Origin of the sequence: Pseudonocardia aurantiaca (genome assembly GCF_039526725.1) — a bacterium.
GTDB classification, from domain to species: domain Bacteria; phylum Actinomycetota; class Actinomycetes; order Mycobacteriales; family Pseudonocardiaceae; genus Pseudonocardia; species Pseudonocardia aurantiaca.
On record NZ_BAAAJG010000026.1, the window covers coordinates 222,048 to 279,163 of the forward strand.

Consider the following 57,116-nt stretch of genomic DNA (forward strand, 5'->3'; position numbering starts at 1 on the left):
CACGAGCTGGCCGGCGAGCCCGGCGCGGACGTTCAGCTGCTCGCGCAGCTCGGCGCGGGTCTGCGCGGCGAACACGACGTCGGTCAGGACACCGACCAGCAGCAGCACGGCGGCGAGCACCAGCATGCTCAGCGCGGTCACCCGGCGCCGCAGCGAGACCGTGCGCAGGCGCGCCGGCGTCTTCCTCACGTGTGGGCCTCGGCCGGGTCGGCGTCGCCGCCCACCCGCAGCACGTACCCCAGCCCGCGCACGGTGTGCACCAGCCGCGGCTCGCCGAGCTTGCGCCGCAGCGCCGAGACGTGCACCTCGACGAGGTTCGGGTCGTAGTCGGAGTAGCCCCACACGCGGGTCAGGATCTGACCTTTGCTGACGACCCGGCCGCGCTGGGCGGCGAGGTAGTCGAGCAGCCGTAGCTCGGTGGCCGTCAGCTCGATCGGTACGCCGCCGCGGCGCACCGAACCAGCGCCCGCGTCGATGAGCAGGTCACCCACCTCGACCGTGGCCGGGGTGCGGCCCATCCGCCGAAGCACGGCCGTGACCCGGGCGACCAGCTCGGCCAGCGCGAACGGCTTCACCACGTAGTCGTCGGCGCCGCCGTGCAGGCCGCGGAGGCGATCGTCGACCGCGTCGCGGGCGGTCAGCATCACGACCCCCGCGTCGCTGTTCCTGCGCACGACGTCGAGGAGCGCGAAACCGTCGCGGCCGGGGAGCATGACGTCGAGCACGACCAGGTCGGGGCGGAACGCGGCGAGGTCGTCCTCGAGCGTGCGCCCGCACGCGCGGCCGGACGCGCCGAACCCGGCCTCGGCGAGCCCGGCGAGCACGGCGGTGCGGATCGCCTCGGCGTCCTCCACCACCAGCACCCGCGCGGTCATGCGCCCCATTCTGCAATGGACCCGCGCCGCCGTCCTGAAGATCGGCTGAAGGAGGTGCGCGGCTTCAGGTGCGGTTCAGGAACGGGCGGAACTGTCGGTGTTGAAGAACCGACCACCCAGGGGGAACGACATGACCACAAGCGAACCGCCCACAACCGAGAGCCCGGCGCCACCACCACCACCACCACCGCCGCCGCCGGCCCGCCGATCGCGGCTGCGCAGCCGGGGGTTCATCATCGGCGCGACGATCGTCGCGGGCCTGCTCGTCGGCGGGGTCGTCGCCGCGCTGCTGATCCCGGACCGCGACCGTGGCTGGTTCGGCCCCGGGGACGGCCGCGGCGACTGGGTGACCGAGATGGACCACCGCGGGGGGCCGTGGCAGGGCGGCCCGGGGCAGGGCGGTCCGGGGCAGGGCGGTCCGTGGCAGGGCGGTCCAGGGCGCGGGGGTGACCGGGGCGGCTACGACGAGGGCGGCCCGTTCGCGTCCGGGGACGGCCCGGTCGTCACCGGCACGGTCGTCTCGGCGGGCAACGGCACGCTGGTCGTCGCCGTGGACGGGGGCGCGCAGCGCACCCTCCGCACCGACGGCGACACCCGCGTGGCGGGTGCGGGCAACAACGCCCTCGGCGACCTCCAGACCGGCGAGCGGGTGGTCGTGCGCGTGCAGGGCACGGGCGACGCCGCGACCGCCGTCACGGTCTGGGCGCCGCAGGCCCGCGTGACCGGCACGGTCACGGCGCTGACCGGCGACCGCGCCACGGTCGTCTCGGTCGAGGGCCTCACCGTGGCCGCTGACGTCTCGGCACTGTCGCAGAAGCCCGCCGTCGGCGACGTGGTGGTGCTGACGGGCGTGGCGGCGGACGGGAGCACGATCCGCGCGGAGGGCATCCGGGTGCTGCCGCACGCTTCGTGATCACGGGAAATGGTGTGGGAGCGACAGATCAGCCGCTCCCACACCATTTCCGATGATCACCGCCGACCACCAGGGTCGGACAACAGATCTTGTACGACCGATGTCGCTGCCCCTCTCAGGGCTCCGTCCGGGCCGAGCGTCGAGTAGGTGACCTGCACCGCCGGGCGGGACAGGACGCGCACGGCCAGCTCGGCCCGCACGGCGTCGAGCAGCACCGGCCCGCACCGCGGGTAGATCCCACCGAGCACCACCGCGGGCACGTCGAGCAGGTTGATCGCGCCGGCCAGCGCCACCCCGAGCGCCCGCCCGGCGCGGGCGAGCGGGCCGATGGGAGGGGCCGCCGCCAGCGCGTTCAGGTCGGCGGCGCCGGTTTCGCGCAGCAGCGTCTCCAGGCCGGCGGCCGTCTCCAGGCACCCGCGGCCGCCGCAATGGCACGGCGGCCCGTCCGGGTCGACGACGACGTGCCCGATCTCCCCGGCCCGGCCCCCCGCGCCACGGAAGAGCCGACCGGAGAGCACGATGCCGGCGCCCACGCCGATGCCACCCGAGACGTACACGGCGTCGGCCGGGCCGCCCGACCACAGCTCCGCGAGCGCGGCGAGGTCGGCCTCGTTCCCGGCCAGGACCGGGAGCTCGCCGAGGCGGGTTCCCAGCTCCTCACCGACGGCCACGTCCACCCAGCGGGGGAGGTTCGGCGCCCGCTCCAGCACCCCGCCCCTGCCGACGACGCCGGGCAGCGCCACCGCTGCCCCGGCGATCTCCAGCCCGGCCTCGGCGACCACCTCCGCGGCGAGCGCCGCGGCCGTCGCGAGCCCGGCGGGCGGGGCGGCGTCGCGGTGGTCGGACGGCACCGAGCGGCGGGCGCGCACCGACCCGGTGAGGTCGACGACGCAGGCGGCGACCGCGTCCACCCCGATCTCGACGCCAAGCCCCGCAGGGCCGGTCGGGTCGAGCCGCAGCGGGCTCGCGGGCCGTCCGGTGCCGCCTCGCGGGGCCGCCAGCTCCGTGACGAGCCCGGCCGCGATCAGCTCCTCCACCAGCGACGACACGGTGCCCCTGGTGAGGCCGGTGCGCGCCGCAACGGCAGCCCGCGAGACGGGCTCCGGCCCCGCGACCTCCCGCAGCACGAGCGCCAGGTTGTGCCGCCGGACGGTGTGCTGCCCGGCGGCACCGCGCTCGGATGTGGTCACGGGCGGCGGGGCGCCGTCAGCTCGCGCACCTGCGCATACCGCTCGCGGACGAACGGGGTGGGGTCGGCCTCGAAGGTCTCCGTGTCGGCGGCCGTCCACTCCGGGGGCCCATCGCCGCCAGCGAGCACCCAGGCGGCCTGCCGGGCGGCGCCGTCGGCGACGTACTCGCCGGGCGTCGGCCGCAGCACCGGCCTGCCGAACACCGCCGGCGCGATACGCGCCACCGCGTCAGACCGGGCCGCGCCGCCGACGAGGAGCGCTCTCCGCACCGACACCCCGGCCGTCACCAGGGCGTCGAGCGCGTCGGCGAGGCCGCAGAGCAGGCCCTCGACGGCGGCGCGTGCGACGTGCGCGGGTGTGCAACTTGTCAGCGTGAGCCCGTGCAGCGCGCCCGTGGCGTCCGGACGGTTCGGGGTGCGCTCGCCCTCCAGGTAGGGCACGAGCACCAGCCCGTCCGCCCCCGCGGGCGCCGACAGCGCGAGCCGGGCGAGCTCGTCGTGGTCGACGCCGAGGATCCGCGCGGTCGCGTCGAGCACCCGCGCCGAGTTCAGCGTGACGACGATCGGCAGGTTCTCACCGGTCGCGGAGGCGAAGCCGGCGATGATGCCCGTGTCGTCGGCGGCGGCCGTGGTCGTCACGGCGGACACGACGCCGGACGTGCCGAGCGAGACGACCACGTCGCCGTCGCCCGCGCCGAGCCCCAGCGCCGCCCCGGCGTTGTCGCCCGCGCCCGGACCGAGCAGCACACCGTCGGGGGTGCGACCGGCCGCCTCGGCGGGCCCCAGCACCCGCGGCAGCCGCACGTCCGCCCGTCCGAACGCGCGTTCCAGCAGGTCGAGCCGGTACTCCCCGGTGATCCCGGAGAAGTAGCCGGTGCCGCTGGCGTCGGAGCGGTCGGTCACCAGGTCGTCGAGCGAGCCGGTGCCGCGCAGCCTCCACGTGAGCCAGTCGTGCGGGAGGCACACGGCCGCCGTGCGCGCCGCGTTCTCCGGTTCGTGGGTTGCGAGCCAGCGCAGCTTCGTCGCGGTGAACGAGGCCACCGGCACGAGCCCGACGGCCGCGGCCCATTCCTTCGCGCCCAGCTCGGCGACGAGGTCGGCGGCCGCGCCCGCGGAACGGGTGTCGTTCCACAGCAGCGCGGGCCGCACGACCTCGCCATCGGCGTCGAGGCAGACCATCCCGTGCTGCTGCCCGGCGACGGCCATCGCCTCGACGCCGTCGAGCCCGCCCGCGTCGGCGATCGCGCCCTGTAGGGCGTCCCACCACGCGTTCGGGTCGACCTCGGTGCCGGGCGGGTGCGGCGCCCGGCCGGAGCGGACCAGCTCGCCGGTCGCGGCGTCCCGGATGACGACGGTGCAGGACTGGGTCGACGAGTCGATCCCAGCAACGAGACTCATGACCGGGCGCCCAGCAGGTGCTCCACCGCCAGCTGGTTGAGCCGCACGTAGCCGTAGCCGCGCTCGCCTGCCTTGTCGGCGTCGTAGTCCTCGAAGGCGGAGCGGTCGGCCACGAGGTCGGCCACGGTCTCGTTCGGGTTCAGGGTGGGCTTGGCCAGGTCCGCAACGCCGGACACCGCGAGCGCCTCGGCCACCTCCGGGTCGGCGCGGAAGGCCGCGGCGCGCTCCTTGAGGAGCAGGTACGTGCTCATGTTGGCGGCGGCCGAGGCCCAGACGCCCTCGATGTCCTCGGTGCGCAGCGGCTTGTAGTCGAAGTGGCGCGGGCCGTCGTAACGCGGCCCGCCACCGGGCGCGCCGTTCTCCAGCAGGTCGACGGTGGAGAAGGCGTTCATCAGGTCGCCGTGGCCGAAGACGAGGTCCTGGTCGTACTTGATGCCGCGCTGTCCGTTCAGGTCGATGTGGAAGAGCTTGCCCGCCCACAGCGCCTGCGCGATGCTCGCGGTGTAGTTGAGCCCGGCCATCTGCTCGTGGCCGACCTCGGGGTTCACGCCCACGATGTCGCCGTGCTCCAGCTCGGCGATGAACGCGAGCGCGTGGCCGAGGGTGGGCAGCAGGATGTCGCCACGGGGCTCGTTCGGCTTGGGCTCGATGGCGAAGCGGATCCCGTAGCCCTGCTCCTTGACGTACGCGGCGAGCAGGTCGATGCCCTCGCGGTAGCGGTCGAGCGCTGCGGCGATGTCCTTGCCCGAGTCGACCTCGGCGCCCTCGCGCCCACCCCAGAACACGTAGGTCTTCGCGCCCAGCTCGGCGGCGAGGTCGAGGTTGCGGAGCACCTTGCGCAGGGCGAACCGGCGCACGCCGCGGTCGTTGCTCGTGAACGCGCCGTCCTTGAAGACGGGGTGGGTGAACAGGTTGGTCGTCATCATCGGGACGACCAACCCGGTCGCCTCCAGCGCCGCCTTGAAGCGGGTGACGAGCCGGTCGCGCTCGGCCGCGTCGGAACCGAACGGGATCAGGTCGTCGTCGTGGAACGTGACGCCCCAGGCGCCCAGCTCCGAGAGCCGGTGCACGGACTCGACCGGGTCGAGCGCGGGCCGGGTGGCGTCGCCGAACGGGTCGCGGGCCGGCCACCCCACCGTCCACAGTCCGAAGCTGAAGTGATCCTCACGGGTGGGCTGCGGCATGGGAAACCCCTTTGTTCGGCCATCGTACAAACTCCGCCACGGTACCGTGCTCCGAGTGCGTCTGGCTACGTGGAACGTGAACTCCGCCCTCTCCCGGCTGCCCCGGTTGCTGCCGTGGCTGGACGAGCGTGCACCCGATGTGGTGTGCCTGCAGGAGACGAAGCTCTCCGACGACGCCTTCGCGGAGTCCTTCGCGGCGCCGCTGGCCGAGCGCGGGTACGCGGTGGCGCACTACGGGGAGGGCCGCTGGAACGGGGTGGCGCTGCTGTCGCGCGTCGGGCTCGAGGACGTCGTGCGCGGCCTTGCCGGCGAGCCGCGTTTCCCGGCGCCGGACTCCCCGGCCGAGGCCCGCGCCGTCACGGCCACGTGTGGCGGGCTGCGCGTCACGTCGGTGTACGTGCCCAACGGACGCACCCCCGACGATCCGCACTACCTCTACAAGCTGGAGTGGCTGACGGCCCTGCGCGAGTCGGTGGCGACACCGGCGAACGCCGTCGTGGCGGGCGACATGAACATCGCGCCCACCGACGACGACCTGTGGGACCCCGCGCTGTTCGTCGACTCGACACACGTGACGCCCGCGGAGCGAAAGGCGCTGGCCGAGATCAAGGGCGTCGGCCTGCATGACGTGGTGCGCGACCGCTGGCCGACCGAGCGGGTCTTCACGTACTGGGACTACCGGGCCGGGCGCTTCCACCAGGACCTCGGGATGCGCATCGACCTGGTGCTCGCGGGCACCGACCCGGCCGGCCGGGTGGCGGCGGCGTGGGTGGACCGCAAGGCACGCAAGGGCAGCGGCCCGAGCGATCACGCCCCGGTGATCGTGGATCTCGACTCCGCGCCGGACGGCGACATCGGCCCGGTGGTGCCGCCGCCGTCCACCCCGAAGAAGCTGCCGCACCGGTCCTAGGAGGGGCCTGGCCGCTAGCGGCGGAGGTTGGCGCCGATGCCCGTCAGGGATCGGACTTCCATCTCCTTCTGCGCGTACGGGCGCTCGTTGCGGCGGCCGAACATCGTGCCGACGAAGCCGCAGATGAACGAGAGCGGTATCGAGACGATGCCGGGGTTGTTCAGCGGGAACACGTGGAAGTCGACCATCGGGAAGATCGACGTGGGGGCGCCCGACACCACCGGCGAGAACGCGATCAGCAGCAGGCAGGAGCCGAGGCCGCCGTAGAGGCTCCACAAGGCGCCTGCGGTGTTGAACCGTTTCCAGAACAGCGCGTACAAGATCGTGGACAGGTTCGCCGACGCGGCGAGCGCCAGCGCCAGCGCCACGAGGAACGCCACGTTCTGGCCGTTCGCCAGGATGCCCCCGAGGATCGCCAGCGCGCCGACCACCACGGCGGTGATCCGGGCGACCCTGACCTCGACGCGCGGGTCGGTCCGGCCGCCCTTGATGATGTTGGCGTACACGTCGTGGGCGAAGGACGCCGACGCGGCGAGCGTCAGCCCGGCGACGACTGCCAGGATGGTGGCGAAGGCCACCGCCGAGACGACGCCCAGCAGCACGGGTCCGCCGATCGCCAGCGCCAGCAGCGGCGCCGCGGAGTTCTCCCCGCTCGGAGCCTGGAGGATGGCCGGCGAGCCGACGAGTGCACTGGCCCCGTAACCGATCACCAGCGTGCACAGGTAGAACACGACCATCGTGCAGATGGCCCACACCACCGAGCGCCGCGCCTGCACGGCGTTGGGCACGGTGTAGAACCGGATCAGCACGTGCGGCAGGCTGCAGATGCCCAGCACGAGCGCCAGTGCCAGCGAGACGAAGTCCAACTCGTTGCGGCCGTACTGGGTGCCCGGCTTCAGGATCGCGTCGCCGAGCGGGTTGTTGGCGACGGCCTTCTCGAGGATCGAGGAGAAGTTGAAGCCGAACGCGCCCAGCAGGAAGACCGTGATCGTGGTGACGCACAGCAGCAGGAGCGCGGCCTTGACGATCTGCACCCAGGTGGTGCCCTTCATACCGCCGACGAGCACGTACGAGATCATGATCAGGCCTACGACCGCGATGACGAGCGACTGGCCCGCGCGGTCGGTGATGTTGAGCAGCAGCGCGACGAGCCCGCCCGCTCCGGCCATCTGCGCCAGCATGTAGAAGAACGAGATCACCAGCGTGGAGACCGCGGCAGCGGCACGCACCGGACGTTGACGCATCCGGTAGGCGATGACGTCGCCCATGGTGAACCGACCGGTATTGCGCAGCAGTTCGCCGATCAGCAAGAGGCCGACCAGCCACGCGACGACCCAGCCGACGGAGTACACGAACCCGTCGTAGCCGTGCACGGCGATGCTGCCTGCGATGCCGAGGAACGAGGCCGCCGACAGGAAGTCGCCCGACAGCGCGATGCCGTTCTGCGCGCCGGTGAAGCTGGAGTCGGCAGCGTAGTAGTCCGCGGTGGACGTGCCACCACGGCTCACCCGGTAAACGAGCGCCAAAGTGCCCACCGCGAACACCGCGAACACCGCGATGTTCGCTATTGGGTTGCCGATCGCGTCGGCCGCCAGCACGACGTTCACGCCGGACCGACCCCCGCCTGGGCGCGCACCAGGTTGACCTGCGGGTCCAGCTTGCGCTTGGCGTACAGGTTGTAGGTGAACGTGATCGCCAGCGTGGTGACGAACTGCGCCAGGCCCAGCAGCATTCCGACCGTGATCAGGCCGAGGACCTGCCTGCCCATGAAGTCGTGGGCATAAGCCGCCAGCAGCACGAACGTGAGGTACCAGCTCAGGAACACGAACGTCATCGGGAACACGAACCGGCGCAGCCTGGAGCGGAGTACAGCGAACTCGGGGCTGCTCTCGATGGCCAGGCAGTCCGGAGCCTGTTGGTCCAGGGGTTCCCCGCCTGGCGATGCGGCGGCGGGTCCGGTGCCCCGCAACCCGTGTTCAAGCTGCGGATCGATCCGCCCGACGCCTCCGATCTGCATGCCTGGAGAGTCGTACGCGCGACGCCGGGCCTCGCTCGAGTGTCGACTCTGGGGACCTGTTGCTTGGGTCAACGTTCCTCCACACAGCCTCTGTAGTGCGACGGTGCAGCAGAGTTGCGATTCGGCCGAGAGTAGCGGCTGCCCGCGCGCTTCCGCGTCCGGTCCCATTGATGGGCCGGGACCCGGCGATTCGCCGGATTTGTCGAAATATGCATCGGAAACGGGTGACTGTGTGCCACGATGGGGTGATATCGCAGCCGCGGAATCGCACCCGGATATTGCGAATGTCGCCAATCTCGGCGTTCCGCACTCCGGGGATCAATACGTCATGCGGTGCGAACCGCGATCGGACTGCCATGACAGGAAAGCCACGTTCATGTCGTCCGGCGCCCGGAATGTGCCTTTCCAGGCACACGGAGAGGTCGAGGGCTAGCACGCGGCGCGGCCGGCTAGCGCGGCGCCCAGTACCGCCATCGCGGCCAGCACCGCGATCAGCAGCGGGAGCGCGGCCGCCGGCGAGCCGAGCAGCGCCAGCAGGGCGCCGCCCGCGCCGATCATGAGCGCGGTGGTGAGCTGGTCCGCGATCTGCGCGGCCGAGGAGTTGAAGCCCACCTCGCTCCCGGCGGACTGCTTCAGCAGGAGGAACCCCACCGACGAGAACCCGAGCCCCATCCCGATCCCGGCGAGCACCCAGAACGGCAGCGCCAGCCACGGCAGCCCCCACGCGGGCGCGACCAGTAGCATCCCGACGGTTCCGACGGCGAGCGCGCCGAACCCGATGCGCAGCAGCACGCCGCGTGGCAGGTCGGGGTGGCGCCCCTGCCACGCCGACGCGGCCGACCATCCCAGCGACCCGGCGATCAGCGGGAACCCCGCCAGCGCGAGCGACCAGCCGTGCGTCCCGTGGAGCATCAGCGGCAGGTACGAGGCGACGGTGAAGAACACCCCGGCGAGCAGTCCGCGGGCGACCACGACGGTAGGGATGCCACGGGCGGCCCGGAACACCCCGCGCGGGAACAGCCGCACCAGTGCGGGAACGAGGATCACGACAGCCACCGCCGCCACGACGACGGCGACGGCATCGTTGCGCTGCGATGCCCAGCTCAGCGAGGCCACGCCCGCCGAGGCCCCGAGCGCGGCGGGCACGAGGCCCCGCCGACCGGGTGCGATCTCCCGGTGCGCGTCCGGCGGGGCCAACCGCCGCACGGCCGGCACGACGAGCGCCACCGCCACCAGCACGAAGGGCACCAGACCGAGGAACACCCAGTGCCAGGAGAGCGTCTCGGTGAGCACCCCGGCCACCGGCGGCCCGAGCAGCGACGGCAGCACCCAGGCCGAGGAGATGAGCCCGAACACGGCCGGGCGGGCGCGCTCGGCGTAGACCACGGCGACCAGGACGTACACGGCGACCGCCTGCGCACCCGAGCCGAGGCCCTGCAGCGCCCGCCCCACGAGCAGTTGCGGCATGCTCACCGCCGTGCCGGCGACGACCAGGCCGACCCCGAACAGCAGCGGTGCGAGTACGAGCGCGGCGCGCGGCCCGGCGCGGTCGCACCAGCGCCCGCCCAGCACCGTCCCGAAGACGGCAGCGGCCATGAACGCGACGAACGGCCACGCGTAGAGCGACACCGCGCCGAGGTCGGCGACCACAGCGGGCATGGCCGTGCCGACCCCCATCGACTCGAACCCGACGAGGCTGATCAACAGCAGTAACCCGATCGTCGTGCCCAGGCGGCCCGGTCCGAACAGCTCGGCTCGGACGGCTGTGGGTGCGGGCGCCGCGGTCACCGGAGGATCGTGCTACCTCACCTGGGGTTCAGGTCAACTCGGTTCGAAGGGAACGGGATGGACCGGATCAGGGCGACCCACACCGGCAGCCTGCCGCGGCCGCCCGCGCTGCTCGCCGCCATCGCCGAGTGCGACCGTGCGGGCGTACCCGCGGACTCCGCCGCGCATGGGAACCTGTCCCGGTGAGCACCAGCACCGCCCTGCCGACAGACTCCCCCGAGGCGACCGCCGTGCGGGAGGCGGCCCTCCGCGCCGCCGTTGCCGCCCCGGGTGTGCGCGCGGCGGGGGGCCCGGCGATCGACGCCGCACTCCGCACCGCGGCCGGCTTCATCCGCGAGCGCGCCGAGGAGCTGCTCGCCGCCAACGCCGTCGACGTCGATGCGGCCGAGCGGAACGGAATGGCGCCCGGGCTGCTCGACCGGCTCCGGCTCGGTGCCGAGCGGCTCGCCGACATCGCGCACCAGCTCGAGGTGCTCGCCGAGACTCCGGAGCCGCCGCTGCAGCGCGAGGTCCGAACGCTCCCGACCGGGGAGCGGGTGTTCGAGCGCCGGGTGCCGGTCGGCGTGATCGGCGCGGTGTTCGAGGCCCGCCCGAACGTCACCGTCGACGTCGCATCGCAGGTGCTCAAGGCCCGTTCGGCGGCAGTGCTGCGCACCGGCTCCGCCGCCCTGGGCTCGGCCCGCGCGCTCGTCGATCTCGTGCTCGCACCCGCGCTGGAGAAGCACGGGGTGCCCGCCGCCGCCGTCCAGCTCGTGCCGACGCCGGGGCACGCGGGCGCCGAGGCGTTGGTAGGGCTGCCAGGCCTCGTGCCGCTCGTCGTCGTGCGGGGGAGTGGCGAGGTCACCAGGAAGCTGTCGGCGCTCGGCGCGGCCGCCGGCACGCGGGTGCTCGCCCACGCCGACGGCGGCGGGGTGCTCTACCTCGACGCCAGCGCCGCCGACGCCGATGTGACGCGCCTGGTCACCGAGGGCACCGACCGGCTCGGCGTGTGCAACCGGCTGAACCTGCTGCTGATCGACCGGCCCGCCTACGACCGGCTGTGGCCGCTCGCCGAGCGAGCGCTGCGCGAGCGCGGCATCGAGCCGTCCCTCCCGCCGCACGCCCACCCGCTCGGCCACGAGTGGGCACTCGACTCGGGTTCGGAGGCCCACGTCACGGTCGCCGCCGTCGACGGCCCGGTGGACGCGGCCCAGACCGCCGCCCGGGAGACCTCCGGCCTCGCGGCCACCGTCTGCGCCACGGACGAGGCCGCCGCCACCGCGTTCGTCGACGCCTACACCGGTACCGGGGTGTTCTGGAACGCCACCACGCGGCTGCTCGACGGCTACAAGCTCCTCGGCCTGCCCGAGACCGGCATCAACGTCGACCACACGCCGGGCCCGCGCGGGCCCGTGACCTACCTGGACCTGTCGCTGCGCCAGTTCGTGGTGCTGCCACCCGCCTGACACGGCGTCAACAGGCGGATAACCGCATTCCGGTCGAATGCGCGGTCTGCGAAGCTGACCAGATGGCGACGACGGTGGGGACACAGCCGACCTGGTACCTGTTCCGCAGCTCCGGTGAGGCGCGCCCGCTCGCGTCGATGCGGACGAACGTGGTCACCACCGTGCTGGCGGTGTGGTTCACCCTCGGGCTGTTCCTCGACGCGTACGCGCACTCGACGTTCCCGCAGCTCGAGACGTTCTTCACCCCTTGGCACGCCGTGTTCTACAGCGGGTTCGCGGCCACCGCCGCGTGGGTGCTCTGGACGGTGTGGGGCCACGTCCAGCAGGGCCGCCGCGGCATCGCCGCCGTGCCTGTCGGCTACGGGATGACGATGGTCGCGCTGCCGGTGTTCGCGGTGTCGGGTGGCATCGACCTCGTGTGGCACGAGGTGATCGGCATCGAGACCACCACCGACATCTTCTTCAGCCCGAGCCACCTCGGCCTGATCGGCTCGATGATCGTCATCCTGACGAGCCCGCTGCGCGCTGCCTGGGGCGATCCGGACCTCGCCCGCCCGTCGCTGCGCGCGCTGCTGCCCGGCGTCGTGACGCTCGCGTTCGCCGCGAGCCTCGTGCTGCTCTTCCTGAGTTACGGCAACGCGCTGTACTTCGGCCCCCGCGGCATCGTCGAGTTCTTCTCCACTGTGGACGACGGGCGCGCGGACATGCTGGCGAGCCACATCGTGCTCACCAACGTCGTCCTGCTCGCGCCGCTGCTGCTGCTCGCGCGGCGCTGGCACCTGCCGCTGGGCGCGGCGACGATCTGCTTCTCCGCGTCCGCGCTGATCTCGGCCACGATCACCGGGTTCGAGCAGCTCACCATCCCACTGACGATCGTGGCTGCCGGGGTGGTCGTCGACCTGCTCGCCCGCTGGCTGCGGCCCACGGCGCAGCGCCGGAACGCGTTCTGGGGCTTCGGCGCGGCCGCGGGGTTCGCCATCTGGGCGCTGTACGTCGGGGTCGCGTCGGCCACCCAGGGAACGCTGCCCGCGGTCGCCGAGTTCTGGACGGGCATGCCGATCATCACGGCCCTCCTCGGGTGGCTCCTGGCTGCACTGATGCTCCCGACCCCGCTGCCGGTCAGCAGCCCCGTCGCTTCCGAGCGGGAGACCTCCTCCGCCGGCTAGCGGCGCCGGCGCACCGGGCAAAGCCCTGCATCCACCCACATACGCACCGGAGTCGCGGCGGTGGGCACTAGATTCGGCCTCGTGCCTGTCGCTGAAGCGCCTGCCATCGAGCTACACCGCGCCACGCTCGCCAACGGGATGCGGGTATTGATCGTCCCCGATCCCTCGACCCCGGTCGTCGGCGTCGCCGTGCACGTGGACGTCGGGTTCCGCTCGGAGCCTGAGGGCCGCACCGGCTTCGCCCACCTGTTCGAGCACCTCATGTTCCAGGGCAGCGAGAGCCTGGAGAAGCTCGCGCACTTCCGGCATGTGCAGGGCTCGGGCGGGGTGTTCAACGGCTCCACCCACCAGGACTACACCGACTACTTCCAGGTGCTCCCGGCCGCCGCGCTCGAGCGCGCGCTGTTCCTCGAGGCCGATCGGCTGCGCGCGCCGAAGCTGACCGTCGAGAACCTGCGCAACCAGGTGGACGTGGTCAAGGAGGAGATCCGGCTCAACGTCCTGAACCGGCCCTACGGCGGGTTCCCCTGGATCCTGCTTCCGCCCGTCCTCTACGACACCTTCCCCAACGCGCACAACGGCTACGGCGACTTCTCCGAGCTGGAGCAGGCCTCGCTTGGCGACGCCGCCGCGTTCTTCGACACCTACTATTCGCCGGCCAACGCCCAGATCACGGTGGCCGGTTACCTCGACGTCGACGACACGCTGCGCCTGGTGGAGAAGCACTTCGGTGACATCCCCGCCCGGCCGGCGCCCGCGCGGCCGTCGTTCGGGGAGCCGCTGCCGACGGGCGAGCGCCGCCGGTCGGTGCCGGACGCGCACGCCCCGCTGCCCGCGCTCGCGGTCGGCTACCGGCTGCCCGACCCCGCCACCGACCTGGACGGCTACCTCGGCCACGCGCTGCTCGGCTCGGTGCTCGGGGACGGCGAGGCCGCGCGGCTGCAGCGGCGGCTCGTCCACACCGACGGGCTCGTCACGGACATCTCGGCGAACGCCGGTCTGATGGGCCCGCTCGACGCCCGCGACCCTGACACGTTCACGATCACCGCGGTGTACCCGACTGCAGTCGACCCGGACCGCGTGCTGACCGCCGTAGACGAGGAGCTGGACAAGCTCGCGTCCGACGGCCCGAGCCCCGACGAGCTAGCCCGGCAGGTGGCGCGCTGGTCGGCAGGACTGCACCAGGAGAACGACCGCGTGATGTACCGGATGCTCGGGCTCGGGGTCCGCGAGCTCCTGTATGGGCGTGCGGAGATCAGCACCGAACTGCCGGCCAGGCTCGCGTCCGTCACCCCCGAGCAGGTGCGGGCGGCCGCCGCCGCGCTGCGCTCGTCGGGTCGCGGTGTGCTGCTGGTCGAGCCGAAGACGCAGGAGGCGGCGTGACCGCGACAACGAACGCCGTGACCCACCGCAGCGCCGAGGAGATCGGCCGGACCGCCGCGGGACCCCGGACGCTGCCGCCGCTCGGGCCCACCCGGGCCGTGCCGCTGCCGGACGTGGAGGAGCAGACGCTCCCCAGCGGCCTGCGCGTGCTCGTCGCCCACCGGCCCGGTGTGCCGATGGTCGAGCTGCGCCTGCGCGTGCCGTTCGCCGCCCCCGACGACGCCGGGACCGCGGAGCACCCGGCCGTCGCGGAGCTGCTGTCGTCCACGCTGCTCACCGGCACCGAGTCGCGCGATCGCGTCGGCATCGACGACGAGCTGGCGGCCGTCGGCGCCGACCTCGGCGTGAGCGTCGATCCCGAGCGGCTGCAGGTCAGCGGCTCCGGGCTGTCGGCGGGCCTGCCCGACCTGCTCTCGGTGCTCGCCGACGTGCTCACCAGCGCCACGCACCCTGACGGCGAGGTGGCCCGTGAGCGGGAGCGGCTCGTCGAGCGCATCAGCGTGGCCCGCGCGCAACCGCGCACGATCGCGCGGGAGGCGCTGCAGCGCAGGCGCTTCGGCGACCACCCGATCACCCGCGAGATGCCGACGGGTGAGGAGGTCGCCGCCGTTGCCCCGGAGCAGGTCCGGGCCCTCCAGGCGGCGGCGCTGGTGCCCGGCGGCTCGATCCTGACGCTCGTCGGCGACATCGACCCGGGAGCCACTCTCGCGCAGGTGGAGAAGGCTCTCGCAGGTTGGGTGTCGGACACCCTCGCACGTGAGCTTTCGCCGCCCCCGCCGATCACGCCCGGCGACCTGCAGCTGGTCCATCGGCCGGGCTCGGTGCAGTCGCAGCTGCGCCTGTCGGCGCCCGCCCTGCGCCGGGACGACCCGCGGTATGCCCCGCTGCAGCTCGCCAACCTCGTCTTCGGCGGGTACTTCTCCTCGCGCTGGATGGAGAACGTCCGCGAGGACAAGGGCTACACCTACGGCGCCCACTCCGGCGTCGAGTTCGTCCCGGCCGGGGCGGTGCTCGGCGTCGAGACCGACGTGGCGAGCGACGTCACGGCCGCCGCGCTGCTCGAGACTCGCTACGAGCTGGGCAGGCTCGGCGCTGTGCCGCCGACCGCCGCCGAGGTCGACGCGGCGCGCGCGTACGCCGTCGGGTCGCTGCTGATCTCGCTCGACAACCAGGGCGGACTCGCGTCCACGGTCGCGGCGCTCGCCGCCGACGGGCTCGGCGTCGAATGGCTGCGGGAGCACCCGGCGCGGCTGGAGGCCGTCACGGTCGAGCAGGTGGCCGAGGCGGCGCTGGAGTTCTTCGCGCCCAGCGCGTTCACGGGCGTGCTCGTGGGCGATGCCGACGTGATCGGTGCCGGGGTGCGCGCGCTGGGCGGGGTCACGGGTCCGTGAGCTCGCCCGTAGGTTTTACCCTGAGCGCCCCGCCGGTTCTCTCGCGTTCTGTGGTGATGCGCGACGAGCCGATCCGCACCGACCGGGAGCGCCAGCTCGCCGGCTGGCCGAAGGCCCGGCTCGTGGTGCTCGATGAGGGCGGGCGCACGCCCGTCGAGTGGGGCGACGTCCGTGGCCCCCGCGACCGCTGGGACATGATCGACGGTTCCGGGGCGCGCCTGCTCACGAGGCCGACCACCGGAGACGCCCCGCCGGATGACGCCGTGCTGCTCGGTGAGCACGACGGCATCGCGTACTGGGCGATCCGGGGGCAGGTCGACCTCGTGGCCGGTGAGGACCCGACCGACTGGGCCGACCTGCGCACCGTCGGCGCCGCGCTCGACGCTCTCGGCGCGGGCCTGCTCACCGGCGCCGTGGCGGTGCTGAACTGGCACGCCGCGGCGCAGTTCTGCACGCGCGACGGCTCGCCGATGCATCCGCGCAACGCCGGGTGGCACCGCGTCTGCGAGGCAGGAGGCCACGAGGAGTACCCCCGCACCGACCCCGCCGTGATCTGCCTGGTGCACGACGGCGCCGACCGCGTGCTGCTCGCCCGCCAGCCCGTGTGGCCGGAGGGCCGGTTCTCCGTGCTCGCCGGCTTCGTGGAGGCGGGGGAGTCGCTGGAGGCGTGCGTGCTGCGCGAGATCCACGAAGAGGTCGGCGCGGTCGTGCGGGACGTCCACTACCTGGGGAGCCAGGCCTGGCCCTTCCCGCGCTCGCTGATGATCGGCTTCCATGCGCAGGCCGACCCCGACGTCCCGCTGCGCCCCGCCGACGGCGAGATCGCCGAGGCGATGTGGGTGACGAGGGCGGAGCTGCGGGAGGCGCTGGCCGACGGCGACTGGAGCGGGGACAGGGGCGCACGGCGCCTGCTGCTCCCCGGCCGGGTCTCTATCGCGAGGTCGATGCTGGAGAGCTGGGCAGCGCAAGACTGAGCCGTCGCCGGCCGGGTCAGGCGGCCAGGTCGGCGACCTTCTCCGCCACCACGGCGAAGGGCGGGTTGGTCAAAGCCGTGCCGTCGGCGAACAGGACCGTCGGCACCGTCTGGTTGCCGCCGTTGACGCCCTCGACGAAGGCGGCCGCCTCGGGGTCGCGCTCGATGTCGATCTCGGTGTACGCGATGCCGGCGTGGTCCATCTGCAGCTTCAGCCGGCGGCAGTAGCCGCACCACGTGGTCGAGTACATCGTCACCTGAGACATGGCGTGTTCAACAATCGAGGGTGCGCGGTTCTTCCCCGGAGGGCTCCGGCCGAGCGCGCGCCGCGCAGTAGGCCAGAGCCTTTCAGCGCCCTCCTAGGTGCGAGTATGGGTCGGTGCGTGTGCCGGTGCTCGATCCTGTCCCCGACCGATCGACCCCGGACGGCGGATGGGGCCTCGACGAGGAGCAGCTCGCCGCCGTCACCGCTCCGCGCGGTCCGGTCTGCGTCCTCGCCGGGGCGGGCACGGGCAAGACCCGCACGATCACCCGCCGCATCGCCCACCTCGTGAGCACGGGCCACGTCGCTCCGGGTCAGGTCCTCGCCGTCACGTTCACGGCGCGCGCTGCGGGTGAGATGCGCACGCGGCTGCGCGCGCTCGGCGTGGCCGGGGTGCAGGCGCGCACCTTCCACGCGGCGGCGCTGCGCCAGCTGCGCTACTTCTGGCCCCGGGTGGTCGGCGGCGACCAGTGGCAGCTCCTCGACGGCAAGCTCCGCATCGTCGGGCAGGCGGCGGCCCGGGCGAAGGCGGGCACCGACGCCGCGTCGCTACGCGACCTCGCCGGTGAGATCGAGTGGGCGAAGGCCAGTCTCGTCACCCCCGACGACTACGCCGCCGCCGTCGCGAAGCTGCGCCGCGACACGCCCGGCCCCGCCGAGCAGGTCGCTGCCGTGTACGCGGGCTACGAGGCGCTCAAGAACCGCGCCGAGCTGCTCGACTTCGACGACCTCCTGCTGCACACGGCCGCCGCGCTGGAGGAGCACGGCGCCGTCGCCGACGAGTTCCGCGACCGCTACCGCTGCTTCGTCGTCGACGAGTACCAGGACGTCACGGCGCTGCAGCACCGCGTGCTCGACGCGTGGCTGGGTGCGCGCGACGACCTGACGGTGGTCGGCGACGCCAACCAGACGATCTACACCTTCGCCGGTGCCACCCCGCGCCATCTGCTGGAGTTCCCTCGACGTTTCCCAGAGGCCGTCGTCGTGCGGCTGCAGCGTGACTACCGCTCGACGCCGCAGGTGGTCGCCGCCGCGAACACGCTGATCGGCGCGGCCCGCGGGCGGGTCGCCGGATCCCGGCTGCGGCTGGTCGGGCAGCTCCCGCCGGGCCCCGAACCCGACTTCGCCGAACACGACGACGAACCGGCCGAGGCGACCGCCGTCGCGAAGCAGATCAAGCGGCTCGTCGCCGACGGCACCCCGGCGAGTGAGATCGCCGTGCTGTTCCGGATCAACGCCCAGTCCGAGGTCTACGAGCAGGCGCTCACGGACGCCGGAGTGCCCTACCAGGTGCGCGGCGGCGAGCGCTTCTTCTCCCGCCCCGAGGTGCGCCGCGCGATGACGGCGATCCGGATGGCGGGCTCGGGTGCGGTCGACGCGCCGCTCGTCGACATCGTGCGGGCGGTGCTCGCGCCCGTCGGGCTGACGGCCGAGCCGCCCGGTGGTTCGGCCCAGCGTGCGCAGTGGGAGTCGCTGCTCGCGATCGTCGAGCTGGCCGAGGAGCTCGTCACTGTGGAGCCGGAGGCGGACCTCCGGCGCTTCTCCACGGAGCTGGAGACCCGCGCGGACGCGGCGCACCCACCGACCGTGCAGGGCGTCACGCTCGCCTCGCTGCACGCGGCGAAGGGCCTGGAGTGGGACGTGGTGTTCCTGGTGGGGTTGGTGGACGGCACGCTCCCGATCCAGCACGCAGACGGCGACGAGGCTGCGATCGAGGAGGAGCGGCGGCTGCTCTACGTCGGCATCACCCGGGCGCGGCGGCGGCTCTCGCTGTCGTGGGCGCTGTCCCGGCAGCCGGGCGGCCCCCGCCGCCGGCGGCGGAGCAGGTTCCTCTACGGCCTCATCCCGGAGGAACACCCGGCTTCGCGTGTGGCGAGCGGGTCGGGGCGCGGCGGTGCGAAGCCGCGCTGCCGGGTGTGCGGATCGCCCCTGATCGGCACGGACGCGCTCAAACTGCAGCGATGCTCCGACTGCCCGTCCGATGTGGACGTCGAGCTGCTCGACCGGCTCCGCGGGTGGCGCAGCGAGGTGGCCCGGGAGCAGCAGGTCCCGGCCTACGTGATCTTCACCGACGCCACCCTCACGGCGATCGCCGAGCAGCGCCCGGCCGACAGCGCCGCGCTGGTGCGCATCCCCGGTATCGGAGCCCGCAAGCTCGACCGGTACGGCCCGGGCGTCCTGGCGCTCGTGGCGGACTCCGGTAGTTGATCTGAGAAGCTTCCGTAAATCAGTTGTGCGGTTCGTCCGCATGTCTCTAAGTTGGACTCCGACGGACTTCACCAGCCCGTTCTCAACCACGACCAACCCGCGAAGGGGGTGTCCACAGTGGTCACGATGACGAACATCTCGCGGCTCCAGGGCACCCGCATGAGCGAGCCCGTGGCGACCGTCCGGTACGAGCGCGCGTGGAAGCAGCGCCCCGGTGTCGTGGCCCTTGGAGCCTTCCCGATCGATAACAGCACAGGTGTGTCCGCAGTGAGGTGTCGCCATCTTCAGTAGGCGACGAGCGACTGGCCCCAAGACCAAGGCCGCGGACCCCAAACGGGTTCCGCGGCCTTTTTTGTTTGTCCTGCCTGACCACATCACTCAGGAGGTTGAAGTGTTAGTCCGATCAGTTCCGTTGGACGGCGGAACGATCAGCCCTGAGCAGCTCGGTGGCGACTCCGCCGCCGGGCTGGGGTCTCTGCTCGGTGCGGCACCCCGCGCCGGGCTCGACCTGCCGTGCCGCTCCGGCGACGCGGACCTCTGGTTCGCCGAGGCTCCTGCCGAGCTGGAGCGGGCCAAGGCGCTCTGCGGGGTGTGCCCGATCCAGGCCGAGTGCCTGGCCGGCGCGCTGCGCAGGGAGGAGCCATGGGGCGTCTGGGGCGGCGAGATCTTCGAACGCGGGGTAGTCATCCCGCGCAAGAGGCCTCGCGGCCGCCCGAGCAAGGCCGACCTGGCCCGCGACCGCGCGTTCGCCGCAGCCGCTTCCGCCTGATCGGCACGCTCCACCCGTAGGCCCTTCGAGGGCCAGACCAGCAGAGGAGACCGATTTCGATGATCGATGTCATGCCGCAGACCGAGCTCGAGCCGATGCGACCGATCGTCCGTGACGGAGAGGGAACGAAGATGTTGCTCCACGAAGCACTGGCCAGATCCCGACAGCAAGAGGCCATGGAGGCCGCTCGGCAGCACGCGCTCGCCCGCCAGTTCGTAGCGGGTCGGCGCTGGGCACTGCTTGCCGGGTACGCCGCCCGGCGTGCCGCTCGCGCACGTGATGTGGCAGGCGCGGCCGCGTTCGTCGCGGTGACAGCACCACGGTGAACCGCTCCTAGCGGCGCCGTCTGAGGGGCGCTGCACAACCGACGGCGCCCCGGGTCCCCCTCGTGAGGGGCCCGGGGCGCCGTCCGCGTATCAGGACCTAGAGATGCCGACCCGCCGACTCGTCCTCGGCGTCGAAGATCCACGGTTGCCAGTACCGCACGATCCCGCGCAGCGGGACGTCCGCGTCGAGCTGGCACAGCACCCCGAGCGTGCCCATCGTGACGCGGTGCACCAGCAGGTACTGCGGGGGCAGGTTCAGCTCCCGGCCGGTGCGGAAGTCGGGGCTGCGCAGGTCGCCGACGCGCTCGGCCTGGCGCTGCAGCCAGCGCCGGTCGAAGTGGAACGTGTCGGTGTGCAGCGGCTCGGCGAACGGCGCGAGGTAGGCCACCGCCTCCGCGGCGCCCAGCGGGGAGTCCGGCCGGACGAAGCCGTGGTCGCGCAGCAACGCGAGGAGCTCGGCGGGCTTGTCCTCGAGCGCCAGCCGGACCATCACCGACAACGGCCGGGGCAGCCCCTCGGGCAGGCGCGCCACGGCGCCGTAGTCGATGACCATGAGCCGGCCGTCGTCGAGCACCTGGAAGTTGCCGGGGTGCGGGTCGGCGTGCAGCAGCCCGACGCGCGCAGGCGCGGAGTAGTGGAACTCGGCGAGCAGGGCGGCCGCGCGGTCGCGCTCGGCCTGGTCACCGCCGCGGATGACGTCGGAGAGCCGGTTGCCGGTGACCCACTCCGTGACCATCGCCCGCGGCGCCGACGCCACCACCCGCGGCACCTTGATCTTGTCGTCGCCCTCGTACGCCGCGGCGAACGTGCGCTGGTGCGCTGCCTCGTCGCGGTAGTCGAGCTCCTCCTCCATGCGCTCGCGCAGCTCTGCGATCAGCGGCTTGATCTCCAGTCCCGGCACGAGGGGCTGCATGAGCCTGCTCATCCGGGAGAGCTGGCGCAGGTCCGACCGCAACGCCTCCTCGGCCCCGGGGTACTGGACCTTGACCGCCACGTCGCGGCCGTCGCGCCAGACGGCCCGGTGCACCTGGCCGATGCTCGCGGCCGCCGCGGGGGTCTCGTCGAACTCCCGGAAGCGTTCCCGCCAGCCTCGGCCGAACTGCTCGGACAGCATCCGGTGCACGTCCGCCGCCGGCATCGGCGGCGCTGCTGACTGTAGCTTCACCAGCGACTCACGGAAGGGCGCCGCGTACTCGTCGGGGATCGCGGCCTCGAACACGCTCAGGGCCTGGCCGAACTTCATGGCCCCGCCCTTGAGTTCGCCGAGCACGGCGAACAGCTGCTCGGCGCTCTTGGCCATGAGCTGGGCGGAGATCTCGTCGCCGTCACCTCCGACGAGTCGCTTGCCCCAGCCGGCCGCCGCGCGGCCCGCTACCCCGAGGGGGAGGCTGGCAAGCTTCGCGGTGCGGGCCGCCGTGCGCCGGGGGATGTCCGTCACGGGGCAACCAGCTCGGTCGGTTGGTGGGGTGGGCTCACGGGAGCGTTCACACATCGATTGTGTCCCGAGGGCGTGTCCCGGCGCATGTCACCACCCCGTGGCACGTCCCACCGCGCGGCCCGCCGCCCGGCACGAGCACTCCGCCCGGGGTCGCCACCTGCGGCGGACGAGTTCGCCCACCGCGGCGTCGAGCTCGAGGGTGGCCTCCAGGGTCGGGGGCGGGGGACCGCCCGTGGCCGTGGCGTCGAGTGCGGCGAGAGCCTGCGCGGTGGCCAGGCCCGCGGTCGCAGCGACGCACGCGGGATCCGCCCGGCCCCGTTGCCCTGCCAGCTGCGCCGACACGGCGAGCCACGACGGGTCGCGCGCCTGCCGGTGCAGCTCCAGGCAGCTGAGGCAGGCCGTGCGGCCCGGTAGGACGAGCGGCCCGACCACTCCGCTGCCGTCCCGCAGCCACGCGGCGAGGTGCGCTGTGCCGTTCTCGTGCAGCGTGACGATCTGCGCCGGCTCGGGCACGGAGTCGGCGAGCACGACGAGGTCGGGCACGGTGCCCTGCGGTGGCGGGCCGGTGACCGCCTGCGGGCGGAGCCTGCCCAGCGCGGCGACCGTCGCGGCGTGCCGGTCCTGGCCGAGGTCGGCATCGACCAGGCCGGTCCCCAGATCGCCGGCGAGCACCAGCCCTTCCGTCTCGACGTGCACCGTGCCCACCCCGGCCATGGCGAGGCCGAGCACGACCCCGACGGTGATGGGCCCGGCACCGCGGACGACCACACAGCTCCCCGAGCGAGCCCCGGCGCACCGCTCGGGCCCCGCGGCGTCGACGACCGCGCCTGCGGCGACCAGCTCGCGCAGCAGCACCTCCGCCTCGGCGGCGACCGCCCCGCGCCGCACGGCCCGGCCGACCAGCTCGGCCGTCGGCACCGGGCTGGTGAGCTCGTCGAGCATCTCGGCGAGGGCGGGCGGGAGGTCGTCGATGGCCACGGCCGCCGCCGGGTCGAGCCCGACCAGCCGGGACCGGGGCCCCAGCCGCAGCACGGAGCGGTGCGGCGGGAGGCGAAGCGCGGTAGGCAGCGCGGCTGGCGGTGAGGACACACCCTGATGGTGCGGCTTTCCCCTGGCGTGTGCGTGAAGTTGTCCACAGGTCACGTCTCGTGGGAGTTCCGCCCGTCCGGCGTTGAACGCATACGCTGTGGCGATGGCGCACCCCGCTGTCGTGGAGGTCCGGCGGAGCGACCGCCGCCGACGCATGGTCAGTGCGAGGCGCGAGGGCGACACCGTCATCGTCTTCATCCCCGGCTGGATGAGCGACGCCGAGGAGCGCCGCTGGGTGGACGAGATGGTGCGCAGGCTGGAACGCAGCGAGGCCAGGCGCCGATCTCCGGCGCGCAAGGGCGACGCCGCGCTTCGCCGCCGCAGCGTGGAGCTCTCCCGCCGCTACCTCGAGGGCCGGGCCGAGCCGAGCACGGTGCGCTGGGTGCCGCCGATGCGCACGCGCTGGGCGTCCTGCACGCCGGTGGACGGCACGATCCGCATCAGCGAGCGGCTGCGTGACGTGCCCGGCTGGGTGGTCGACTACGTGCTGGTGCACGAGCTCGCGCACCTGCTGGAGCCAGGCCACGACGAGCCCTTCTGGGCGTGGGTGCACCGCTACCCGCGCACCGAGCGCGCGATGGGCTACCTCGAAGGCCTCTCCGCCGCCGCGGGCCTCGGTATGCAGGGCATCGACGGGGAGGACGGGCCGGCCCAGCCGGACGAACCCGGCGAGCCGGTCGCCGAGTCCGGCTGAGTCCCCCGCTCAGTCCCGCTCAGTCCCGATCAGGCCTTTGCGGGACCCTCGTCGCCGCCTGCGTCCTTCTCGTCTTCGCCCTCGCCCTTCGGGGCGGGCCGGTTGGCCAGCTTCTCCAGCTCGGCGATCGGGTCGCCGAGCTCGTCGCGGGCGACGAACGCGGCGGGGTCGTCGAGGTCGTCGGCCGACGGGATGAGGTCGGGGTGCGCCCACAGCGCATCGCGCCCTGCGGCGCCGCGCTGCTCACCGAGCAGCCGCCACAACTCGGCCGCCGCACGCAGCCGCCGGGGCCGCAGCTCGAGCCCGACGATCGTCGCGAACGTCTGCTCGGCCGGACCGCCGGAGGCGCGCCTGCGGCGCAGCGTCTCGCGCAGGGCCTCGGCGCCGGGCAGGCGCTCGCCCACCGCCTCGGCGACGACGGCGTCCACCCAGCCCTCGATCAGCGCGAGCAGCGTCTCCAGCCGGGCGAGCGCCGCCTTCTGCTCCGGGGTGGTCTCCGGCTCGAACATGCCGGACTGCATGGCCTCTTCGATGGCCGCCGGGTTGGACGGGTCGATGCCGCGGGCCAGCTCCTCGATGCGCGAGGTGTCGACGCGGATGCCGCGCGCGTACTCCTCGACGGTGCCCAGCAGCCGCTCCCGCAGCCATGGGACGTGCACGTAGAGCCGGTGGTGGGCCGCCTCGCGGGCGGCCAGGTAGATCATGACCTCGCTGGCGGGGCGGTCGAGGTCCTTCGTGAACTTCTCGACGTTCTCCGGCAGCAGCGCGGCGACGCGGTCGGGGCCGACCGGCACGCCGATGTCCGTGGAGCTGACGACCTCGGCCGCGAGCTGGGCCAGCCCGTTGCCGAGCTGGCTGCCGAAGGCGAGCCCGCCCATCTGGCCGAGCATGGCGATCATCGGGCCGGCCGCGGCCCGGACCTCCTCGGGCATGGCCTCGACCCAGGCGCCCGACACGCGCTGGGCGACCGGGTCGCAGAGCCGCTTCCAGGTGGGCATGCTCGCGTCCACCCACTCGCTCGCGGACCACGCCTTGGTCTCCGTGGCGCCCGCGGGGAACTCGGTGGCCGCGTCGAGCCACAGCTCCGCGAGCTTCACGGCGTCGCTCACGGCGGCGCGCTGCGCACCGGTGAGCGAGGACGTGGTTGCCGCGAGCTGCTGGCGGGCGAGCTGGGCCGCGAGGTCGTAGTTGACGGGGCCGCTGCCGCTGCCCTGCGCCTGGCTGAGCATCTGGCCCAGCTGGGTGAGCATCTGCCCGAGCTGGTTGACGTCGAAGCCGCCCGGCCCGCCTGGCCCGCCAGGCATCCCCGGGAAGCCCGGCAGCCCGCCGGCCGGCATGCCCGGCAGGTTGCCGAAGCCGAAGGGGTCCCGCGGTCCGTCGCCGCGACCGGGCTCCCGGCCGCCCTCGTCGTCGGGGTCACGGTCGGCAGAGTTGAAGCCGAACGGGATATCGCTCATATGTCCCACGGTACGCGGACCGGGTTCGCTCAGGTGTTCGCGCTCGGCTGCAATCCGGGTGTCGCTGGGCGGTAATGCGAATGCGCAGGGGCGACGATCCGGCGTCGAACACGGCTTCTGCGGAGATGCCGACCGTAGCGGCCGCGACCCTACGACAACCTCACCGGGGCGCCCCATAGGCTCCCGGTCGTGAAAAGCCGGACGTGGACAGCCCTGGCAGGGGGCCTCCTCGCCCTGGCGCTCGGGGTGCTGGGCGCGACGCTCCCGGTGCCGATGGTTGCGCTCGGGCCGGGTCCGACGTTCGACACACTCGGCACGGTGGACGGCGGGCCGGTCATCGCGGTCGACGGGCTACCGGTCTATCCGACGACCGGGCATCTCAACATGACGACGGTGTCGGTCACCGATCGGATCACCATGTTCACAGCCTTGGAGTTCTGGGCTTCGGGGGAGCGGCGGGTCGTGCCCCGCGAGCTGATCTTCCCGTCGAGCTCGTCGACCGAGCAGATCGAGCAGGAGAACGCAGCGCAGTTCGCGTCGTCCGAAGCCAACGCCGAGTCCGCGGTGGTCGAGGAGCTGGCGCTGCCCGCAACGGTCGTCGTCACCGCGGTGGTACCGGGCGTCCCGGCCGCCGCGATCCTTCGGGATGGCGACCAGCTGACCGAGGTGGACGGCAGGCCGCTCGACTCCATCGACGGCCTCACGTCGGCGCTCGCCCAGACCCATCCGGGCCAGACCGTGTCGATCGCGTATCGGCGGGGCGGCGAGCAGCATGTCGCCGACGTGGTGCTGGCGGCCAGCCAGGACGGGACCCGCGGCCTGCTCGGCGTCGTTCCTGGTGCAGTGACCCGCGACGGCGACATCAAGATCAGTCTCGGTGGGGTCGGTGGCCCCTCGGCCGGCCTGATGTTCGCTCTCGGCCTGGTCGACAAGCTGACGCCCGGCGAGCTCACCGGCGGGAAGTTCGTCGCGGGAACAGGGGCGATCCTGCCCAACGGGACCGTCACGAAGATCGACGGAATTCCGTTCAAGATGCGCGCCGCGCGCGACGCGGGAGCGACCGTCTTCCTTGTTCCTGCCGACAACTGTGCGGAGGCGGCATCCGCTGCCCCGGACGGCCTCCAGCTCGTGCGTGTGGGCACGCTGCACGACGCCATCGTCGGGCTCGACGCGCTGCGGGCGGGACAGCCGGCCGCGACGTGCTGAGGCATCCGGCCGGTCTCCGACGAACCGGACATTCGGGGCCCCAACCGAGACCCCACATCCTGTCCGTAGAGTTGGGCGCGCAGGGCGCGCCGTCGGGCCGGCCGGGGGCGATTTGAGCACGTCGTCTTGCGAACCGGGTCGGCGCGAGCGCTGCGTCGAACCCCCGAGTTACTGGAGCGTGTCCTGTGGCCATGCGGCCCCCGGTGGGAGCCCCGTCGTTGTCCCGCCGCACCCGGATCCTGCTCGTCGTCGCCGGGATACTGGTCCTGCTGCTGCTCGGCGGGTCGCGACTGATCAACTTCTACGTCGACTGGCTCTGGTTCGGCGAAGTCGGGTTCCGAGGCGTCTTCACGACGGTCCTCTTCACACAGATCCTGCAGTTCCTGATCGTCGCGCTGCTCGTCGGCGGGCTGGTCGCGCTCTCCATGTGGATCGCCTACCGGTCGCGGCCGGTCTTCGTGCCCGTCAGCGGGCCAGAGGACCCGATCGCGCGCTACCGCACACTGATCATCCAGCGCCTGCGCCTGTTCGCCATCGTGCCGTCGGTGTTGGTGGGCGTCATCGCCGGGCTCGCTGCGCAGGGTGACTGGCAGACGGTCCAGCAGTTCCTGAACTCCACGCCGTTCGGCGTCACCGACCCCGAGTTCGGCATCGACGTCAGCTTCTACGCGTTCCAGTTGCCGTTCTACCGGTACGTGCTCGACTGGCTGTTCGTTGCCGTGGCGATCAGCTTCGTCGTCTCCCTGATCACGCACTACATCTTTGGCGGCATCCGGCTCACCGGCCGCGCCGGCCAGGTCTCCGCGGCCGCGCGCGCCCAGCTCGCCATCCTCGCCGGCGTGTTCGTGCTGCTGAAGGCGGTGGCGTACTACCTCGACCGTTACGAGCTGCTCTACAGCAACCGCAGCAACATCTTCACCGGCGCCACGTACACCGACCTCAACGCGGTGATGCCGGCCAAGCTGATCCTGCTGTTCATCTCGCTGATCTGCGCCGCCGCCTTCTTCGCAGCGGTGTTCCGGCGCAACCTGCAGCTGCCCGCCATCGCCACGGTGCTGCTGGTGCTGTCCAGCGTCCTGATCGGCGCCGCGTGGCCGCAGGTGCTGCAGCAGTTCGTCGTGGCGCCCAACGCCAACGAGCGCGAGGCCGTGCCGATCGAGCGCAACATCGCCGCCACCCGGCAGGCGTTCGGAATCGGCCAGGACAAGGTCACGGAGGTGCCGTTCACCGGCACGTCCGAGGTGTCGCCTGCCGAGGTGCGCGCCGACACCGCCACCGTGCCGAACATCCGGCTGCTCGACCCGGCGAAGCTCTCCGCCACGTTCACGCAGCTGCAGCAGCGCCGCACGTTCTACGGCTTCCCGCAGCGACTCGACATCGACCGCTACACAGTCAGCGGCTCGGAGCAGGACTACATCGTCGCGCTGCGCGAGCTCAACAGCGCAGGCCTCACCGGCAACCAGACCGACTGGATCAACCGGCGGCTCGTCTACACCCACGGCAACGGCATGGTGGTGGCGCCGGCGAACCGGGTGAACGCGGTGCTGGACGACGAGGGCGGCCAGGGCGGTCTCCCGGACTTCACCAGCATCGACATCAGCAACAGCAACTCGCCCAGCATCCCGGACAGCCTCCGGGTCACGGAGCCGCGGATCTACTACGGCGAGCTGATCGACGGCTACTCGATCGTCGGCGCGGACCCAGGTGGCCAGGCGCGCGAGTACGACTCCGACACCGCGAGCTACACCTACACCGGCCGTGGCGGGGTGTCGCTCGGCAACGTCGTCAACCGGCTGGTGTTCTCGCTGTTCTACGGCGAGCGCAACATCCTCTTCAACAACTCGATCAACGACAACTCGAAGATCATGTACGTCCGCGACCCGCGCGACCGCGTGCAGGCCGTGGCGCCGTGGCTGACCACCGACACCGACCCCTACCCGGCGGTCGTCAACGGCCGGATCCAGTGGATCGTCGACGGGTACACCACGCTCCAGAACTACCCGTACGCCGAGCGGATGGCGCTCGGGCAGGCCACGGCCGACGCCCTGCAGCCGCTGCAGCGCCAGCAGCAGCGGGACCAAGAGGTCAGCTACCTGCGCAACTCGGTGAAGGCCACCGTCGACGCCTACGACGGCACCGTCACGCTGTACGCCTTCGACGAGTCCGACCCCGTGCTGCAGACGTGGATGAAGACGTTCCCGGGCACCGTGCAGCCGGCGTCGGCGATCAGCGACCAGCTGCGCGCGCACTTCCGGTACCCGGAGGACCTGTTCAAGGTGCAGCGTGAGCTGCTCACGCGCTACCACGTGGACAACCCGATCGAGTTCTACGGCAACGTGTCGTTCTGGGACGTGCCGTCCGACCCGACGGTCCAGGGCGCGAGTAGCTCCGGGGGAGCACCGCAGCCCCCGTACTACGTGCTGGCCGGGCAACCAGCGCCCAACGGGGGGACGACGGCGACACCGAACTTCCAGCTCACCAGCGCGTTGGTGTTCCGCAACCGCGACATCCTGTCGGCGTACATGTCGGCGAGTTCGGATCCGCAGACCTACGGCCAGATAACCGTGCTGCAGCTACCCCCGGACACGCAGACGTTGGGTCCGCAGCAGGTGCAGACGCAGTTCGTCGGATCGCCAGACGTGAGTGCGAACCTAGGCCTGCTGTCGCGGGGCGGACAGAGCACGATCGACTACGGCAACCTGCTGACGCTACCTGTGGCCGGTGGGCTGCTATACGTCGAACCGGTCTACATCGAACGTGCCAACCAGCAGTCGAGCTACCCACAGCTGGCGCGGGTGCTGGTGTTCTACAACGGGCGCGTCGGTTACAACGCAAATCTGTCGGCGGCTCTCGACCAGGTCTTCGGGCCAGGTGCCGGGGCTGGAGCCACCCAGGTCCCGGGCGGGAGGACTCCGGCTCCGAGCCAGGCCGGCGTGAGTCCACCGACGGCAGCGTCGCCGGGGGCAGCGTCGCCGGGGGCAGCCAATCCACAGGCCGCCGCCGCTGCGGCGGCGATCCAGTCGGCGATCAACAACCTCCGTGCCGCGCAGCAGCAGGGCAACTTCACTGCTCAGGGGCAGGCGCTGCAGGCGCTGGACCAGGCCGTGCAGCAGTTCCAGCAGGCCAACGGGCAGGCGCCGGCGACCGGCGCACCACCCCCGCCTGCGCCACCCGGAACGCCGGGAGGCTGACGCTCGCGAGTCGGGCCCGGACTTCGGTTCGGGCCCGACTGCGTTGCCCTCTGCGGCAGCTCTCCAGGGAGACCCCCCCTGCACGGGCGCCCGACGGGGAGGTGTACTGTCGTAGACACAACAGCAACGCGGGGTGGAGCAGCTCGGTAGCTCGCTGGGCTCATAACCCAGAGGTCGTAGGTTCGAATCCTACCCCCGCTACCAGGAAGAACGGCCCCCGGACGATCAGTCCGGGGGCCGTTCTCATGCGGTTGTGACCAGATCTGTGACCAGGGCTACCCGGCACCGGCCGCCGGACCGTTGTCCAGCCTCCGCCGGATGATGCCGGCGACCAGCTCCGCGGCGTCGCGATCGTGCCCAGTCGAGCGGTGCCCGTAGATCTGGACTGTGATTCCCTCGTGCGCGTGGCCGATCCGGTCGCTCACGATCTTGGCGTGCACCCCGCTGTTCAGCGAGAGCGTGGCGTAGGTGTGCCGGACGTCGTGCAGGCGGATGCGGCGCACCCCGGCCAGGTCCACCAGTCGATTGAAGCGCCGGGTGACCGTGTCGGCGTGCAGGCGCCGGCCGTCCTCGTACCGCATGAGCTTGCCGTGGCTGGTGTCGTAGTCCGTGCCGAACGCCTCCCGCTCGACGTCGAGCACGGCGAGGTAGGCGCGGAGGAGCTCGACCGTGTAGGCGTCGAGGGAGATCTCGCGGACACCGGCGTTCGACTTGCCGTCCGAGTCGATCGTCTGCCCCGCGACCACGACCCGGGTGTCCGCGATGGAGAGCGTCGCGGCGTCGAGGTCGAGCAGCTCGCGATCGACCCCGGCCAGTTCTGAGCGGCGCATTCCGGTCGTCACGGCGAGGAGCCACATCGCGGCGAACCGGTCGGACAGCGCGAGCCGCAGCCACGCCGTCAGCTCGTCGACTGTCCAGGGCTTCGGCCGGTTGCGCGCGTTCCCGCGCTGCTCCCGGGGCAGGCTCGCGTGCTCGGCAGGGTTGGACACCAGGTAGTCCCATGCCACCGCGTCGGTGAGCGCCCGGTGCAGCATCCGGTGCACGTTCTTGACGTCTTGGGTGCGAGCCCGGCTCCCGCGGCGACGGGTAGACGTCCCCGCCGGAAGCGCAGCACCGCCGCCCGCGCGGCGTGGGATCGTCACCCCGCACTTGGCGACGAGCTTGGCGGGGGAGGGGCCTAGCCCTTCGCGCTCGTGCTGGTGCTCGGCCCAGTAGGTGTACATGGCGGCGTTGCGGTCGCAGTCGATCCCGTCCCTGGCCATGGTGTCTCGCGACCTTGGATACGTTTTGGCCGACCGGTACCGGGGTGAACCCGAGGCTGAGGCATACCTCGAACAGCTCCGCAACCTGCAGCAGCCCGCATAGCCGCTCTGCGATCTAGGGATCGGGGAGGTGTTCCCGGGGCTTCTCGTGAACCGCGAGTTCGACGATGATGTCCTTCGTGTCCATAAGTGATCGAGACCAGCAATGACAGTCAAAACGGGCTCATCACAATCGAGGGTGTTGCGGTATCTGACGGTTGGACGTGTTGATCACGACACACGAGCGTCGTAAGTCGCGCGGTGCGTGAGGACCTCGTCCATGTGGCTCTGTGCCCAGGATCTGAGGCCGCGTGTCATGTCGTGGAGAGAGTGGCCGAGGTCGGTCAGCTCGTACGAGGCGGTCACGGGGACGGTCGGCGTCACGGTGCGGGTGAGCACGCCATCACGTTCCAGCGACCGCAATGTCTGGGTCAACATCTTTTGGCTGACCCCCGCCAGCAGGCGCGAGATCTCGGAGTAACGCATCGCCCTCGCAACACCCGCCGCACCAGGCTGGTCGGAGACGTCGCCCCCGAGCGCGCACAGGACCAGCACAACCCACTTGTCTGAGATCCGGTCAAGCAGCTGGCGACTGGGGCATGCCGCCAAGAACGCGTTGTACTCCAGTTTGGCCTGCGCTCGCTTGTGAGCGGCGTTCGTCGTCCCCAACCTGATCACACCTGTTCTCGAGAGAGAGTTACGCACCTTGGGGTGCCTACTTCCGCAAGGGAAGTGTCCTCCCAATGATGGTGCCGGGAGGCGAAGCGCGCCACCCTGATCAAGGAGCAGAACGAGCACGATGAACGCATCCTCCACTTCACTTCCCGGCGGCGCCTGGGCTCTGGGCGACTCGACCGTCACGCGATTCGGCTACGGCGCGATGCAGCTCGCGGGCCCGTGGGTCATGGGGCCGCCCGCAGACCACGACGGCGCTCTCGCCGTGCTGCGCGAGGCAGTCGAGGCCGGGATCACCCACATCGACACCAGTGACGCTTACGGGCCACGGCTCACCAACGAGCTGATCCGCGAAGCCCTGCACCCCTATCCCGGGTCGTTGTCCATCGCCACCAAGGTGGGGGCGAACCGCGACGCGCAGGGCGGGTGGCCCACAGCCCGGCGACCCGAAGACCTGCGCAAGCAGATCCACGAGAACCTCCAGTCCCTCGGCGTCGAGGTACTCGACCTGGTCAACATGCGCATGGGCGATGCCGAAGGTCCCCAGCCCGGCTCGCTCGCCGAGGCGTTCGGGACGCTCGTCGAACTCCAGCAGGAGGGTCTGATCCGCCACCTCGGTGTCAGCAACGTCACCGCGGAGCAGGTCGCCGAGGCACAGAGCATCGCCCCGATCGTGTGCGTGCAGAACATGTACAACCTCGCCCACCGCTACGACGACAACCTCATCGACCGGCTCGCCGCCGACGGTATCGCCTACGTGCCGTTCTTCCCGCTCGGAGGCTTCACGCCGCTGCAGTCCGTGCTGCTCTCGGGGGTCGCAGACCGGCTGGGGGCAACACCGATGTCCGTCGCACTGGCCTGGCTGCTGCAGCGCTCACCGAACATCCTGCTCATCCCCGGCACATCATCGACGGCGCACCTGCGCGAGAACATCGCCGGCGCTGGGCTCTCCCTCTCCGACGAGAACGCGGCCGAGCTGGACAGTATCGGCCGCCGACCAGCCAACGGGAGCGTCGGGAACTAGCGTCTGACGTGCATTGCCGCCCACTTGGTGGGCGCCGACTGCGCGCGGTCCGACCGTCCGAGGTACAGGGCTGGGCGTCGGTGCCATCGACGACGCTCGCGCCGTCGACGGTGCGCCTGCTAGTGACGATGCTCAAGACGATCTACATCGCAGCTGTGCTGGACCGACTCGTCGCCGCGTCGCCAGTCGTGCGGCTCTCCCAGCGGGCCGCGACCTGATCAGTCCGTTGACAGTGATCTGGCGGCCGTCGGCGTGCCGGGCTCATTATGGCGGTGCAGGGCTCCCGCGAGTCCAGTCAGATGGCCGGGGTGGGGCGGTTGAGCTGGGCCTGTGCGCGGGTTGCGCGGCGGTTCGCGCGATCCTGCAAGGCGAGCTGGAGGCCCTTCGGCCGATCGTCGCCCACGGTGAGCCAGAAATGGGCGGCGTGATCGGCGAAGGCCTCCGGGTGGCGCCGTGTCAGCTCGTCGTAGCGAGCGGCTGCGGTGATGCGCCATTGCTGGGCCTCCTGGGGGTGGCCGGCGTCGCGGAGGACGCCGGCGAGCGTGGCTGCGTACTCGGGGTCATCGCTGGAGACCGCCAGGGGGCGTAGACGGCCGATGGCAGCTTCGTGCGCGCCCGAAGCCGCGTCGACCCCGGCGAGGTGGCCCGATGCCGGAGCGTAGGCCGGCACTCGGCGCCGGGCGGCGTCGAACCAGGCACCGGCGGTGGGGAGGTGGTTCTCGGCGAGCCACATCAGGCCGCGCCGGAAGTCGAGCGAGGCGACGGGGAACGGGGAGACACCCTGGTAGCGGCGTCTAGCCTCGGTGAACAGGCGCTCCGCCTCCGCGACCTTCCCGCGTTCCGCCTGGAGTACGGCCAGGGCCCCCAAGGTCGTGAGGTCGGGCCGGCGCTCGGCTGCGCTTCGTTGAAGCGCGAGAGCGTCGGCGTGGCACCCGACCGCCTGGAAGATCGCCGCGCGTTCCGCGTCCAGCGTGTCCCGTTCGACACCGCTACGCGCCGCGGCGTCGAGGTCGGCGAGGGCCTCGGGGAAGCGGTGGAAGGTGGCCCGGGCCCGGGCCCTGGCCAGCAGGGCGGTGCAGTCGTGCGGCGCATCGCGCACCAGTTGCTCGGCCAGCTCCGCGGCCCGTTCGTAGTCCGCGACGCAGCCCAGCACATGCCCGCGCAGGAGGAGCAGGTCGGCCAGAAGGACCTGTTGTGGCACGACGTGTCCTGCTCGTCCTGGTCGCCGATGGGCCGACACCGCCAGGCCGTCGATCTGGGCCTCCAGGTTGGCCAGGGCGATGGCGCCGCTGGTGGTGGGCGGGTCGCGGTCTGGCTCGGTCAGGCCGGTGATGATGCGGCCTCCTCCGGTGGCGCCGACGAAGCGGCGAGGATGGCCATCAGGTCCGGCGGTTTCGGGTTGGGGGGAACCAGGTAGGGGAAGCTGCGGGCCGTCGGCTGGGTCGGCTGGTCGACGCCGTCGCTGATCCGCGCTCCATCGAGGCCGCCGACCAGCAGCGTGTAGAGCGTGTCGATGATGTCGTGGTTGAGCGACCGACCGCCGCAGGTGGTGTGCGGGCGGCCGGCGAGCACGGCGCGCTCGATCTCGAGGTCGCTGTCGGCGCCGTTAGAGAACGGTTTCGAGGTGTCGACGACGAGGAAGTCGGCCAGCAGCAATTCGGTCAGCGGGTGGACGTCCTGCTCGTCCGGTGGCCAGTCGGTCTTGCCGTCCAGCCGGTCGAAGAAGGCCAGGTTGGCGCTGAGCCGGGCGCGGTAGGCCCCGATGTAGTCCGGGCTCAGGTTGAAGGCGTCCTCGGCGTTGTAGAGGTCGCGGATCTCGAGGTCGCGGTTGACGGGATCGAACTTCTTCGGCTGCATGATGACGTTCTTGATCTCCGCTCGGCCCATGCGCTCTAGCCGGACCGGGTGTCCGCGGGAGGTCACGGTCTCGCCGACGACGGCCAGCAGCGGGCCGGTGTCTGGGCCGAGCACCGTGGCGACGTCGAGTTCGACGACGATGCTGAGCACGTTCGCGCCGTCCAGTGAGTTGACGCTGTGGGCGCGGAATGCCAACTGCTCCTGCTCCTCGGTGGCCAGCACGGCTTTCAGGTCGATGAAGAACGGGTCGAGCCGCGCCCCGGCGAAGACGCGCAGGCCGGGCGCCACGGTCGGCTGCTCGTCGCCGACCCGGAACGGGATCTGCGCCCCGCCGGGCGGGGCGCACGTGCCCAGCTGTACCACGGTGTCACCCCCGTCACCCCGGACCGGAACGTCGAAGGTGACGTCGAAGGCGTACTCGTCCTCGCCCACGGAGAACGCCGGTGTGCCACCGGCCGTCGTGGCCGTCACCGGCCGGAGGCGGAAGCGGTAGGTGACCGCGTCGGAGAACAGGGCCGTGGGTGCCGCGGCGGGAAACACGTCCATCACGAGCACCAGATGACCGGGCCGCTCCGGGCTGGGAAAGGCATACACGTCGGTGATGTCGGCAGCGGGGTCGGAGAGGGCCCGCGGGCCGGAGAAGTGATCTGCCATGAGAAGGGTTCCTTCAGTTCGTCTGGGCACGATCGGTATCGACGGTCGTGGTGGGCGTGGCGCCCCCGCCGTTGGCAAGCCCCATCAGCTCGGTCAGCCGCGTCAGGCCGTCGACGGTCGCGTCGTGGTAGGCGTAGGTGTAGGTCGGGGTGTTGAGCGCCAGGGTGAGGAACACCTCCACGCTGCCGCCGACGTGGAGGACCACGTGGCCCAGGCCGACCACTTCGGAGGCGATGTCCCCGAAGCAGTGCACGCCGAGCAGCTTGCGGTCGTCGGCGCGGAAGATCAGCTTCAGCAGGCCGCCGTGCCCGGCGATGGCTCCGCGTGGGGTGGAGGCCAGGTCGCAGCGGCCCACCACGTAGGGGATGCCGGCGGCGTGAGCCTGTTCCTCGGTCGCCCCGACGCCGGCCACCTCGGGTAGTCCGTAGACGGCGACGCTGGCGGCCTGATCGACCATCACGCCGAACAGCAGTCCGCAGGCGTGGGCGGCCGCCGCGCGCCCCTGCTGCATCGCGTTCGAGGCGAGGCCGGGAGTGACCACGTCACCCGCCGCGTAGATCCCGGGTGCGGTCGTGCGGTAGTAGCGGTCCACGACAATCCGCCCGCGGGCATCCAGGCGCACGCCGGCCCGCTCGAGGCCGAGGCCCTCGGTGTTGGGCGTGCGGCCGGCGGCGAACAACACGGCGTCGGCGGTCAGGACACTCCCGGTCGAAAGGGTGACATCCAGCCGGTCCTGGATGCGTCTCACCTCTTCCGCGCCGGCGCCGAGGACCAGCTGGACTCCGCGGCGCCGGAACTCGTCGGCCATGAGCCCGGCCAGTTCGCCGTCGACGGTGGGCAGCAGCCGGTCGGACAGGCTGACGAGCGTCGGGGGGATGCCGAGCGCGGTGAACGCCGTGGCGAACTCGACGCCGACCGGGCCGCCGCCGACGATGACGATGTCCTTCGGGGCGGTCGGGATCGAGTAGATCCGGTCGGAGTCGTAGACGTCGGGATCGTCGAACGGGATGCCCGCGGGATGGGTCGGGCGTGACCCGGTCGCCACCAGCACCGCGCGTGCGGCGGCCACCTGGTGCTCCACGCCGTCGGGCGACGTGACGCGGACGGTGCGGTCGGTGCCGAGTCGGGCAATTCCCTTCAGGTAGTCGATGTCTTGGGCGGCGAGCCGGTCGGCGACGACGTCCTGCAGGACGTCGCGCACGTGCTCGATCCGGGCGCGCAGGGCCGGCACCACCGCCTCCAGCGGCGCGGCGGCTCGGACGCCGTAGACCTCCTCCTGTCGGTAGCCGGTCAGGTACAGCGCGGCTTCGCGCAGGGCTTTCGTGGGCGCACCGCCGGTGGTCGTGACCACCCCGCCGGGCCTGTCCCGCTCGACGATCAGCACCCGGCGCCCGAAGGACGCCGCGAGCTCGGCCGCGACCTGCCCGGCCGGGCCGGAACCGACCACCACCAGGTCGTAGCTCTCGTCCATTGCTGCACCGTCCCGACTCAGGTGTCGAGGTCGGCGAGCCAGCGCAGCGCCCGAAGCCCGGGCATGAAGCAGTACTCGCCGCCCCGGTTGACCACGAAATCGGGCAGCCCCTGCAGGCGCCGGCGGATCGGCCGCCTCGGGACGGTGAACTGACCGCCGTCCTGCACGCCGATCAGCGGGTCCCGCTCGGCGGGCGCACCGATGAACTTGCCGTCGTTGACCCACTGTCGCTGGACGAACTCGAACTGCCGGTCCAGGCGCGCGCCGACGAAGGCGAACAGCAGGCCGCGATCGGCGCCGTCGTCCTCCAGCACGCCCGGCGGCAGCGACGGGCCGAAGTTGGTGCCGCGCCGGATCATCCGGTGCAGCCGCACCTCGCCGGTGATGACCGCGTCGCGCGCGTTCATCCGCCGGGCGTGCGCACCGACCGGGCACTTCAGCCCCCGCGGGTCGTCGCCGTACATGAACGCGTTGTTGCGCTCGGGATCGGCGCCCAGTTCGGGGTCGTCCTTGTCCGGGGCCAGGGCCAGCGGCGCGCCGCTGGGCCAGCGCCCGACGAACTTGGCCGCGAGCCATTCCTCCGAGGCGTCGCCCGTGGCGTTCTGGCGCAGGTAGGTGCGGAAGGCCGCCACCCGCTGGTGCAGCTTGCGGAAGGCCACGTACGTGCCGTTGCGGCCCAGCACTTCCGGCTGCGGGATCGGGGGCAGGTCGCCGTTCTCGTCCTCGTACCCGAGAACGAACTCGCCGGCCTTCAGCGGCGCCTCGTGCGGGTTGCTGCCGAGGATGCCGGTGCCCTCGACGGCCGGCTCGCTGATGCTGTCCTTGAAGCCGAACTGCTCCCGGCCGTCCGGGGGCACGTGCACGTCCAGTTGCCAGATGGGCGAGATGCCGGGCAGGTCGCGGACCGCCTCTTCTGCCAGCCTGACCAGGGTCTCCATCAGGGAGGTGTCCCGCGCCAGCGCCGCCACGACGAGGTGCACGTCCTTCGAGCCCAACGGCGCCTCCCAGTTCTCCGGCGCGTTCTCCCCGACGTCCCCGATGTAGTCCGCGCGGGCGGCCATGCCCTGCTGGAACTCCGGTGGGAAGGTGGCCAGCGACTCCGCGGGCACGTTGAGTGCCTCGAGCCCGGCGAAGCTGAGCCCCACCCCGAGCGAGACCGGCCGGCCGGGGTCGAACGAGGACACCGGCTCGAGCAGGGGGATCAGCCGCCGCAGCAGCTCCCGCCCCGCCTGCCGGTCGTCGATGCGCACGGCCACGTACGCGCCCGCGTACGGGTTCGGCCGGGGCATCAGGGCGGCGGCCTGAATGTCGCCGAGCTCCAACGAGGTGTTGATCTGCGTGGTCATGGTGCCCCTTCAGCGGTCCTCAGCAGCGCTGTGTGCCGCAGGCCGCGGCGGCGCCGCCGCCCCGTGGCCCGCCGGCCGGTTTAGTCGGCGGCCTGGTCGAGCAGCGGCTTCAGCGCCGGGTGTTGGAGCGCCTCCGCGGCGCCGGGGGTGTCCAGCACCTGCTGGAACGCCATCTGCAGGGCCAGCGCCTTCAAGACCTGCTTCACCGTCGGCTCGGGATAGGCGGCGACGAAGTTGCCCGCCACCACCGTGCGCTCCTTGAACCACTCCTTGATGTGCGGTGACTTGACGCCCGGGTACTCCTGGACGTGCTGCCAGGTCTCGTCGAAGTTCTTCCCGATGTCCGTGGTGGCGAAGTCGTCGATGTACTCATCCCACGCTCCGTCGAAGCTGCTGGCGAACATGAGCCTCGTGCCACCGTCCAAGAGCACGAACCGCGCTTCGTGCAACGTGCCGATCTGGTTGACGGCCTGCTGAGTACGCGGGTCGGCCATGTGCCTCTTCAGGGTCTGGCGCAGCTCCTCTTCGTGTCCCGGGATGACGTCCCCGATGACGAGGAACTCCGACCTCTCTCCGACTTTCAGTCCCGCCCGGTACTCGTTGATCGTGGTTGTCATGCTTCCTCTCCGTATCCGCCGTGTGACCCCTCGCGTTGATCGCGAGAGGGACGTTGCGCCGGTCACCCCGGACCCCGCCGGCAGCCTCGCCACAGGCCGTCTCCGCCCCAGCCCACGACTTGATCGGCTTCGACCTCGGCCACTCGGCACGGCCTGGCGCCGACGACGCTAGGGGGCGGTGGACGGCGTGGAATCCCGGAAATCCTTAGTCCGCCGGCTGGCTCAGTCGGCGGCCTGGTCGAGTAGCGGCTTCAGCGCCGGGTGCTGGAGCGCCTCCTCGGCGCCGGGGGTGTCCAGCACCCGCTGGAACGCCTCCTGCACACGCATGGCCTTATCGATCTCCGGCATCGTCCAGACGCCCAGGGTGTTGAAGTAGCCGCACGCCGGGCTCTGCACCGACTGGACGATCGCCTTGAGCCCGCTGACGCTGCGCTTCATCTGCGCCTCGAGGTCGGGGTTGTCCAGGCGGAACTCCTCCGCGCCGCCGGACTTCTCGAGCCACGCCGCGACGTGCGTGTACTCATCGGTGTGCTGCATCCAGTCCAGGAAGTGCTCGAGGCCGATCTGGACGAAATCGTCGAAGTAGGGGTCCCACTCGTTCTCGAAGGTCGTGGCCCACATCAGCCGCTGCCCGTTGTCGAAGATCACGTGGCGCTGGTCCCGCAGGCCGGTGTGGATGTTCGTGTCACGGTCGATGCCGCGCAGCGTGTCGGCGAACCGCTGCGTCGCCGCGCGCAGCTCGTCCTCGTGCCCGGGCAGGACGCTCCAGTAGGTGGCCAGCTCGGAGACCACCCCGTCGCTGAGGCCCTTCCCCGACTTCTTGCTGATCGTGGTTGTCATGGCTTCCTCCTGTGCGAGCCGTCTGACCCTTCGCGTTGATCGCGAGGGAGGTCGTGCCGTCGATGGCCGTCTGGTCTGGATGTCGACCGCCCCGTGAACCGCCGGTCGCCTCGCGGCGAAGGCCCCGGTCAGCCCGGACCGTGCTGGCCGGCCTCGCCGCAGGTCGCCCCCGTCTGGGCCACGTCATCGGCTGCGCTTCGGCACCCGCTCGGCACGGCCGGGCGCCGACGACGCTAGTGCGCGGCAGACGACGTCGAATCCCCGAAATCCTTAGCGGGTCTCGATGCCGGTCATCGGCGTCCGTCGACCAGTGGACGCTCGGAGGCGGGGATCGGATTGAGGGGCGCCGAAGCGCTCGTGGATGACGCGGTGGGCGAGCTGGGTGCGGGAGGTCACCCCGAGCTTTCGGAACACCTTGCGCAGGTGGTATTCGACGGTGCTCGGGCTGACGAACAGCTGGGCGGCGATCGCCCGGTTCGCTTCTCCGCGGCTCACCAGAGCGGCGATCTGCGCCTCCTGAGGGGTGAGCTCCTCGGGAGTTTCGACCGCTCGCTTCCGGGCGCGCTCACCCGTGGCCCGCAGCTCCACGCGCGCCCGCTCGGCGAAGCAGAGCAGACCCATCCCGTCGAACATGTCGAGGGCTGCGCGCAGCTGATCGCGTGCCTCCCGCCGCTGGCGCTGGCGGCGCAGCCACTCACCGTAGAGGAGGTGGGCGCGGGCCAGCTGAGGAGCGGCTCGGGTCCCGCCGAGCAGGGAGAGTGCGTCCTCGTACTCCTGCCGGGCCGCGGCGGGGGTGGCCAGCAGGGCCCGGGAGCGGGCGAGCAGCCCGAGCGCGAGGGGAGTGCCGGTCGCGGTCGCGCGGTCCTCCAGACGTCGCAGTGCGCGCTCTGCGAGGTCGCGCCGACCGGCGCGGACGGCTGCCTCCACCAGGTCGGGCAGTGCCTGGGTCCCGACGAGCGGCGTGTCGTCGGTGTATGCCGGGTCCAGGCACTCCAGGGCGGAGCCGTAGTTGCCGAGACTGATCTCCAGCACGCCGAGGAAGGAAGCAGCCATGGCCATCTCGCCGGCTGCGCCCCGGCCCGGGGCCTCCCGTGCGACCGCCGCCGCGGTCGCCCGCGCCTCGGCCTCGCGGCCGCTCAGGACGAGGGTGAGCAGCGTGTGGGCGCCCGTGGGAGGGACGATGCCGGGGTTGCCGGTCACCTTCGCCAGGTCGTGCGCCTCCGACTCGGCCGTCCGTGCCGCGGCCAGCCGTCCACAGGGCCCGTCGACGAAGGCGCTCCGGAATGCGAGTGCGCCGGCCAGCCTGGCCAGCGCGCCGCTCTCCCGCGCACGGTCGATCCACTGCGTGGTCAGCCGCTCCGCCGAGGCGTCATCCAGCAGATCGGCTGCCGAGACGGCGGCCAGTTCCAGTCGCTGGAGGGCCACGTCGGGGTCCACCTCGTCCGCGAGGAAGGCTTGGACCGTGCGGCGCAACGCCGGAACGGCCGCCGCATAGCCGCCGGTCACCCGTGCGGTGCAGCCCTGGAGCAGCAGATTGGCGGCAGAGTCCGGAGGGTCACCCGTGGGTGGCAGATTCCGCGCCGTCCGCGCTATCTCGTGCAGGAGGGGGGCGCTGGGCGCCCACCCGGCGAACACCGCGGCCTCCAGCGCGGAGAGCAGCGCGTCCCTCGCGGCGCGCGGATCGGGCGGCCGCAATCGCCGTGCCGCACAGACCAGGGCGGAGGCGGCGTCGGCCACCTGCCCGCAGTGGAACCCGATCCTGCCCTTGAGCAGGGTGGCCTGCGCGGTCGACAGCGGATCGTGCAGGCCCGTGGCGGCCTCGGCCAGCAGGGCCTCGGCCCGGTTGACCGCCCCAGCGAGCAAATGCGCCTGCGCTGCCGACAGTCGGCGCTCGGCGCGCCGTTCGTCATCGGGGGTCAGCAGCGCCGTGCGTTCCAGGAGCGCGGCCGCGGCGGCGTAGCCGCCGCGGCTCCGGGCCTGGTCCGCTGCTACCTCCAGCTGGGCGGCGACCCCTTCGTCAGGCCCCGCAGTGGCCGCAGCGAGATGCCACGCCCGGGAAACTGCGTCGAGCTGCGGATCGCAGGCCGCCGCGAGGGCCCGATGGGTCTCCCGCCGCTGGCAGGGGGCCGCGGCGTGGTACACCGCCGAGCGGACGAGCGGGTGGGCGAACCGTACCTCCGGCCAGAAAACCACTATGCCCGTGACCTCCGCGGGCACCGCGGCGGACTCCAGGATGCCCAGCGCGGCTGCCGCCCGCCACAGCCGATCGCCCGGGCCCGGGTGGTCCGCCGCCGCGAGCAGAAGCAGTGTCTGCGTGTCCGCGGGCAGTTCCCGCACACGCCTCGCGAACAGGACCTCGAGCCGGTGACCGACGGGGACCGGCTCCGGCAGCGGCGCCTGCCCGCGCAGTTGCTCCGTGGTCAGATCCCCTGCGCCCTCGATGATGGCCAAGGGGTTGCCACCGGTCTCGGCGACGATCCGCTGCCCCACATCCGCGTCGAACGGGCGGTTGACCGCGATCGCGAGCAGCTCGTATGCGTCCTGCTCCGGCAGGCCGGCGATCCGGAGATCCGGCAGCCCCTGCAGCCGGGGTTCCGGCTCCGCCGTCTCCCGGATCGCGAACAGCATCCCGATCCGATCGGCCAGCAGCCGGCGGGCCACGAAGCTGAGGCTGTCGGCGGACTCGGCATCCAGCCATTGCGCGTCGTCGATCACGCACAGCACCGGCCGAGTCCTGGCCGTCTCTGAGAGCAGTGTGAGCACGGCCAGACCGACCAGGAAGGGGTCGGCCGGGGGGCCGCTCACCAATCCGAAGGCCACGCGGAGTGCCCGCTCCTGCGGCTCGGGCAGCCGATTCACGGCGGGCAGCAGGGGTACGAGCAGCTGGTGGACAGCGGCGAAACCCAGGGCCCTCTCCGACTCGACGGCCACCATCCGGACGATCTGCAGGTCCGCGGCGCACTCTACTGCGTAGTCGAGCAGCGCCGTCTTCCCGATTCCGGGCTCACCCCGGAGGACCAGCGTGTCGCTCATACCCGCACGCACGCTGTCGAGCACTGCTTGAAGCGCCAGCTTCTCCGCGTGGCGGTCGACGAGCCGCACGCTGACGACGGTAGTCCCGATCGGCCCGCTGAGAAGGGGTGCCGAGCCTCGGGCTTGTGCTTGCGTGACGTCGTGCTTGACCGGTCAGCCACCAGGGCGGCAATCGGACTCGGCGATCGAGCGCGGGTTGTGGCCGGCGAAGTTCACGCGGTCCCGCTTCGCGGCCGCGGCTCCGTCGTCACGACGCGGCCTCGCTCCCGCGGGCCGGTGAGAGCGACGCCGATGCCGAGGGTGCGGAAGTTCTCGCAGAACTTCAGCGAGAGTTTTTGGCTGCCGGGAGTCCGCGCCGGGGTACTGGCCCTGCCCACCGGCGACGGGCGCACGCCGTTCGTCGACGCCGAAGTCATCGCCGAGACCGCGGCCGCAGTCCACTGGGATTGACTCGACCGATCCACGTCCGACCGAGTGCCGTTGCAGTTCTCAACGGGACCACCCTTCTGGCGTCGACTCGGAGCAAACCCGGAGCGAACGGTTCATGCTGGCTCGTCACCCCGTAGGACGCCCCGTTCTCGCCCCCACCGGGTGGATCGAAGCGTGGGCACGTTCAGGCCTGAGCCGGATCAGCTGCCTTGGCTGCCTTCTCGACCTTCGCGCGGTGGTTCGCCCAGAAGGCTGTGCCTTTCTCCCGCAGGGCCGTGTTCCCCGCGTCCGTTCCCACCACGCCGTCCAACTGCTCGCGCAGGATGTCGGCGTGCCCGGCGTGCCGGTTGGTTTCGGTGAGCACGTGGACCATGACGTTGAACAGCTTCACGTCCGGGCGTGGCCACCAGGGCACGTGGCCGGGCGCGTCGATGTCGAGGGCGGTGATCGTCGCGTCCGAGTGCGCCCACGCGCGCCTGTAGCGGTCGACGATCTCGGTGCGCGACTCGTGCTCGGTGGCCCACTTATCGGCGCCCCACCATGGCAGTCGTTCAGGGAACGGGCGCCCGAACACCTCGCCGAAGTACCGGGCCTCGGTGTTCGACAGGTGCTTGATCAGGCCGAGGAGATTGGTCCCAGTGGAGGTCAGCGGGCGGCGAGCGTCATACTCGGCGAGCCCATCCAGCTTCCAGAGCATCGTCTCTCGAACCTCGCGCAGGTCACTGTGCAGGTACTGTTTCGCGAAATCATCGATCATGGGAAACGAGCCTGCCACCCGGCACCATTCGGATCGACCCAGGCTGCGGCGGCCCCTATTCGAATGCTGCGGTGACCAGGGTGGCATCGACGTCGATGAGCAACGGCTGGCCCGCGTCGATGCCGTGATCAGGAGCGTCGATGCAGGCCATCCTCCATGCCCGAGCCCGTGGTGCCACCAGGGCGGTGTTGTTGGCGTGTCGGGCGGCCGGGGCGTCGTGGGCGAGTCCGGCGCCGAAGGCCAGGCCCGGAAGGGGCCGGACACCGTTCTCCCGTGGCGGTATCCGGCCCCTTTCGCGCACTTCTGCGTGGTCGTGCCACCTCAGCGCTCGACCTGCAGCAGCCCGAGCCGCTGGGTGGCGCGGGTCATCGAGACGTAGAGGTCGGCGGGGTTGTGTGCCCGGATCCGCTCCGGGTCGACGATCACGACGGCGTCGAACTCGAGGCCTTTTGCCGACACCGGGGTGTGCAGCTGCGCGGGAAGACCGGCAAGGCCGTCCACCTCGGCGGCGATCACCGCCAGGGTCCCGCGGCCCAGCTGCGCCACCTCCGCCTCGACGGCCTTGCGCACCTCGGCTGCGAGGTCGGTCGCGGGCACGGTGCGCTGCCACGGATCCTCGCCCGTCGCCCGCACCGATTCGGGCGGCTGCCGTTCGGGCGCGAACTCGGCCAGTACGGCAGCGGCCAGCGCCATGATCTCGGCGGGCGTCCGGTAGTTCACCGTGAGCGTCCGGTAGGTCCACCGGGAACCGAGGTGCGGGGCGAGCACGTCCGCCCACGCATGCGCTCCCGCGGGGGCGCTGCGCTGCGCGAGGTCGCCCACTGCGGTGATCGAATGGGAAGGGCATCGCCGCAGCAGGACGTGCCAGTCCATGGCGGAGAGCTCCTGCGCCTCGTCGACGACGAGATGTCCGAACCGCCAGTCCCGGTCGGCGGCCGCCCGCTCGGCGACGCTCATGAGGTGCTCGGGCACCTGCCGGGCAGCGAGCACGTCCGCGGTGACGAAGTCGGTCGGGCGCAGCTCGTCGGGATCCTCCCCGGCGAGCTGGCGGTCGGCCGACTCCATGATGGTCAGCACCTCCGCGGCGTAGGCGCTGTCGGGCTCGCGCTCCGGCTCGACACGCCCACCCGGCCGGCCGGGCGGGGGACCGAGCAGCTCGGCCAGCTCGTCGAGCAGCGGCGCGTCCGCCACCGTCCACGCGGATCCCTCGGCGCGGTACAGCCCGGAGAGGTCGATCTCGCCGCCTGCCGAGGCCAGCCGATCCGGCGACGCGAAGAGCTCGCTGAGGAGCTGCTCCGGGGTCAGCACCGGCCAGAGCCGCTCGACCGCCGCGTGGAAGCCGAGGTCGGAGCGCAGGTCGTCGCGCAGCTCGTGGCGCAGCTCTGCCGACACCTGCGCCGCGCCCGCCGACGCGATCTCCGGGAGGTCGCCGAGCTCGCGGAGGATGTCGGCGAGCTCGGGCGGGTCCTCCAGGTCCTGGTCGAGCCGCTCGGCGCCCTGCTGGACGAGCAGGCTGCCGAGCGTGTCGCGGAACGTCCTCCGTGCAGCGTTGTGGGGCAGGCCGGTGGCCCGGGCGCGCCTCCTGGCTTCTGCCGCCGTCGCACGGTCGATCTCGACGGTGACGTCGTCGAGCTCGATCGCGATCGGCGACCCGGGCAGCTCCTGCCGGTCGGCGACGGCGCGGCGCAGTACGTCCAGCATCGCCAGCCCGCCCTTCGTACGGGCCACCTCGTCCTGATCGACAGCGGTCGCGACGACGCCGTGCGCCAGCCGGCCGGGGGTGGTGAACACCACCGCCGACTCGCCCAGCGCGGGGAGCACGCCCCCGACGTACCGGATGAACCCGGCGCTGGGGCCGACGACCAGCACGCCGCTGCGGGCCAGCCGCTCGCGATGCGTGTAGAGCAGGTAGCCGACGCGGTGCAGCGCGACCGCGGTCTTCCCGGTCCCCGGGCCGCCCTCGATCACGACGACGCCGGAGAGCGGCAGCCGGATGATCGCGTCCTGCTCGGCCTGGATCGTCGTCACGATGTCGCGCATCGTTGACCCGCGCGGCGCCTTCAGCGCGGCGAGCAGCGCCGGATCGGAAGCGGATTCGGAATCGGCGTGCGCGAGGGCCGCCCGGTCCAGCACATCGTCGTGGAAAGTGGCGACCCGCTCGTTGGGCGCCGTTCCGGCGAGCTGGAAATGCCGTCGCCGGGTCACGCCGAGCGGAGTGGCCAAAGTTGCGCAGTAGAACGGCTGGGCGGCGGGCGCCCGCCAGTCGATGAGGGCGCTTTCCCCGTCCGCGGGATCGGTGAGCCCGATGCGGCCGATGTAGCTCGTCGACCCGTCGGTGTGGTCGAGGCGGCCGAAGCACAACCCCGAGCGGGCGGCGGTCAGCGCGCCCACCCGCTCCGACCAGCGGTGCACGGAGACGTCGCGCTCCCAGCGCGCGCTGAGCTCTCCGCCCGTCGGCGCGGCCAGCTTGCCCCGCGCCTGGGCCGTGGCGGCCGCGAACTCGGTGGCGAGCAGCGCATGCAGCCGGCGGATCCGTCTGGTCTCCGCCTCCAACTCCTGCTCGAAGGGGGGTCTGTCCACGCTCTCCCCGCCCATGCTATTCTCAAGTTGCGGAGATACGAATTCATTCTCTGATCGCACCCATCAGAATAGCTCTTCCGCATTTCGCTGCGCAAAGTCGCATCGGGTGAATCGCCGAGTGCGCACCGTGGGACGGCTGGCGCGCCCCGAGCCTGACTAGACCTACCGGCGCCGTGCGTCCGGTCCCACGCCGAGGGGCTTGCAGTGCTTCGTTACTGAATGTGCCCCTGCCGGCGTCGCGGCGGCACGTGATCTGGCCTCCTGGGGCTGCACCGTCGTTCTCAGTCACTCCCGGGTGTCATCCGCCACTCGTGGCCATTGCCCGGAGTGCGGCCGCGGTACTGGCGTCCGCCGGGAAGAAGGTCTCGATCGCAATTTCGTCGAGGGTCACGTCCCGGGGCGAGCCGAACACCGTCATCGTGTACAGCAGCGCGAGGTCGCCGAATTCGGACGAGATCTGCATCGGCATGACGAGGTCGCCGGCTGGACCCCGACGTGCGTCCGCGGCCGTCACACCGTTCGGCACCGGGTAACTCTCCAGCTCGGCCAACAGCTCAGCGAGGCCAGGCGCCGCTGTCCGCTCCAGTTGCCGGCGGACTCGGCGCAGCACGTGCGCCCGCCACGGTGCGAGGTTGCGGATCCGCGTGGAGAGCCCGCCAGGGTGCAACGTGGCCCTCAGTACGTTGACCGGCGGCGTGGCGAGCTCCGGCGCCACGGTGCCGAGGAATGCGGACATGGCGCGGTTGGCGGCCAGTAGCTCCCAGCGCACGTTCACCGCGAGTGCGGGGTTGGGTTCATGGCCGGTGAGCACATACTCGACCGCGGCACGTGCTTCGCCGAGGTCGCCGAATGCGCGTTCGGCGTGCATCGGAGCGAAGCCGGCGGCCAGGTAGAACGCATTGCGTTCGCGGAGCGGAACGTCGAGCTCTTCGCAGAGTCGCTCGATCATCTCGCGGCTCGGGTTCGCGCGTCCGGTCTCGATGCAGCTCAGATGCCTCGCCGACACGCTCGCCGCGAGCGACAGGTCCAGCTGCGAACGACGGCGACGTTCCCGCCAGCGGCGAACCAACGTCCCGACCGGTTCGGTGGTGGCGGTCATGCTGTCAGGCTGCCGCGCAGGGCGACGCGAGGCAATGATCTCGGAGGTCATCGACAGGCGTCGATCGTGGCTCCACGCTCGATGGTGCGGTTGCGACCGCGCAGGAGCATCTTCGGACACAGGAGACAGCACATGACCGACACGACCGTGGTATCCAGCACTCGCAACGAGGGAGCCGTCGAGCGCTACGTCGCGTTCTGGAATGCGGATACGGCGGAGGACCAACGACGGCTCGCGTCGGTGACCTTCATCGATGACGTCGAGTACACCGCGCTGATCGGCGTTCTCAGAGGGCCGGCGGCTCTGATGGGCTTCCGTACCGAGTTCGTCGACCACGTGGGCTCCGCGACGTTCCAGGCCAGGGAGAGCCCGGAGACCCACAACGATCGTGCCCGACTGAAGTGGGAGATCGTCACAGGCAAGGGAGAGTCGTTCGCCACCGGAACCGATGTGATGGTGATTGATGCTGACGGCCTGATCAGTTCCGTCACGTCGTTCCTCGACCGCGCGCCCGAGGGTTTCGACCCACACGCCCATCACTAGTAGGAGGGTCCTAGAGGATCCGATTCAGGCGACGCGACCACGTGCTGGGGAAGGTCGCTACCAGCGAGAACGGCCCCCAAGCTGATCGCCTGGGGGCCGTTCTCATGCGATCGGCGAATCGGATGTACCCGGCCGACCTGCCCGGGCCGGCCGACGAGCGGCCGGCCCGGACGTCGGGATCAGGCCACGTCGTACCGGTCGAGGTCCATGACCTTGGTCCACGCGGCCACGAAGTCGCGCACGAACTTCTCCTGCGCATCGTCGCTCGCGTAGACCTCCGCGACGGCCCGCAGCTCAGAGTTCGAGCCGAAAACAAGGTCGACGCGGCTGCCGGTCCACTTGACCGCACCCGTGGCGCGGTCGCGGCCCTCGAAGGTCTCCGTTTCCTCGGAGGTCGCCGTCCACTCCGTGCCCATGTCGAGCAGGTTCACGAAGAAGTCGTTGGTCAGCGACCCGGGCGCCGAGGTGAGGACGCCCAGCGGGGACTGCCCGGAGTTCGCACCCAGGACACGCAGGCCACCCACGAGGACGGTCATCTCGGGCGCGCTCAGGTTCAGCAGGTTCGCGCGGTCGACCAGCAGGTACTCCGACGGCAGCCGGTTGCCCTTGCCGCGGTAGTTGCGGAACCCGTCCGCGGTCGGCTCGAGCGCGGCGAAGGCCTCCGCGTCGGTCTGCTCCTGCGAGGCGTCCGTGCGTCCCGGGGTGAACGGGACCTGGACGTCGTGGCCCGCGTTCTTGGCCGCCTGCTCGACGGCGGCGACCCCGCCGAGCACGATGAGGTCGGCCAGCGAGACCTTCTTGCCCCCGTTCTGGGAGCTGCCCCAGGACTGCTGGATGCCTTCCAGGGTGCGCAGCACCTGCGCCAGGGTGTCGGGGTCGTTGACCTCCCAGTCCCGCTGGGGCTCGAGGCGGATGCGCGCCCCGTTCGCCCCGCCGCGCTTGTCGCTGATGCGGAACGTCGAGGCCGACGCCCACGCGGTGGAGACGAGCTGGGAGACCGTCAGTCCCGAGGCGAGGATCTGGCTCTTGAGGGCGGCGATGTCCGCCGCCCCGACGAGCTCGTGGTCGACGGCGGGGATCGGGTCCTGCCAGAGCAGCGTCTCCTGGGGGACCAGCGGTCCGAGGTAGCGCTGGATCGGCCCCATGTCGCGGTGCGTCAGCTTGAACCAGGCCCGGGCGAACGCGTCCGCGAACTGGTCCGGGTTCTCATGGAAGCGCCGCGAGATCGGCTCGTAGACCGGGTCGAACCGCAGCGCCAGGTCCGTCGTCAGCATCGTGGGGGTGCGCTTCAGTGAGCCGTCCTCCGGGTCCGGCACGGTCCCGGTCCCGGCGCCGTCCTTCGGCTGCCACTGGTTGGCCCCGGCGGGGCTCTTGGTCAGCTCCCACTCGTAGCCGAACAGGTTGTCGAAGAAGCCGTTGCTCCACCGCGTCGGCGTGGTCGTCCAGGTGACCTCGATGCCGCTGGTGATCGCGTCCCGGCCCTTGCCGCTGCCGAAGGTGTTCTTCCAGCCCAGGCCCTGCTCCTCGAGCGCGGCGCCCTCGGGCTCGGGACCGACGTACTTGTCCGGGTCGGCCGCACCGTGGGTTTTGCCGAACGTGTGGCCGCCCGCGATCAGCGCGACGGTCTCCTCGTCGTTCATCGCCATGCGCCGGAACGTCTCGCGGATGTCCCGGGCCGCGGCGAGCGGGTCGGGGACGCCGTTCGGGCCTTCCGGGTTGACGTAGATGAGGCCCATCTGGACGGCGGCCAGGGGGTTCTCGAGCTCCCGGTCACCGGTGTAGCGCTCGTCGCCGAGCCAGGTGCGCTCGGGGCCCCAGTAGACGTCCTCGTCGGGCTCCCAGACGTCCGCGCGCCCGCCTGCGAAGCCGAAGGTCGTGAAGCCCATCGTCTCCAGCGCGCGGTTGCCCGCGAAGATCATCAGATCGGCCCACGAGATCTTGCGGCCGTACTTCTTCTTCACCGGCCACAGCAGCCGGCGGGCCTTGTCGAGGTTGCCGTTGTCCGGCCAGCTGTTCAGCGGCGCGAAGCGCTGCATGCCGGCGCCTGCGCCGCCGCGGCCGTCCTCGATGCGGTACGTGCCGGCGCTGTGCCACGCCATGCGAATCATGAACGGCCCGTAGTGGCCGAAGTCCGCCGGCCACCACTCCTGCGACGACGTCATGACCTCGTCAACGTCCTTGGCCAGGGCGTCGAGGTCGACCGTGTTGAACTCCGCGGCGTAGTCGAAGTCCTCGCCCATGGGGTTGGCCACGGCTGGGTGCTTCCGAAGGATCTTCAGGTTGAGCTGGTTCGGCCACCAGTCGCGGTTCCCCGCTCCCTCGGTCGGGTGATTGCGGCGCCCGGCCGAGACTGGACATCTACCGGCGCTCTCCTCGTTCATCTCGCCGACAACGGCGTCAGGACTGTCAGACACGCGAATCCTTCCGGGGATCTGAGCATGTGCTCAGGAACTGGGTGTGGTGGTGCATTCGGGGCACAGGCCCCAATAGACGACCTCGGCCTCGTCGATCGCGAAGCCGTGGTCGTGGGACGCGGTCAAGCAGGGAGCGGTACCGACGGCGCAGTCGACGTCGGCGATGGCACCGCACGACCGGCACACGACGTGGTGATGGTTGTCGCCGACCCGCGACTCGTAGCGGGCCACGGAGCCCGGCGGCTGGATGCGCCGCACCAGACCCGCGGTGGTCAGCGCTCTCAGCACGTCGTAAACGGCCTGGTGGGACACCTCACCGAGACCCTCGCGCACGACACCTATGATCGAATCGGTGTCGGCGTGCGGGTGGTCGAACACCGCGGACAGCACAGCCACCCGAGGACGCGTCACGCGTAGCGCGGCCTCGCGCAACATGCGCTCGATGTCCGAAGTCGTGGGCACGTCCCGGAGTGTGGCCCAGTTTCTGGAATCAATCAAGATTCGGCGCGGCCTTCGACGGCACGTGCGTCCGCGCAGGAGCACCGGTACCAGGACGGCCGCCGTCAACCCCACTCCCGCGCCCAGCCCGGCGCTCAGTTGCGGCCCTGATACGAACGCCTCCTGCGCCCGGGCAACCAGGAGCGCGCAGCGGATGGTCCGGACGCCCGGACGGCGCCGGTTCAGGCGGGAAGGGACCAGTCGAGCTCGTCCCAGCCGGTCCTCGGCAGTGACCGCATATCGCGCACCCATTCGGCCCGTAGGAACGGGAGACAGACCTGCTCCGGGCCCCGCACCGAGCGGCTGCTCGCCGCCGGCTCCCACGACGCGGGCTCGCCGAGGAAGAGTGCTTCGAGGAAGTCGTTCCATGCGCCGTAGTCCGACGCCACGACGAGTTCGGCGGGGGCCGCGAACTCGACCGTCGCGTAGCCGGTGCTCAGCTCGTGCTCCGGATTCAGCAGCAGGGCCGCGTCGAGCAGCCGGAGGGGGCCGCGCCAGGCCCACATCGGGGGCCGACCGGCCGTGTCGACCCCGGCCCGCGACATCGCCGCCGCCATCGCCCGGTACGCGTCGCGGTGGGCGGGCGGCACGTGGTCCCAGTCGCCGACGAGCATTCCCTCGGCTTCGAGCTGGGCGACGCGGGTGAGCCGCTGGAAGCTCCGCAGGAGCACGGGTGGCACAGGGCTCAGGCGGCGCGGGTTGAGTCGAGCTGCGCCAGGCGAGAGTTCGAACCCATGGGCGAAACGTAGCGTTCCCGGCGGTCATGAGCGTTGCATTTCCCGGGCGTTCCGCATCTGCAGCGCGACCGCTCCCGCCGTGACGACGAGCAGGCCGGCGCCGACGAGGGCGGTGGTCGTGAAGGCCTCGGCGAACGACCGCTGCGCAGCCGTCAACAGGGGCTCGGCGAGTTCGGTCGGGAGTTGCTCGGCGGTCCCGACCGCCCCGCCGACGGTCGCAGTGGCCGCCTCCGCCGCGCCGGGCGGGAGTCCCGAGGGCAGCTCGCCGACGATCCCCGCCCGGTAGACGGCGGCGGCGATGCTGCCCAGCGCGGCGATTCCGAGCGCGCCGCCGAACTCGGCGCCCGTCTCGCCGAGCGCCGCCGCGGAGCCGGCGCGGTCGGGCGGGGCGGCGGAGACGATCACGTCGATCGCGCGGGCGGCGACCATGCCGGTGCCTGCGGTCAGCACGGTGTAGCCGCCGATCAGGGCCACCACCGACGACTCCACGTCCAACGTGCTGACCAGCACGAACCCAGCGGCCGCGACGAGCAGCCCGGCGACGGCGATCGCTGCCGGCCGCACCGCCCTGCCGAGCGTCGTGGCGACGAAGATGCCGATGATCGTGCCCGCGATCGTGGGGAGCTGCCACAGCGCCGCGGCGAACGGGGCGATCCCGAGCACCACCTGCAGATACTGCACCGCGAGGAGCCCCATGCCCGCGCTGCAGACGACGATCACGGTGTAGGCGGCGAACGAGCTGCTGAAGGCGCCGCTGCGGAACAGGCGGACGTCGACGAGCGGGTCGGCGAGCCGGGCCTGGCGGCGGACGAAGACCACGCCGACCGCCAGGCCGAGGACGACGGCGGTCGCGCCGGGCCAGTGCACCGCGCCGACGTGCGCGATCTCCTTGCCGCCGTGAACGAGCAGCAGCACGGCGACGATCGACATCGCGGCGCCGGGAAGGTCGAAGCGCCCCGGCGCCGCCTCGCGCGACTCGGGCAACAGGAGCGGGCCGATCACCAGCAACGCCACCATGACCGGGACGTTGATCAGGAACACCGAGCCCCACCAGAAGTGCTCGAGCAGGAGCCCGCCGACGATCGGGCCGAGCGCGACACCACCGGTGAAGGCCGCCGTCCAGGCGCCGATCGCGGCGCGGCGCTCGGTCTCCTCGCGGAACATGGTCCGGATCAGCGCGAGCGTCGACGGGGCGAGCGTGGCGCCGCCGACGCCGAGCAGGGCGCGGGCGAGGATGAGCATCTCGGTGGTCGTCGAGTACGCGGCCAGCACGGACGCTGCGCCGAACGCCGCCGCGCCGAGCAGGAGCACCTTGCGCCGGCCGATCCGGTCGCCGAGGGCGCCCATCGTGAGTAGTAGCCCGGCCATCAGGAACCCGTAGACGTCGAGGATCCACAGAAGCTGCGGACCGGTGGGCTGGAGGTCGGCCGCGAGCCATGGCGAGGCCATGAACAGCACGGAGAGGTCCATGGAGGCCAGCAGGGCGGGCAGGGTGAGGACGGCCAGCCCGGCCCACTCCCGGCGGCCCGCCCGCTCGGTCACGTCGGTCATGTCGCGAACTATACGAATGTCCTATACGCGCGTCTAGTACGCCCGTATGGGCGGCAGACTAGGATTCGGCGCATGGGACACCGGGAGGATCTCCTGGCCGGCGCGAAGCGCTGCATCGCGGAGAAGGGCTTCGCCCACACGACCGCGCGCGACATCGTCGCCGCGTCCGGCACCAACCTCGCGTCGATCGGCTACCACTTCGGATCGAAGGACGCGCTGCTCAACGCGGCCGTCATCGACTCCTTCGACGACTGGGACGAGACCATTGAGGCCGCGGTCGATCGCAGGAGCGGCGACGCGCCCCTCGACCGGCTGGAGGCCTTCCTGACGGGGCTCGTCGAGGCGCTCGGACAGAATCGGCCGATGGCCGCGGCGAGCGTGCAGGGCTTCGCCCAGGCCGAGTTCGCCCCCGACGTGCGCGCGCAGATCGCCGAGGCCTACCGCCGTGCCCGGCGCGAGCTCCCGGCGATGATCCTTCAGGTCGATGTGGACGACGTCGACGACAGGACCGCCGCCACCCTCGGCTCCTTGGCCATGGCCCTGGTCAACGGTTTCGTCCTGCAGCACCTCGTCGATCCGGAGCAGGCGCCGTCGGCCCGCGACATGGTCGACGCGCTGCGCCGCCTCCGGACCGACTGAGGCGACCCCACCACGACCTGCGGGAGGATGGCCGCGTGCCGCGAGCGCCGATCCACGACGTCCCCATCGCCGAAAGCCCCATCCGGCTCGGCCAGTTCCTCAAGCTGGCCGGGCTCGCCGAGGACGGCGGGCACGCGAGAACGCTGCTGGAGGCCGACGAGGTGCTGGTGAACGGGCGCGTCGAGACGCGCAGGGGCGCGCAGCTGCAGGCCGGTGACGTGGTGGCCGTCGGCGGTCAGCGCGCCCGCCCCGTCGCAGCAGGCTGACCACTCACCAGTCGAACAGGCCCAGGACCTGGTCCTCCACCAGCGCCGCCATCGACGTGCTGTACGCGGCGCTGACGTGGTTGTCGTCGAGGTACACCATGACGTTGCCGATCTCGGCCGGGCACCGGGCGCCGTCGCACACGGCGTCGGCGACATCGAGGAACGTCACGTTGGGCGGCACGTCGTCGCGTTGCTCGTACGGGGGGACATCGGCGTAGACGGCGGCCCGGTCCACACCGCAGACCTCGGCGCCGCGCCCGTTCTGCTGCACGCAGTCGGGCACCGAGAAGTCGAAGCGCGGGTTGTCGCGGACCGCGAGCACGGGGATCCCCAGGCCGTGCAGCCGCCACCACTGCGCGACGAAACCCGGCGGGGTCTGCTCGGTGAGGCCCGGCCGCACGTCCCGGCTGGCGAGTGTGACGACGGCGTCGGGATGCTGCGCGGCGATCTCGTCGGCCACCGCGGTGTTCCAGGCAAGGCAGTCCGGCTCGTCCGCGACTACCTCGGAGGCCGTTGAGAACGGGCAGGCGCCGCGCAGGATGGCGGTGATCTGCCAGTTGTGCTGCTGCGCGATGGGGATGAGCGCCCCGGAGAGCTGCTGCATGTGCGAGTCGCCGACGACCACGATGCGCTTCTCGGGCTCGGCCACGGGCTGGACGCACATGTCGGACGGGAACTGGGCCATCGGCGCGCACACCCACTGGTCGACGCGGACCCAGTCGTCGTACACCGAGACCGGGGCGGGGAGCAGCGGTGCCTCGGCCGGTGGCCCGTCGACGAGCGCGAGCGCGCCGGGGTGCGCCGCGTCGCCGATGGGGGCGGTGTGCGCACGCTGCACCGTGACGAGCTGCCAGCATCCCGCCGCGACCAGCACGGCGGCGACGCCGAGAGCGCCCAACCGGTAGGCGTTGCGGACCCCGATGCGGCGGCGGAGCACCGGCTGCTCGACGAACCGGTGGGTGAGGATCGCGAGCGTCACGGAGACCGCGATCACGGCGATGCCGCCGAAGAACCCGACGCCGTCCTGCTCCCGCACCGCCATGAACAGGATGAGCACCGGCCAGTGCCAGAGATAGAGGGAGTAGCTCAGGCCGCCCACGTACTGCACCGGCCCCAGCGTGAGCAGGCGGTCGACGCCGTAGCGGGACCGGGTGACGCCCGCGAGCAGCACGAGCCCCCCGCACGCGGTGGGCCACAGCGCGGCGATGCCGGGGAAGACGGCACCGACCGGCAGCACGGCACCGCAGACGAGCAGCCCGACGACTCCGACCCAGCCGAAGGCCACCCGCTCCTCCCGCGTCCAGGGGAACCGGCCCATCCAGAGGACGAGGAGCCCGCCGAGCGCGAACTCCCAGAGCCGCGTCAGGGTGTGGAAGTACGCGAGCGGCTGGTTGATGATCGTGAGCGCGACGGAGTACGTCAGCGACATGGCGAACACACCGAGCAGCGCGATCGACAGGTGCGTGTGGAAGCGGTGGATCGCGCCGCGGGCGACCATAGCGACTAGTGCGACGAGCACCGGCCAGATCAGGAAGAACTGGACCTGGATCGACAGCGACCAGAAGTGCTGCACGACGCTCGTGGCGTTGTTGCGGGCGGCGTAGTCGACGGAGTCGGCGGCGAGCTGCCAGTTCTCCAGGAACAGCGCGGCGGCCACGACCTCGCGCACGGTCTGGTTCCAGCGGCCCTCGGGGAGCAGGACCGCGGCCGCTAGCACCGTGCCGAGCAGCACCGTCACGGCCGCCGGCAGCAGGCGCACCACCATCCGGCTCCAACGCGTGCGCAGCTCGAGCCGGCCGCGCTCGGCCGCGCGGGCCAGCTGGCCGGTCAGGAGGAAGCCGGAGATCAGGAAGAAGACGTCGACGCCGCCGGAGACCCGCCCGAACCAGACGTGGTAGACGACGACGAGCACCACCGCGAGGGCGCGCAGGCCCTGCAGCTCCGGGCGGAAATGCGCTGCGGCCGTCGGGGCGGGGAGGGTGGGGCGCGGAGCTCGTGGTCCGGTTAGGTGCTCAGTAGCCGACGTAGTTCCCTGCGCTGTTGGTCCGGCCGCCCGCCTCGAGGGTGTCGAGCCCATAGTTTGCGATCATGTACCGGACGCCTGCGGTGATGTTCGCGACCGGGTCGGTGATGGGCCGGTCGGCCAGGTCCGGGTGCACGTAGGCGCGGAAGGTGGACGGGATCGTCTGCATCAGGCCCTGCGACGGGGTGCCGCGGCGGGCGTTGCTGTCCCAGTTGTTGATCGCACGCGGGTTGCCGCCGGACTCCTTCATGATGATCCGCTCGAGCTTGGGCGAGAGCGACTGCGGCAGGTCCATGATCCGCAGCGCCTCGGCGATCCAGCCGTCCAGCCCGCCGTGCTCGATCACAGTGTCGATGCGGTCGCGCTCGGCCTGCTCGCGGGCCTGCTTCGCGTGCAGCTCGGCGAGCTGGGCGGCGAGCGTGGAGGCCTTGTCGAGCAGTGCGAGCTGGTCGTCGCCCCCCTGCTCCTCGATGTCGTCCGCATAGTCGACCGGCAGAACGGCGGTGTTGACGGTGGCCGTCTTGAGGGCGTCGCTGTTTGCCGCGAGCACAGCCTGGAAGGGGTTCTCATCGGCCGCTGCCGTGGTGATGGTGCCGTCGCCCGGCGTGGGGATGAGCGCGGTGAAGGTGCCTGTGGCCACCGCGCCGACGGCGGCGGCCGTGGCGAGCGCGGTGGTGCCGAACGCCGGCCCGACGGACGGCGGCGGCCGGTGCGCCGCGTTGTGCCGGGCCGGCTTCGGCCCGGCAGTGCGAGGCGGCGTGCGAGCACCACGGGGGGAGCGGTGTCCTGCCAAGAGAGAACTGCCCTTCCAGCGCTGGGGAGCGATCCGTTCGGCCGCGCTACCGGTCGGGGGTCCGGTGAACCGGTTGGGGAGGACCGGTTCGGTTGCGCGTGTGATCGGATCGTGACGCTGGGCGAGACCTTATTCGGCCCCCCTACCCACAGACAAGGAAAGTAGTGGCGTTTGAGCGCAGCTCAGCTGCCGTTCACCGGGCACCCACGACCGGGTGAACGCCGCTCGTCGGGGCGTCGAGCGGTCAGCCGCGTCGACGAGCGGTGAGAGCAGGGAGAAGCAGGCAGGAGTCGCCGAACTCGTGCCACCTGTAGCCGTGTTCCAGCGCGGCGGCGTAGGCGCGGCTGACGAGCTGCGCGCCGGCCACCGCCTCGAGGAGCAGAAGGTGGGAGGCCTGCGGCTCGTGCCAGCCGGTGACGAGGCCGTCGACGACCCGAGCCGGACGATCGGGCCCGAGGACCAGGTGTGTCCAGCCCGCACCGGCGCTCACGTGGCCGGCCGGGTCGGCGACGGTCTCGAGTGCGCGTGTGACGGTGGTGCCGACGGCCACGACGCGCCCGCCCGCGGCCCGTGTGGCGTTGACGGCGTCCGCCGTGGCGGCGGGCACCCGGTACCGCTCGCGTTGCGGCACCTCGTCGGCCTCCAGCGACGACACCCCTGTGTGCAGCACCAGCTCGGCGACGCCGACGCCCCGCGC

At 71.8% G+C, this 57,116-nt stretch carries 50 protein-coding genes and 1 tRNA gene (2 of these 51 cut by a window edge); 20 read left to right on the forward strand and 31 right to left on the reverse strand.

Annotation, left to right across the window (positions count from 1 at the left end; translation table 11 throughout):
* Positions 1–189, reverse strand: partial view of a HAMP domain-containing sensor histidine kinase gene (locus ABD143_RS32125; protein WP_343985451.1) — the beginning only. Its footprint begins 1,200 nt before the window's first position; the window shows 189 of its 1,389 coding nt (coding positions 1–189); its start codon is at positions 187–189; its stop codon lies beyond the left edge, outside the window.
* Positions 186–875 carry a response regulator transcription factor gene (locus ABD143_RS32130; protein WP_343985453.1) on the reverse strand — a complete coding sequence of 230 codons (690 nt, stop codon included), beginning with the start codon at positions 873–875 and terminating at the stop codon, positions 186–188. The genes ABD143_RS32125 and ABD143_RS32130 overlap by 4 nt, the downstream gene beginning before the upstream one ends.
* Positions 876–1,005: 130 nt before the next feature.
* Here ABD143_RS32130 and ABD143_RS32135 point away from each other — a divergent pair, with 130 nt between their 5' ends.
* The gene (locus tag ABD143_RS32135) at positions 1,006–1,788 is read left to right on the forward strand and encodes a hypothetical protein (protein WP_343985455.1); all 783 of its coding nucleotides are present in this window, start codon (positions 1,006–1,008) and stop codon (positions 1,786–1,788) included.
* Between the two features lie 56 nt (positions 1,789–1,844).
* Here ABD143_RS32135 and ABD143_RS32140 read toward each other — a convergent pair whose 3' ends face one another.
* The 3 genes from ABD143_RS32140 to xylA are packed head-to-tail and all read right to left on the reverse strand — an operon-like array spanning position 1,845 to position 5,559.
* Positions 1,845–2,978, reverse strand: a complete 1,134-nt coding sequence (locus ABD143_RS32140; protein WP_343985457.1) for an ROK family transcriptional regulator — start codon at positions 2,976–2,978, stop codon at positions 1,845–1,847.
* A complete protein-coding gene (locus ABD143_RS32145) occupies positions 2,975–4,375 on the reverse strand; it encodes a xylulokinase (RefSeq protein ID WP_343985459.1) in 1,401 nt (466 codons plus the stop codon). The genes ABD143_RS32140 and ABD143_RS32145 overlap by 4 nt, the downstream gene beginning before the upstream one ends.
* Entirely contained in the window at positions 4,372–5,559 is a 1,188-nt protein-coding gene (xylA, locus tag ABD143_RS32150; protein ID WP_343985461.1) for a xylose isomerase, read from the reverse strand. Before xylA ends, ABD143_RS32145 begins: the two co-directional genes overlap by 4 nt.
* A 55-nt stretch (positions 5,560–5,614) precedes the next feature.
* Between xylA and ABD143_RS32155 the strand changes: the two genes are divergently transcribed.
* Positions 5,615–6,469, forward strand: coding sequence for an exodeoxyribonuclease III (locus tag ABD143_RS32155; RefSeq protein WP_343985463.1), 855 nt, complete (start codon positions 5,615–5,617; stop codon positions 6,467–6,469).
* Positions 6,470–6,483: 14 nt separating this feature from the next.
* Here the strand turns inward: ABD143_RS32155 and ABD143_RS32160 are convergent, their stop codons facing one another.
* The 3 genes from ABD143_RS32160 to ABD143_RS32170 all read right to left on the reverse strand — a co-directional run bounded on the left by ABD143_RS32160 (position 6,484) and on the right by ABD143_RS32170 (position 10,274).
* The gene (locus ABD143_RS32160) at positions 6,484–8,076 is read right to left on the reverse strand and encodes a solute symporter family protein (protein WP_379659965.1); all 1,593 of its coding nucleotides are present in this window, start codon (positions 8,074–8,076) and stop codon (positions 6,484–6,486) included.
* The gene (locus tag ABD143_RS32165; protein ID WP_343985465.1) at positions 8,073–8,486 is read right to left on the reverse strand and encodes a DUF485 domain-containing protein; all 414 of its coding nucleotides are present in this window, start codon (positions 8,484–8,486) and stop codon (positions 8,073–8,075) included. Before ABD143_RS32165 ends, ABD143_RS32160 begins: the two co-directional genes overlap by 4 nt.
* 429 nt (positions 8,487–8,915) lie before the next feature.
* Positions 8,916–10,274, reverse strand: a complete 1,359-nt coding sequence (locus ABD143_RS32170; RefSeq protein WP_343985466.1) for an MFS transporter — start codon at positions 10,272–10,274, stop codon at positions 8,916–8,918.
* A gap of 57 nt (positions 10,275–10,331) precedes the next feature.
* On the opposite strand from ABD143_RS32170, the gene ABD143_RS32175 reads away from it, so the two are divergent.
* The 6 genes from ABD143_RS32175 to nudC all read left to right on the forward strand — a co-directional run bounded on the left by ABD143_RS32175 (position 10,332) and on the right by nudC (position 16,633).
* Positions 10,332–10,460, forward strand: coding sequence for a hypothetical protein (locus ABD143_RS32175; RefSeq protein ID WP_343985468.1), 129 nt, complete (start codon positions 10,332–10,334; stop codon positions 10,458–10,460).
* On the forward strand, positions 10,457–11,719 hold the full coding sequence (locus tag ABD143_RS32180; protein WP_343985470.1) for an aldehyde dehydrogenase family protein: 1,263 nt from the start codon (positions 10,457–10,459) through the stop codon (positions 11,717–11,719). Before ABD143_RS32175 ends, ABD143_RS32180 begins: the two co-directional genes overlap by 4 nt.
* A 62-nt stretch (positions 11,720–11,781) precedes the next feature.
* Entirely contained in the window at positions 11,782–12,885 is a 1,104-nt protein-coding gene (locus ABD143_RS32185) for a hypothetical protein (protein ID WP_343985472.1), read from the forward strand.
* Between the two features lie 138 nt (positions 12,886–13,023).
* Positions 13,024–14,268, forward strand: coding sequence for a M16 family metallopeptidase (locus ABD143_RS32190; protein WP_343985875.1), 1,245 nt, complete (start codon positions 13,024–13,026; stop codon positions 14,266–14,268).
* Entirely contained in the window at positions 14,265–15,659 is a 1,395-nt protein-coding gene (locus tag ABD143_RS32195; RefSeq protein ID WP_343985474.1) for a M16 family metallopeptidase, read from the forward strand. The genes ABD143_RS32190 and ABD143_RS32195 overlap by 4 nt, the downstream gene beginning before the upstream one ends.
* Positions 15,660–15,715: 56 nt before the next feature.
* Positions 15,716–16,633: an NAD(+) diphosphatase gene (gene nudC, locus ABD143_RS32200; protein ID WP_343985877.1), complete on the forward strand. Its 918-nt coding sequence runs from the start codon at positions 15,716–15,718 to the stop codon at positions 16,631–16,633.
* A gap of 16 nt (positions 16,634–16,649) precedes the next feature.
* On the opposite strand, the gene ABD143_RS32205 is transcribed toward nudC, so the two are convergent.
* Positions 16,650–16,898, reverse strand: coding sequence for a mycoredoxin (locus tag ABD143_RS32205; RefSeq protein ID WP_343985476.1), 249 nt, complete (start codon positions 16,896–16,898; stop codon positions 16,650–16,652).
* Between the two features lie 113 nt (positions 16,899–17,011).
* Between ABD143_RS32205 and ABD143_RS32210 the strand changes: the two genes are divergently transcribed.
* Positions 17,012–19,102, forward strand: coding sequence for an ATP-dependent DNA helicase UvrD2 (locus ABD143_RS32210; RefSeq protein ID WP_425563753.1), 2,091 nt, complete (start codon positions 17,012–17,014; stop codon positions 19,100–19,102).
* Positions 19,103–19,493: 391 nt separating this feature from the next.
* Positions 19,494–19,871, forward strand: a complete 378-nt coding sequence (locus ABD143_RS32215; RefSeq protein WP_379659966.1) for a WhiB family transcriptional regulator — start codon at positions 19,494–19,496, stop codon at positions 19,869–19,871.
* Positions 19,872–20,294: 423 nt separating this feature from the next.
* On the opposite strand, the gene ABD143_RS32220 is transcribed toward ABD143_RS32215, so the two are convergent.
* Together ABD143_RS32220 and ABD143_RS32225 are read right to left on the reverse strand one after the other, a co-directional pair.
* On the reverse strand, positions 20,295–21,635 hold the full coding sequence (locus ABD143_RS32220; protein WP_343985478.1) for an ABC1 kinase family protein: 1,341 nt from the start codon (positions 21,633–21,635) through the stop codon (positions 20,295–20,297).
* An 87-nt stretch (positions 21,636–21,722) separates the two neighbouring features.
* Positions 21,723–22,724, reverse strand: coding sequence for a hypothetical protein (locus ABD143_RS32225; RefSeq protein ID WP_343985480.1), 1,002 nt, complete (start codon positions 22,722–22,724; stop codon positions 21,723–21,725).
* A 103-nt stretch (positions 22,725–22,827) separates the two neighbouring features.
* Between ABD143_RS32225 and ABD143_RS32230 the strand changes: the two genes are divergently transcribed.
* A complete protein-coding gene (locus tag ABD143_RS32230; RefSeq protein ID WP_343985482.1) occupies positions 22,828–23,418 on the forward strand; it encodes a M48 metallopeptidase family protein in 591 nt (196 codons plus the stop codon).
* Between the two features lie 29 nt (positions 23,419–23,447).
* Here the strand turns inward: ABD143_RS32230 and ABD143_RS32235 are convergent, their stop codons facing one another.
* Positions 23,448–24,875, reverse strand: a complete 1,428-nt coding sequence (locus ABD143_RS32235; protein WP_343985484.1) for a zinc-dependent metalloprotease — start codon at positions 24,873–24,875, stop codon at positions 23,448–23,450.
* A gap of 189 nt (positions 24,876–25,064) precedes the next feature.
* Between ABD143_RS32235 and ABD143_RS32240 the strand changes: the two genes are divergently transcribed.
* The 3 genes from ABD143_RS32240 to ABD143_RS32250 all read left to right on the forward strand — a co-directional run bounded on the left by ABD143_RS32240 (position 25,065) and on the right by ABD143_RS32250 (position 29,476).
* Entirely contained in the window at positions 25,065–26,081 is a 1,017-nt protein-coding gene (locus ABD143_RS32240; protein WP_343985486.1) for a YlbL family protein, read from the forward strand.
* 191 nt (positions 26,082–26,272) lie between these two features.
* Positions 26,273–29,272 (forward strand): UPF0182 family protein, encoded by a 3,000-nt coding sequence (locus tag ABD143_RS32245; protein WP_343985488.1) that lies wholly within the window; start codon positions 26,273–26,275, stop codon positions 29,270–29,272.
* Positions 29,273–29,399: 127 nt separating this feature from the next.
* A tRNA-Met gene (locus ABD143_RS32250) sits at positions 29,400–29,476 on the forward strand.
* Positions 29,477–29,547: 71 nt separating this feature from the next.
* Here the strand turns inward: ABD143_RS32250 and ABD143_RS32255 are convergent.
* The gene (locus tag ABD143_RS32255) at positions 29,548–30,534 is read right to left on the reverse strand and encodes a tyrosine-type recombinase/integrase (RefSeq protein ID WP_343985490.1); all 987 of its coding nucleotides are present in this window, start codon (positions 30,532–30,534) and stop codon (positions 29,548–29,550) included.
* A gap of 270 nt (positions 30,535–30,804) precedes the next feature.
* Positions 30,805–31,242: a winged helix-turn-helix transcriptional regulator gene (locus ABD143_RS32260; protein ID WP_343985492.1), complete on the reverse strand. Its 438-nt coding sequence runs from the start codon at positions 31,240–31,242 to the stop codon at positions 30,805–30,807.
* A gap of 130 nt (positions 31,243–31,372) precedes the next feature.
* On the opposite strand from ABD143_RS32260, the gene ABD143_RS32265 reads away from it, so the two are divergent.
* Entirely contained in the window at positions 31,373–32,272 is a 900-nt protein-coding gene (locus tag ABD143_RS32265) for an aldo/keto reductase family oxidoreductase (protein ID WP_343985494.1), read from the forward strand.
* 80 nt (positions 32,273–32,352) lie between these two features.
* Positions 32,353–32,490 (forward strand): hypothetical protein, encoded by a 138-nt coding sequence (locus ABD143_RS32270; RefSeq protein ID WP_343985496.1) that lies wholly within the window; start codon positions 32,353–32,355, stop codon positions 32,488–32,490.
* Positions 32,491–32,567: 77 nt separating this feature from the next.
* On the opposite strand, the gene ABD143_RS32275 is transcribed toward ABD143_RS32270, so the two are convergent.
* The 7 genes from ABD143_RS32275 to ABD143_RS32305 all read right to left on the reverse strand — a co-directional run bounded on the left by ABD143_RS32275 (position 32,568) and on the right by ABD143_RS32305 (position 42,159).
* Positions 32,568–33,473: a tetratricopeptide repeat protein gene (locus tag ABD143_RS32275; RefSeq protein ID WP_343985498.1), complete on the reverse strand. Its 906-nt coding sequence runs from the start codon at positions 33,471–33,473 to the stop codon at positions 32,568–32,570.
* Between the two features lie 119 nt (positions 33,474–33,592).
* Positions 33,593–34,783, reverse strand: a complete 1,191-nt coding sequence (locus tag ABD143_RS32280) for a DUF4331 family protein (RefSeq protein WP_343985500.1) — start codon at positions 34,781–34,783, stop codon at positions 33,593–33,595.
* 13 nt (positions 34,784–34,796) lie between these two features.
* A complete protein-coding gene (locus tag ABD143_RS32285; RefSeq protein ID WP_343985502.1) occupies positions 34,797–36,254 on the reverse strand; it encodes an FAD-dependent oxidoreductase in 1,458 nt (485 codons plus the stop codon).
* A 17-nt stretch (positions 36,255–36,271) separates the two neighbouring features.
* Positions 36,272–37,600 (reverse strand): Dyp-type peroxidase, encoded by a 1,329-nt coding sequence (locus tag ABD143_RS32290; protein ID WP_343985504.1) that lies wholly within the window; start codon positions 37,598–37,600, stop codon positions 36,272–36,274.
* An 80-nt stretch (positions 37,601–37,680) separates the two neighbouring features.
* Entirely contained in the window at positions 37,681–38,217 is a 537-nt protein-coding gene (locus tag ABD143_RS32295) for a hypothetical protein (protein ID WP_343985506.1), read from the reverse strand.
* A gap of 222 nt (positions 38,218–38,439) precedes the next feature.
* Positions 38,440–39,057 (reverse strand): hypothetical protein, encoded by a 618-nt coding sequence (locus ABD143_RS32300; protein WP_343985508.1) that lies wholly within the window; start codon positions 39,055–39,057, stop codon positions 38,440–38,442.
* Positions 39,058–39,327: 270 nt separating this feature from the next.
* Positions 39,328–42,159, reverse strand: coding sequence for a LuxR C-terminal-related transcriptional regulator (locus ABD143_RS32305; RefSeq protein WP_343985510.1), 2,832 nt, complete (start codon positions 42,157–42,159; stop codon positions 39,328–39,330).
* A 222-nt stretch (positions 42,160–42,381) separates the two neighbouring features.
* Here ABD143_RS32305 and ABD143_RS32310 point away from each other — a divergent pair, with 222 nt between their 5' ends.
* A complete protein-coding gene (locus ABD143_RS32310) occupies positions 42,382–42,540 on the forward strand; it encodes a hypothetical protein (RefSeq protein ID WP_343985512.1) in 159 nt (52 codons plus the stop codon).
* 163 nt (positions 42,541–42,703) lie between these two features.
* Here the strand turns inward: ABD143_RS32310 and ABD143_RS32315 are convergent, their stop codons facing one another.
* The 3 genes from ABD143_RS32315 to ABD143_RS32325 form a co-directional block, all read right to left on the reverse strand.
* The gene (locus tag ABD143_RS32315) at positions 42,704–43,276 is read right to left on the reverse strand and encodes a DinB family protein (RefSeq protein WP_343985514.1); all 573 of its coding nucleotides are present in this window, start codon (positions 43,274–43,276) and stop codon (positions 42,704–42,706) included.
* 321 nt (positions 43,277–43,597) lie between these two features.
* Complete coding sequence (locus ABD143_RS32320) at positions 43,598–45,856, reverse strand: helicase (protein ID WP_343985516.1); 2,259 nt, start codon at positions 45,854–45,856, stop codon at positions 43,598–43,600.
* A 298-nt stretch (positions 45,857–46,154) separates the two neighbouring features.
* Positions 46,155–46,955 (reverse strand): helix-turn-helix domain-containing protein, encoded by an 801-nt coding sequence (locus tag ABD143_RS32325; RefSeq protein WP_343985517.1) that lies wholly within the window; start codon positions 46,953–46,955, stop codon positions 46,155–46,157.
* A 132-nt stretch (positions 46,956–47,087) separates the two neighbouring features.
* Here ABD143_RS32325 and ABD143_RS32330 point away from each other — a divergent pair, with 132 nt between their 5' ends.
* Positions 47,088–47,498: a nuclear transport factor 2 family protein gene (locus ABD143_RS32330; protein WP_343985519.1), complete on the forward strand. Its 411-nt coding sequence runs from the start codon at positions 47,088–47,090 to the stop codon at positions 47,496–47,498.
* Positions 47,499–47,677: 179 nt separating this feature from the next.
* Here ABD143_RS32330 and katG read toward each other — a convergent pair whose 3' ends face one another.
* From katG to ABD143_RS32350, 4 genes are all read right to left on the reverse strand, one after another.
* Positions 47,678–49,912 (reverse strand): catalase/peroxidase HPI, encoded by a 2,235-nt coding sequence (gene katG / locus ABD143_RS32335; RefSeq protein ID WP_343985521.1) that lies wholly within the window; start codon positions 49,910–49,912, stop codon positions 47,678–47,680.
* A gap of 30 nt (positions 49,913–49,942) precedes the next feature.
* On the reverse strand, positions 49,943–50,374 hold the full coding sequence (locus ABD143_RS32340) for a Fur family transcriptional regulator (RefSeq protein ID WP_343985523.1): 432 nt from the start codon (positions 50,372–50,374) through the stop codon (positions 49,943–49,945).
* Positions 50,375–50,592: 218 nt separating this feature from the next.
* Positions 50,593–51,090: a hypothetical protein gene (locus tag ABD143_RS32345; protein ID WP_343985525.1), complete on the reverse strand. Its 498-nt coding sequence runs from the start codon at positions 51,088–51,090 to the stop codon at positions 50,593–50,595.
* 81 nt (positions 51,091–51,171) lie between these two features.
* Positions 51,172–52,698, reverse strand: a complete 1,527-nt coding sequence (locus tag ABD143_RS32350; RefSeq protein ID WP_343985527.1) for an MFS transporter — start codon at positions 52,696–52,698, stop codon at positions 51,172–51,174.
* A gap of 72 nt (positions 52,699–52,770) precedes the next feature.
* On the opposite strand from ABD143_RS32350, the gene ABD143_RS32355 reads away from it, so the two are divergent.
* Both ABD143_RS32355 and ABD143_RS32360 read left to right on the forward strand, forming a co-directional pair.
* A complete protein-coding gene (locus ABD143_RS32355; RefSeq protein WP_343985529.1) occupies positions 52,771–53,337 on the forward strand; it encodes a TetR/AcrR family transcriptional regulator in 567 nt (188 codons plus the stop codon).
* Positions 53,338–53,372: 35 nt separating this feature from the next.
* Positions 53,373–53,603, forward strand: coding sequence for an RNA-binding S4 domain-containing protein (locus ABD143_RS32360; protein WP_343985531.1), 231 nt, complete (start codon positions 53,373–53,375; stop codon positions 53,601–53,603).
* Between the two features lie 4 nt (positions 53,604–53,607).
* Here the strand turns inward: ABD143_RS32360 and ABD143_RS32365 are convergent, their stop codons facing one another.
* From ABD143_RS32365 to ABD143_RS32375, 3 genes are all read right to left on the reverse strand, one after another.
* Positions 53,608–55,680, reverse strand: a complete 2,073-nt coding sequence (locus ABD143_RS32365; RefSeq protein ID WP_343985533.1) for an acyltransferase family protein — start codon at positions 55,678–55,680, stop codon at positions 53,608–53,610.
* On the reverse strand, positions 55,616–56,419 hold the full coding sequence (locus ABD143_RS32370; RefSeq protein WP_343985535.1) for a transglycosylase SLT domain-containing protein: 804 nt from the start codon (positions 56,417–56,419) through the stop codon (positions 55,616–55,618). The genes ABD143_RS32365 and ABD143_RS32370 overlap by 65 nt, the downstream gene beginning before the upstream one ends.
* Positions 56,420–56,663: 244 nt before the next feature.
* A protein-coding gene (locus ABD143_RS32375) for an S-adenosylmethionine:tRNA ribosyltransferase-isomerase (protein ID WP_343985537.1) crosses the window boundary here: on the reverse strand, positions 56,664–57,116 show its 3' portion. Its footprint extends 636 nt past the window's final position; the window shows 453 of its 1,089 coding nt (coding positions 637–1,089); the start codon falls outside the window, past its right edge; the stop codon is at positions 56,664–56,666.

Excerpts from the sequence above, each read along its gene's own strand:
- ABD143_RS32130 (WP_343985453.1), bottom strand. The coding sequence starts at position 875 with ATGACCGCGCGGGTGCTGGTGGTGGAGGACGCCGAGGCGATCCGCACC.
- ABD143_RS32135 (WP_343985455.1), top strand. The coding sequence starts at position 1,006 with ATGACCACAAGCGAACCGCCCACAACCGAGAGCCCGGCGCCACCACCA.
- ABD143_RS32145 (WP_343985459.1), bottom strand. The coding sequence starts at position 4,375 with ATGAGTCTCGTTGCTGGGATCGACTCGTCGACCCAGTCCTGCACCGTC.
- xylA (WP_343985461.1), bottom strand. The coding sequence starts at position 5,559 with ATGCCGCAGCCCACCCGTGAGGATCACTTCAGCTTCGGACTGTGGACG.
- ABD143_RS32165 (WP_343985465.1), bottom strand. The coding sequence starts at position 8,486 with ATGCAGATCGGAGGCGTCGGGCGGATCGATCCGCAGCTTGAACACGGG.
- ABD143_RS32175 (WP_343985468.1), top strand. The coding sequence starts at position 10,332 with ATGGACCGGATCAGGGCGACCCACACCGGCAGCCTGCCGCGGCCGCCC.
- ABD143_RS32185 (WP_343985472.1), top strand. The coding sequence starts at position 11,782 with ATGGCGACGACGGTGGGGACACAGCCGACCTGGTACCTGTTCCGCAGC.
- ABD143_RS32190 (WP_343985875.1), top strand. The coding sequence starts at position 13,024 with ATGCGGGTATTGATCGTCCCCGATCCCTCGACCCCGGTCGTCGGCGTC.
- nudC (WP_343985877.1), top strand. The coding sequence starts at position 15,716 with ATGCGCGACGAGCCGATCCGCACCGACCGGGAGCGCCAGCTCGCCGGC.
- ABD143_RS32205 (WP_343985476.1), bottom strand. The coding sequence starts at position 16,898 with ATGTCTCAGGTGACGATGTACTCGACCACGTGGTGCGGCTACTGCCGC.
- ABD143_RS32230 (WP_343985482.1), top strand. The coding sequence starts at position 22,828 with ATGGCGCACCCCGCTGTCGTGGAGGTCCGGCGGAGCGACCGCCGCCGA.
- ABD143_RS32235 (WP_343985484.1), bottom strand. The coding sequence starts at position 24,875 with ATGAGCGATATCCCGTTCGGCTTCAACTCTGCCGACCGTGACCCCGAC.
- ABD143_RS32245 (WP_343985488.1), top strand. The coding sequence starts at position 26,273 with ATGCGGCCCCCGGTGGGAGCCCCGTCGTTGTCCCGCCGCACCCGGATC.
- ABD143_RS32255 (WP_343985490.1), bottom strand. The coding sequence starts at position 30,534 with ATGGCCAGGGACGGGATCGACTGCGACCGCAACGCCGCCATGTACACC.
- ABD143_RS32265 (WP_343985494.1), top strand. The coding sequence starts at position 31,373 with ATGAACGCATCCTCCACTTCACTTCCCGGCGGCGCCTGGGCTCTGGGC.
- ABD143_RS32280 (WP_343985500.1), bottom strand. The coding sequence starts at position 34,783 with ATGGCAGATCACTTCTCCGGCCCGCGGGCCCTCTCCGACCCCGCTGCC.
- ABD143_RS32285 (WP_343985502.1), bottom strand. The coding sequence starts at position 36,254 with ATGGACGAGAGCTACGACCTGGTGGTGGTCGGTTCCGGCCCGGCCGGG.
- ABD143_RS32290 (WP_343985504.1), bottom strand. The coding sequence starts at position 37,600 with ATGACCACGCAGATCAACACCTCGTTGGAGCTCGGCGACATTCAGGCC.
- ABD143_RS32295 (WP_343985506.1), bottom strand. The coding sequence starts at position 38,217 with ATGACAACCACGATCAACGAGTACCGGGCGGGACTGAAAGTCGGAGAG.
- ABD143_RS32300 (WP_343985508.1), bottom strand. The coding sequence starts at position 39,057 with ATGACAACCACGATCAGCAAGAAGTCGGGGAAGGGCCTCAGCGACGGG.
- ABD143_RS32310 (WP_343985512.1), top strand. The coding sequence starts at position 42,382 with ATGCCGAGGGTGCGGAAGTTCTCGCAGAACTTCAGCGAGAGTTTTTGG.
- ABD143_RS32315 (WP_343985514.1), bottom strand. The coding sequence starts at position 43,276 with ATGATCGATGATTTCGCGAAACAGTACCTGCACAGTGACCTGCGCGAG.
- ABD143_RS32325 (WP_343985517.1), bottom strand. The coding sequence starts at position 46,955 with ATGACCGCCACCACCGAACCGGTCGGGACGTTGGTTCGCCGCTGGCGG.
- ABD143_RS32330 (WP_343985519.1), top strand. The coding sequence starts at position 47,088 with ATGACCGACACGACCGTGGTATCCAGCACTCGCAACGAGGGAGCCGTC.
- ABD143_RS32350 (WP_343985527.1), bottom strand. The coding sequence starts at position 52,698 with ATGACCGACGTGACCGAGCGGGCGGGCCGCCGGGAGTGGGCCGGGCTG.
- ABD143_RS32355 (WP_343985529.1), top strand. The coding sequence starts at position 52,771 with ATGGGACACCGGGAGGATCTCCTGGCCGGCGCGAAGCGCTGCATCGCG.
- ABD143_RS32365 (WP_343985533.1), bottom strand. The coding sequence starts at position 55,680 with ATGGGCTCGACACCCTCGAGGCGGGCGGCCGGACCAACAGCGCAGGGA.